Genomic DNA, 57,671 nt, shown 5'->3' on the forward strand with positions numbered 1-57,671 from the left:
GGGCCGACATTGTGGATGGAGGCTTCGTTCCACAGCAGGTTGCCGCTGGTGGCCAGGCTGCCCGTGCCCGCCGAACCCTTGCCTAGCATCTGGATGGTGTCGTTGTCGTAGAGCACATTGGTCTGCACGATGACGTTGGCGTCGTAGAGGTTGCCGCCCACGATGATGAGATCGAAATGGAGCCCCAGATTGAGGAAGCTCACGCCATTGAGGCCCACATTCTCGCCCGTGGTGACCACGGTATTGCTCCCGGTGGAGGAGAGCACGCTGATGTCCTGATCGGACGAAAAGGTGAACTGGCTCAGCCACTCGATGAACACCAGATCGCCTGCCACCGTCGACACCTGCCAGTTGGAGGGCATGACATCGGTATTGGCCTCGGCAGCATCGCCGGTGGCGTCTCGCACTTCCTGAATGAAAATGGCGCTGTTGATAGCGGCGGTGGTGCCGGGCAGATTCTGCGCCGCGCCGGGCACGTCGCCGTTGATGGTGTCGCTATCGAAATGGGCATTGGTCTGAATGATGACATCGAGCTGGTGCAGGTCGCCCCCGATGGCGAGGATCGAGCCGCCCACACCGCCATTGACGAAGGCCGCCTCGTTGACGAGCAGGTTCCCGCCCGAATGCAGCGTAACCGTTGCGGCCACAGTGTCGCCGGATAGGGTCACTTCGACCTGGGTTTCAGTGGGTTCTTCGGGCGGTGCTTCTTCCTCGTCGCCCATCGTTGCCTGCAGGTGTTCCGGCAGGGCGTTGGACAGCTCGGGCGCCTCATCGACCATCTCGCCGTTGAAGTAAGTGCCTCCGATGTCATCGGTGATATTGACTGTCGTGTCTGGCGGGGGAGCGCTGGTGGCCAACTGCTCGAAGACTTCGGCAACCTGCTCGATAAAGCGGGGAACGTCGCTGACGGCGTGGAGCGCAGAGGCCTCGGTGACCGGGTTGGAAATCTCGGTGACCGCGCCGTGCAGCAGCGTGATGGCCGACGCCGCGCCCGATTGGAACTCCAGCGCCCCCTCATACTCGCCCAGCACCACGATATCGTCGTCCGAAAGGGTGATCGACTGCGCGATGACGGCGATGACCGACCCGGGCTCGGGGCCGATGAAGGGACCAGGGTCCATATGCGGGCCCGATTGATCGAGCACTGGATCGTCGGGGGCGATGGGGGGCGGGCTGATGCGGGTAAAGGGCGCATGGACGCCAAATTCTTCGATGGGCGAGTGGCCCCGGATCTCCCAGGCCGGCGGCGCGTATTCGACGCCCGGCTGGTAGGCCCCAAGGGTGAATTTTTGGGTGATGTCGGCGGAGAGCTGTTCCAGAACCGGATCGAGACGATCGGCCGCAACGGCGGCCTCGATCGTCTCGTAACCGAGCCGCGTGCGCATGGCTTCCACAGCAAGTTCGAAATAGCCGAGGAAGTGGGCGACGATCTCGGTCGACGGGTCGTTGGTCAGGAACACTGGCTACCTCCGAGTGCCCGCGGCGAATGCAGGCAATGGGGACGCTTGGACCGATGCCTGCGCGGAGGATGCCGCGCAGGTCAGGCTTGATGGAAAGCTTGCTATGCGTCGTCGTTGCCGGCGTCGTTGCCCATGTGATTATCCCCGCCGACCACCGTCGTTTCGACGTTGTTCTGCTGCAGGTTCGCTCCGAGCACGACTTCCATGTTGAAGGCATTGGCTGAGACATAGGCGCTGCCATCAGCACTATTGTGGTTGGACGCATCGTCATCAGCGGTGGCGTCGAACGCGTTCTCACTGGCGTGCAAGTCGCTACCGCCGGTGGCGTAGGCGTTAAAGATCGCACCACCGTTGTTTTGCTGCACGTTCTCGAGGGCATCATTGTCGAGGATGTCGGCGACCTGGTTGATCGCAAAGCCGGCATCGTCACCGCCGCCCGAGAAGGCGCCGTTGAACACATTCTCAAAGATCACGTCATCGCCGGGATTGAAATCGAGCGTACCGCTATTGATGAACAAATTGTCCATCGTGGCGGTGCCGATATCGAGGTCGGCGAAGTCGTTGTCCTGGTTGTACGAGTCGGCAATGTCGTCATCCGAGCTGTTGAATGAGTCACTGATGGCCACGTCGATTGTCGCATCGAGATTGGTCGAGCTGTCATTATTCGAGTCATTCATCGAATTGTTCGAATTGTCGTTGTTCGAGTCATTCGTAGAATTGTTGTTGCCGCTCGAATTGTCAGAGTCGTCCGCCGAATTGTCGTCGGTTGTCGAGTTGTCGTTGTAGGAGTCGCTGATCGACTTATCGTTGGCGACGTCGTTCAGGTCGACAGTGATATCGTCGTCGGTCGAGTTGTCGTTGTTGGAGTCATTAACCGAGCTGTCATTTCCCGAGTCCGTGATCGGCATGCTGGTATTGGTCGATTGGTTGCGGCTGTCATTGAAGCTGTCGCTGGTCGTCGAATTGTCCGAACCGTCGGCCGAATTATCCGAGCTGTCGGAGTTATCGGAGTTATCGGAATTATCGGAATTATCGGAATTATCGGAATTATCCGAGTTGTCGGAGTTATCGGAATTATCGGAATTGTCCGAATTATCCGAATTATCCGATTTGTCGTTGAAATTGTCCGTCAGATCGACATCGAGCGAATTGTCCGAACTGTCGGAATTATCCGAGTTATCGGAGTTATCGGAGTTATCGGAGTTATCGGAGTTATCGGAATTGTCCGAATTATCGGAGTTGTCCGAGCTGTCGTTTCCGATATCCGAGACAGCGACGTCGAGCGAATTGTCGGAGCCATCCGCTGATTGGTCGGAATTGTCGTTGTGGGAGTTCAGATCGGAATTGTCCGTAAACATGCCATTGTTTTGGAAGTTGTCGGCCATAAAGTCTCTCCTGCTCAAAAGCAGCGGATTGGCCAAAAACCTCACGCATTTCCAACGAGGTCAGTCTGGCTGTTCCGCGGGTTGAGGGCGAGCAAGGCGGCGGCATGTCAGGTCCGGATTTGCGGAGCGCGGTTCCGGCTGGCACCGACGACATTGGCGACGCCCGTTCGGCAACAGGGCGCTGCCAGAACCAGACGACAGTGAAACACTCGCTCCCCAGAAAACAGACAGCAATTAGATCAACCGGGGCACCAATTGTTGCCTAGTAAGTTTGATCTAAGCCCTAGAAGCCGCGAGACGTAATAAGCCTGAAGCTTATGCGTAATGAACCCCGTAGGGACTAAAAGCGGGCCCGTGGCCTATTCTACCCGAGCGAGAACGGGCGATGAACGCCCCAATACCTGACCAATCGGCTGAGATCGGGCGATGGAAAGGAGGATGTCCGCGTCAAATGTTCGGTGTTAATCTTTTGTTAATCGCAAACTTAGGTAGCAGGCTGGAATGGAGGAATCCGCCAGGTCAGGGGAGGGAAGATAGGTGTCAGATCGGGTAGGTGGCGCCATTGGTCCGATTCATCGGACGGCGACCGACAATACGCAGCGCATAGTTTTTATGGCTTCCCGACAGGCACACTACCAATGCCTTTCGCTGGCGGCGCAACGCCATTTCGCAATGTTCGAGGTCAGCCTTCTCGATCATATCTCAATCGGGGATCCCCCCGATGCTTCTGTCCGCCTTGCGATCCTGGGGCATGATGAGGGCTGGATGTCTGTCAACACTGTCCGTGAATGTCGCCGCCGCTTTCCCGAGGCGGCGATCGGCCTCGTGGTTGAGCGAGGCGCACTCGATCTCGATAGCAGGCTCATGGAGCATCACCTCGTTCAAGGTATCCTGCCGCTAACTCTGCCGCTCGAAGTGTGGCTCGCGGTGGCGTCGCTTCTGGTGGCGGGCGGCGAATACCTATCCCATGACGTGACGTTGCACCGCGATGCGCCGCCGCCCAATGCCGCCGGACAACCGATCAATGGGCTCGATACCCTCACCACGCGCGAGCGGCAAGTTCTCCAGCTGGTGTCCGTTGGCTACCAGAACAAGCTGATTGCAGACCAAACGGGGCTGTCTGAGCATACGGTGAAGGCACATGTCCACAACCTGATTGCAAAGCTCGGCTTGACCAACCGTACCCAAGCCGCAGCCGCGTTCCTTCAGGGACAGGCCGATCAGGCGCAACGGGGCCAGACCGAAATGCGGGCGCGGTGAACATGGCCCGGATTGAGAACGTGCTGCAGCTTGTGGGTCAGCTCAACTATGTCTGGACCAATACCGAGAGCCTATTCATTTACCTGATTGCCTACCTGGCCGGGACTAGGAAGGAGGCGGCGATTGTAATCTTCCTCACGCTCAACACCACCCGCGCGCGGCTGGACCTGCTCGAACGGCTCGCCAAGACCACTGGGGTAACGCCCGATACTCGCGCCGCCGTGCTCGATCTAGCCGGCCGCCTGCAGCGCGAGGCCCGGATCCGCAATAAGTACAATCACTGTATCTATTCTTTCGACGCCAATGGTGAGCTCAACAGCACCCAGCTGATGCGGATCATCGATTTCAACGACAACCTCAAATACGGTAAGGTCGAAGCCCTGGACGATGACGAAATGGAACGCATCCGCGCCGCCATCGCCGCCATAACCGTCGCCAACCGCGATATCTTGACCTTCATGAACGCCCGAGACATCGCGGTTTAAGAGCTCGCATCGGCGCAGAAAATGCTGGGTGTGAAAAGCCAGATATAGCGGCTGAACAGTCCCGAGTTTGGTAGCCTGTAAATCGGCGAGGCGGTTGGGTGCCGATCGGCGCGATAAGCCTTTGAATCCCAATCATCGGTGGGGGTCACACAATGGCGCCGAATAACCTTCTAGGGGTCAAAGATCCGTAGGCGGGGGCGCGCCGCTGAGATGCTCTGAGAGGAATCGATGTCCGATATCCAAGGATATACATTCTACACATACTCATCTGCGTCGGGGGCCGGCGAAGACCGCTGGCATGATGACGGCGTTAGCAATGAGTTTTTTGATAATGAAATATCCGCAGTGAGGCGGTGGCAGCGTTATTTCTAGAAATTGGTCGTGATGGTGAGGAAATCCCAAGGACGATGCTCATCGAAAGAATTGAAATTGTTCCGCTAACGAAACAGAACGTTTTAGCTCTGCTCAACAATGATCTGTCGTCATTCATCCTTCGGTACGAAGTAATTGATACCGTTAATTCTTTGAATTGAGTCTCAGTATCAGATAGTGCGCGCAATGCGGCGCATCCGGGCGCCGGCAATGAGTAACCCAGCCCAGACCTCACAGCTACCGACGGCCGCTGCGCCACCCTCCACGCCGCCGCCGGCCGATCCTAATGAGGTCTTAGGCTAGTCGCTTGGAACTGAAATTTATTCCAGTTGCCGCTCGATCATGGAAGCTGTGCGATGGCAGTGTTGATCGACGAGGTGCGCTGAGCGATGAGGGGCAGCTTTTCGAAGATTAGCTTCGGCGGGTAAGGGCGCGGGCGCCTGAAACGAAACGGATCGCGGGCACATGCCGACCCGTCCGCACGCCATGACAAGCAAGGGCCGGCCAAAAAGGGCGACCTCAGCGCATCTCCGATCAATCGAGCACACAGGTCGACCCGAGGCGCTCCATCGGACCTAGCCTACGCCGCAGGCGACCACAGCCTGCTTCGGGGGGACGATCAGCGCCCTAGCGCTGGTTATTGTGTCGACCCTGCCGGCTGTGCTGATAGCGGCTCCCGTCGCGCTTTTTTTGGCTGGCGCTGGCTTTGGACCTAGATCGGCCGGATTATTTCCAATGGCGTATATGCTGGTTCGATGGGCGTTGCATAGCCGTATGCGTATAAGTATTATTGGGGGCCCGGAGAGCAAGCATAATAGAAACTGAGTGCGCTTTGCCGGTGAATAGTGAGCCACATGCCGTCCGCCAGCCTGCGCGACCGAAATAATTCGGCTCAAGCGCCTACTGGCAGCGTTGGTGGCGGTACCCGCACGCCGCCGTGACGATGAGCACGCCGACGAACGAGCCCAAACTATCCGGGCCCTGCTGCGCGATTTAGAGGGCCGCTAGAGAGTATGCCGTACGCTGTGACGTAGCCGCTTGTCTCACCCCGTCTGCAATGCTAAGCGGGGGCAGCGCCGGTATAGCTCAGTTGGTAGAGCACCTGATTTGTAATCAGGGGGTCACGAGTTCAAGCCTTGTTGCCGGCACCATCAAACCCTCGGGAAACCGGGGGTTTTTCTTTTCTGGAATTGGGACGGCCTCAGGTCTGGGACGGCCATGGGACGGCCATGCAAAAAGCACCGCCGCCCGGATGATTCTTAAAATCCGTGGCACGGTGCTGCAGAACAGCGATTTCGGATAGATACTGCCGATCCCTGCAACGTTGAAATCGTGGAAGAAATCGGCGTCGTTGAGCCCAGAGTTTACCACCCCTCCTCGAAAGCCCCGGAATCGCGGGCCAGATGGACCACTCACCGGTGGACAACTTTTCAGCCTGCCGCTGCCAACTCTTCCAACAGTCGCTTCATAGCGTCGATGCCTTTCCGATCAGCAGGCCGGGCGTAGTAGCGTTCCAGCCAATCCGCAGACACTTCCAGACGCCGAAGCTGCACGGCGATGGCTTGGATGTCACTATCAGTATCGAACCAATGCGAGGCGTTGGCCCCTGCCTGAGCAGCGAGCTGGGCCATTTCTTCAAGGATAGCCTTCAGCAGTCCCAGATCGAAAAATGGCCCGATCGTGGGACGGCCACCGGTAGGGCCCATCAAAGCAAAGCCACCTTGAGTGGCATGGGCGGCCTACTCGCAAAACATCTTGTATGCGGCGTCCCTCTTCTTTTCTGAATAACCAGGGAAGCCATTCAGGAAGTCGCGGACCTTCACCGGGCTAAAAAGGTCCCGACGGGTTTTATGGTCGGACTCTCTCCACACCGGGATCTGATCCGGCTTGTGAATGAATAGGCCGATCAGGAACGCCACTTCCATCACGTCACGAAGGATCATGGCTGCAATGTGATAGTAGCCCCGAACAAGCTGGCCATATGCAGCAGCCAGGTCGTTGAACATCCTGGTAGTCAGAAGTTGGACCGTCTCGGTATCCAAATCCTTTGGCGGCCGCAGCACAAAGAAATGGATGTAGTCCATTATCGATTCGATGAGCTCGAGGTGATCCATCATGACGGGATCGGCTTCGATCGCTTTGACCGTCTCAGCTCTGTAGTTGAGTTCGCCGTCGTGCAGGAGGCTGAGGTTCTCAGGCAGCTTCCGCTGCAGCCTTGCTCGCTCTGCAGCTGCTTTCTTTGTCTTTGCTTCGCCCATCAGTGTTATTCCTTGGGCTTGGAACGCAGCTGTCTAGGATCAGGATAGCTAGTTAAATCCTGCTCTCCGATCGGCATAGCCCACGATTGCAAGCGCGGTGACTTCGTGAAAACCCAGACGATCATGCCGGTCACATCCAGGCACCGGTTATGGCCGCCCTCGACGGTTTCCCACCGGCCTTCGGTGGGCGTTGCCCAAATCCGAGCCTGGGCGACACTCTCCCCGGCTGAAACGGCATCTCGTAAGCTCTCCAGCAGCCCCGTCTTGATTGCATGGTCGGTATCAAGCACGGAAATTTTCATAACCGGCATGTTGATCGGGCCGGATGTATGATCGACGTCCATTTGATAGGTCAGGTAAGCACTGCCGAATTCCGGGCTAGCATCTTTGAACTCGATCTCAATGTGCACATGCTGTGGTGCCTCGTTCAGAAAGCCAGTCGCTATTGTCTCGGGGTTGCCATAGTCCTTAACGCCCCATGGGGCTCCGGGCCCGGCTTTATACCGACGCTCGATGTGAGTGATCCGCAAGCTGATCCGATCGAGCTTGGTGAACCACTCGAGGGTTTTCTGGTCCCATGGATCGCCACCAGGACCTGCAGCGACTGGAGGCTTTTCAGCACCGGGTTTCTTGCCACTAAACATCACGATAGCCGATCTCCGTTCCAACGCTCGAAGGGGTCGACGCCCCCTTCCTTCCAATGGTCGGTAGTATGCCGCAGAAGCTCGTAGGGGCCAGTCACCCGGTGATCAAACTGGGGAATGTATTCATCGACGGCACGCATGATTTCCCATAAATGTCCCGACAGAACCTCGGCCGCATTTGAGCGGGCCCGTGGTCGTGCAATTTCATTATTCTTGAATGGCCCAATGAATAGCTCCACAGCCGAGACCAGGGACAGTGCGTGGTCGTAAGGAATGAAGCGCAGGTTATCCAGCTCGAGGATGACGTATGCTTCCCCATGCAGTCGGTGCCATTCGATACCTTCGCTAATACCACCAACGCTCGTTCCATCCGACACCTGCAGCCGGCCGGTTTTCACGGAATTATAGAAAACCTGGTACGTGCGACCAAGCGACGGGCTATCGCTCAGGATGTCCCGGATGTGAGTGTCGCCGGTTTCCTCGATTGTCCATGGATCCGCGATGTGCTGATTCAGAATAGCCGCAAAATAATCGAAGCTCTCGAAAATGGCTTCTGCACCGCCGGTAAGAAATGACTTGAAGCGATCATCCAAGGCACGCGGACGAACGTGTTGCGCTGGCCGACGCTCACCGTTTTCTATTTGCTTGATAAGGCCAGCGTATTCTTTGACGATGCTTGGTTTTCCGAACATGTGCCCTCTAACTTTGCCCTCGGGTGAGATAAAGGCAAATCAAGCAGCGACACAACAAAAAGCCCGCGTCGCCTATTCCATTTCCGGAACGTCCCCGTGCTGCCAAAGCACTTCAGCCTCCCCGAACTCTCCCTCGTCCGGTTTGGGTGGCCGCTTCCACGTTATAACGCCGGCATAGGATCTCGACATCAGCTTTGCCCGAGCGATGGCGGCATGCTCGCTTGGCATCTGCTGAGCTTCGAAAGCCGGAAACAGGTCGCCGTTCTCTCCCCTCTCGAAGGCCGCCAGCACGATCAAGGTTGTGGACTTAATCATGGGCACTTCGCCACCGCTGGTGCTCTGTTGAAATTTGGGCATCGTGATCGCTCCTGCGCTTGCAAATCTTGTTCACTGGAAACTAGAACAGAACAAGAACATACGGCAATGGGATTCGATGACCAACACACCACCATCGAGAGAGTTCTACAGACCGCGTTTGGGTCAGGCTGCTGCTGAAGGCCTGTTTGTAGTATGCCGGTGCTATACCTGCCAGCGGTCGCAGGTCTACCTGGCGAGCGATCTTTGCGAGATTTACAGCACAGAATTGTTCCTTGAGGACTTGTTTGGCGGCCGGTGTCCAAGGTGCAAGAGCGGTGGATCGTGGCGAGTGAGGCAGCGCTACCCCGTTATGAACGATGTCGGCATGCTGCAAGTGCGCAGGCCAGATGGGCATCGACGCATTCAGTTGTGGCGGTCCGAACTGTACTCAGCGAGTATCAAGCCTGATCACAACGAATGACTCGTCAATCATGGCACTAAATCTTCCAGCTCAAACTATGATGAACCTGGCGCCATCGGTCGGGCACATCATCCTGTCCTATGCTGCCATCGATACGATGATTGTACTGACGACGGAAATGGTTCGGCCGCTGTGTGAGCTGGACGGCACTGTTTTGAAGCATGCTTATCGATCGAGCGATCGTATCACTGAGCTTGAGAGAGCCTTTAACAGTCCTGTCACGGCACCCTGGCGTGATGAAGGGCTCGAAGTAATTCGAGGCATCAATGGTCTCAAAGTCGTGAGAGACCTGCTCGCCCACGGTCAGATAGACATCAATAATTTAGGCGTCGGCGATGTGCTGTATTTTGCGAAAGTGAATCCCAACAAAGCGAAAACAGCACAGGAGGCCCAAGTCCTTTCAATAACCGCCGCTGATTTGAAGGAGCAGGCTGCAATCGCCCTCACCCTTCAAGCCAGATTTTATACGCTGATCGCCCGAATGATAGAACGCCCAGGCGGTTGGATGGCACCAACCTGATTTACGGAGTTAGGACTTCGATCTCGTCTTCGTCACCCTCATCCAGATCTTCTGGAAACTCCACGACAGGTAACTTCAAAAGCTTCTGCTGGATGTGCTCGACTGTGACCGGATAATATCCAACCGAATCCACTCCCACGTCCATGCTCATCCGATTGCCGGGCAGCCGACCGTGGGAATGACCGTACAGGTGCACCGCATTCCTCCACATACCCGGCCAAACCCGCATTCCGTAATGACACAGGTGCAATCTCTGGTTGTCGACAGTCAGGTGCAGCATCTGCTGCTGCGAGGTCCACTGCAAAGCCTGAGTATGTTTGCGATCGTGATTGCCCAGTATGAGGTGTTTTTGCCCATTGAGCCGATAGAATATTTTGCGAGCACGCTCAGGATCAGCCCTATGCGCAAAATCGCCAAGATGGAAAACAACGTCACGGGGACCGACGACCGAGTTCCAGGCCTCGACCATCTCGCGGTCCATCTGGTCTACGTCGTCGAATTCGCGGTTGCACATTCCGATAACGGAGCGGTGGCCAAAATGCTGATCGGCGGTGAAGAAAATTTGCCCGATCCCGTTTTGAAACGACTTGAGCTTCATGCTGCTGCTCCCAGCGCTGGTGTGTTGGCGGCAACAAGGATTGGATCCAGGCGCTCGCAGATGATTTTGATGACGGTGTGTATGTCAGGCAGCTGCAACGGCCAGGTTTTACCCGTACGGAGGCCTTCCCATTGCTCGGCGTTGGCGGTGGCAGATGCAGCCGATAGGGCTGGGATATCCGCCACAGATGCTGGCATTTCGCTGCCATAGCGTTGGGACGCATAAAGCGGGAATACCACCTGTAGCGCCTCTGCAGCCATGTAATCACGGAAATCCGGGCTGATCGCATACAGGTAAAGATCGTAATAATCCCGGATCCGTCCGTTGCCCGAACCCTGGCGGCAGGCAGCATGGATTTTGTCAGCATAGGAATATTCCTTGGGCTGGCAATACACCGGGAACGGGCTCAATTGCTTCGGCAGCATGGACGGGCAGTCACGGATCTCCATGACTTCCCTGCGTTCGATCGGATAAAATCCGACGTCCACTTTGAACGAGGGCGGCCACCTACATTCTTGCGGGCTGCCTCATAGTCGGCACGAGCGGCTTCTTCGATCTCGAGTGACACGGCAACGTACTGGTTGACCTTGATCTTGCGCATTAGTTCAGCTTTCCTGTTCAATTGGGTTTTGTTGGAACCACTCGATGAGCATGTCCACGTCGTAGCGCAGGTCGCGAACATGAGTCGGTGGCTGACCATCTGGCCCGAGAATGCAGGGCATTCCGTCCCGCTGGAGCATGACAAAATCGAAGAGGCTGATGCCCAAGTGTTCGCGAAGCTGGGAGCCAGTCATGCAGTGAGGATCGAGCTTGTCTGAAACAGGTGAGGCCATCACAGCACCGCCTCAAGATTTGTGCCGACGAACGCCTTGACTTCGGCGACGAAATGTTTTCAACACATGAGGTCGCGCCTCGCATATGTCAAGATTAGTTCCTCTAGATTAAGTTACAAATATATAAGAGGATTCTGGATCTATGATTAGGACTCTGAATCCTCCTCATACTCTGGTGTAAAAACCGCGCGAGGGGTGAGATCGAAAGAGGCCTCATCGCTGCGCTCGAGTACAGTGCCCACAAGAAGGATCTGTGAAAGGGAATTTCATCAAAAGGAGCCGTCCCCCTGAAGACGGGGGAGAGGAAGGGGGAATTTTATGATTTCTGGAACTGCCCTCTGAGGGTGATCCTCGATCGAGTTCTTGCCTATAGCGATCGTGCCTGTTTTCCTCTGATCCAGGGTATGTAACCGCTCTTGAGGTGTCTCCGTTAAATTCCGCTGCGAAACACCCGTTCCTTGCCAGCCTCAAGAGGTCGATCATTTCAGGCCGCGATTGAGGGTCTCAAATTTGTGACAAATCACGTGACGTGTCCTGTTGTTACTTGCTGGGAATGCTGGCGAAGTAAGCCATTATCGGAGGCTTGCTATGTCACATAGATCAACGACCCTTGCTCAGCACCGCGAGAAAGATCGCCAGCGCCAACGTGCTCGTCGTGAGCGTTTGCGCGCCCTTGGCGCACCACTGCCGCACCAGGTGGATAATGCCCTCAGTGAAGCTGTGGCGTTCACCCTTGCCGTGGCGACCTCAGACAAAGAAGGTGTTCGTGCTCAGCCGAAAGCACAGCAGCTCAGTGCCGCAATGATCATCAGCACAGCGTTGGATATCCTGACCAAGCGCTGGAAGTTCAATGCTGATCAGGCTGCCAAGGCCTTGGTCGCTCGCACGTCTAAGCGTCCCGAGTTCCTGAACCCGTATTGGACGCCTCACCATCCCTCTTGCGAGCTATCAGCTATGGACATGTCCACTACCCAAACCTGATGCACCCCCGTTACTCCATCAGGACGTGTCCAAGGGCGGGTAGCACGAGGTAACGCAAATATAGAACGCCTGTAACCCTTGAATCTCTTGCAGTTTGCTTAGGTAATTCGTATATTACAGGTGTCCGCGATTGGTGTCGCGATATTCTGGGGTGAGGCGCTGCAAACGCTTCACCCCTATCCATTTCCAGACCTCAAAAAACTTATCCCTTGCGTGCATTTCGGCATCGCTGAGTGCAAGCGGCTGCCCCATGTCACTTGACAAGCCGGCATGTCTTTATCTTCGGACCGTCTGAAAACAACCCAATAACGACGAAACCCCCAAGAGCTGCTTGGGGGTTTCACAGATCAGCCGCCTCTGCGGCATTGGACAACGCAATCTCGTCGATCAGTCCGATGATGTTGCGATCAGCCGCCTTTGCGGCAATGACATGCCAAATAGGGCAGTTCGTCAATCTATAACCAAGTGCAGAATATAAGCAAGGATAGCGCAAATAGAACACTAATTCCGGCTTAATTGCTCAACTCAATATGGTGCTAGGGATTATTATCTTCACACAAAAGCAATCACGCCAGTTCGTGATAAGTGAAAGTTATCACGAACTGATAATACCAGCGGCCGTTCTACAAGAAAAGCGAAGCTATCTTTAGTTAGCTTCGCATTAATCATTGCAAGCTTGTTCGATATCCACTTTGCGCCCGGCGCGGTCACGTGATCATTATCGGAAGCCGCGAGGCGGAAAAGCGCCATTTCGGTCATTGCGATCGCCATCGCCATTCCTGAATACTGCCGTTTCGCTGAAATCGCTGGAACGTCCCGTAATGGACCACTGTCCGCCGTCAGCACATATGTCCCAGAATTAGGGTTGAGAATTAAGGAGTGTTTTGGTCTCGTCGCATGACGCAGGAACCAAGATGACGACCAAATCCTCGAACACGAAGAAGCCTGCCGAGCAGGTGGTGAAGGACATTCGCCGGGCGACCCGGCGGCACTTTTCAGCTGAAGACAAGATCAGGGTCGTGCTGGACGGCCTGCGCGGCGAAGACAGTATTGCCGAGCTTTGCCGCAAAGAAGGGATCGCTCAGAGCCTGTATTACACCTGGTCGAAGGAGTTTATGGAGGCGGGCAAGCGGCGGCTGGCTGGTGATACGGCGCGCGCTGCCACCAGTGATGAGGTCAAGGATCTGCGCCGCGAGGCCAGTGCGCTAAAGGAATGCGTTGCCGATCTGACGCTGGAAAACCGTCTGCTCAAAAAAACGTATGGCTCGCCCCGTCTGCAAGCGTTTTGTTCATTTGGCTAATCAATCTGCACCAACGTATCCGGTCTCAGGAACGTATCCTGGCCAAGATGGAGCTCCGCGCATCCCGATCCTCATAAGCATGACGGCGATTTTCGCCATTTTTTTAATCAGGTTTTCGAAATGCCGTTCGACTGTCAGGCCATCTTCACACATCCACCCACAGACATTAAAGGTCTCAGACTTCGTCCATCCGTGACCGTTTTTGATTAAGCAAGGTCCCCCGCTACCGCCAGCTCAAAAGCTGTCCCGTTCCGCAGCACAGCCCAGATGATCCGCGCCATCTTGGCAGCCAACGCGACAACGACCTTGTTGAAATGAGCTCTTGCCAGCAAGTTTCGTAACCAGCTTCCAAGGATTGTCTGGCCTTTTGACAGCGTTGGCAACGCCGCTCGCGCGCCATGGATCAGCATCTTTCGCAAATAGCCGTTTCCTCTCTTGCTGATCCCCAAGAGCCTTGGTTTGCCGCCAGTTGTCATCTGCCGGGGCACCAGACCAAGCCAAGCGGCAAGATCCCGGCCGCGGCCGAATGTCTGCGCATTGTCGATCGCCGCGACGAAGGCCGTGGCGTTCAGCGGGCCGACGCCCGGGATCGTGGTCAGAAGCCGACAAGCCTCATCCGAGCGGGAATAGACCTTGAACTCCTCGTCAAATGCCGTGATACGACGATCCAATTCACACCACTCATGCTGCATATCCTCAATGAGAACTCTGGTTCTGGGACTGATCGAAGCAACGTCTGTACGCAGCAGCATAGCCAGGCCGGTTTCCAATATTTTGCGACCTTGGGGCATGGTGATCCCACGCTCCAACAAGACCGCCCGCAATTGATTGATCAGCGCTGTGCGCTCAGCGACAAGCCGATCACGTGCGCGATGCAAGATCTGCATGTCGAGCTGTTCTTCGCTCTTGAGTTCAACGAAACGCATCGTCGGGCGGCTGGCAGCCTCCGCAATCGCTTCGGCGTCACGATCATCATTCTTCTGCGCCTTGACGTAAGGGCGAACATATTCTGGAGACATCAGCCGAACTTCATGACCCTGTTTCTGAAACAGACGCCCGAGATGATGAGCTCCACCACAAGCCTCCATTGCAACAACACAAGCTGGCAGGCTCGAGGCCAAATTTATAAGGCCTTCGCGCCTCATGCGCCGACGCATCACAACTTGCCCAGTCGCATCGAAGCCGGCCAAGCTGCAACTGTTCTTTCCAAGGTCGATACCCAAAATTGCGATCTGCATTGCTCTGCTCCTTCTTGCTTGATTGATCCTGGGCGATGATGCGCCAGGAAGGAGGGGCGAGCCATTCCATAAGCATGATCGCGATGGGGACGAGCCAGAATGAGGTATCCCGCATCCGAAAAGCTCGAGATCATCAGACTGGTCGAGCAGTCGCACCTGCCGGCGAAACGCACCCTGGACCGACTGGGGATCCCACGACGGACCTTCTATCGCTGGTATGATCGCTATCTCGGTGGCGGTCCTGAGGCGCTGCAGGATCGACCATCGGCACCCAGTCGGGTGTGGAACCGGATCCCGGCGGACATCCATGACCAGATCATCGAGCTGGCGCTGGAGCAGTCCGAGCTCTCCCCTCGGGAACTGGCCGTACGGTTCACCGACGAGAAGCGTTACTTCGTGTCGGAAGCCAGCGTTTACCGGTTTCTCAAGGCCCACGACCTGATCACCAGCCCGGCCTATGTGGTGATCAAGGCGGCAAACGAGTTCCACACCAAAACGGTACGGCCCAACCAGATGTGGCAGACCGACTTCACCTACTTCAAGATCATCGGCTGGGGCTGGATGTATCTGTCCACCGTGCTCGACGACTTCTCGCGCTACATCATCGCCTGGAAGCTGTGCAGCACCATGCGCGCCGAAGACGTGACCGACACGCTGGACATGGCGCTGACGGCCTCAGGGTGCGATCAGGCCCATGTGCATCACAAACCTCGCCTGCTCAGCGACAATGGCCCCAGCTACATCGCCGGTGAACTGGCCGATTATATCGAGGCCCAAGCCATGAGCCATGTTCGGGGCGCTCCAATGCATCCCCAGACCCAGGGCAAGATCGAGCGCTGGCACCAGACCCTCAAGAACCGCATCCTGCTCGAAAACTACTTCCTGCCCGGCGACCTCGAGGCCCAGATCGGCGCCTTCGTCGAGCATTACAACCACAGGCGCTACCACGAGAGCCTCAACAACGTGACGCCAGCCGACGCCTACTTCGGCAGGACCGCAGCCATCATCAAACAGCGCGAAAGGATCAAACGCCAGACCATCCCGAATCGGCGCTTGCAACACCGCAAGATCGCCGCATAACATCAACCCAACGACGAGGCCGACACTCCGCTAATCCGACACCAAAACTGAGCCAAATGATCTGACGACGGACAGTGGATAAACTGGGGCCCAAAGCGCCACGCGTCCAATCGGCAGCAAGGACGGTGGAAATCTTGCTCGCCGTAGCCCGACACGGCCCCGGCGGTATTTCGGCCAAAAACCTTAGCCTTGAACTCGACCTGCCACGCCAAGTTGTCTACCACCAGCTCCACACCCTCGTATCGGTGGACATGTTGCGAAAGGCCGGCGGTAGTTCCTATGTGCTGGGGCTAGCCGTATCAACGCTGGTCAATGGCTATAGGCGCCAAATGGCTGCTCCCGATCAGATGGGACGTTTTACAGAGTTGGCTGCGGAACTTACCGGCGAAACCGCATACATGGTTGGTTGGATTGATGGAGAAATCGTTGTAACTAGCCAACGCTCAAGGCAGCTCTCCGATACAGGCGGCCGCGGTGCCGACTGGCAGGGCGGGTGATGCACATGCCCGTGCGAGTGGCAAACTTCTGCTAGCGATGAGTACTGACAACGACATCATCGATGTACATCGCAAAGTATCCGCTGACAGTCCGCACGCCCCATACCATTGCCACTTTCGATCAGCTTATGCTGGAGCTGGAATCAATCCGCAAAACGTTGATATCTATCGACGATGAAGAGTATGCGACCGGAATGACATGCGTCGCAGTTCCGCTCGGCCGCGCTCCTTCCCAATTCGCGGTTGGGCTTTCCGGACCAGCAGACCGCGTTCGCTCTAATTTGGAAAAGTATGTCGCCTTGCTCAGGCAAGTCGCAGGCTCCTAGTCTTCAATAGGTCGGTGCAGCGGTGGCAGGCGATTAGAGCGCAAACATTGGGCATCAGACGTAAGCATCCGGTGAGCTCTCCGCCGGAGGCTTACCATCAGACAGCCGTGTCACGCAAAGTGACACGCTGCCTGATGGCCAGGTGATAGCGTACGCAGTGCCGGATCGTCGAGTGCACATATAGGCTGGGCCATCGGGCATCGGCTATAGAACCTGCAGCCACCACTAGCGACGCTTCTCGATATTTCGCCGGAAATGCTCTCTGCGAAAGTTCGCGGGCCGGGGCGTGGCACTGGCACTGCAGCAAGGAGTGCGCGCGTATACGGGTGGCGCGGTTCACGCCACAGGGTTTTATAGTCGGCGGATTCAACGATGCGCCCGAGGTACATGACGAACACCCGATCCGCGAAAAATCGAACTACTGATAGGTCGTGGCTAATAAATATGTAGGATAGACCAAGCTCGGCCTTTAGATCGGTCAGCAAATTTAAAATTTGGCTCTGAATTGAAACATCGAGAGCAGAAACTGGTTCGTCACATATCAAAAGGTCAGGCTGCAGGATCAACGCGCGCGCGATACCGATACGCTGCCGTTGACCACCGGAAAACTCGTGCGGGAAACGCTCAAGGGCGGCCTGTGGAAGGCCAACCTTGTCGATCATCGATGAGATGCGGCGGCGACGCTCGTCTCCATCCCTGACACCATGGGCACGCAACGGCGTGTCCAAAAGCCTCTTTACCGTCTGGCGGGGGTTGAGGGAAGCGAAGGGGTCCTGAAACACCATCTGCATCCGACGCCGTTTGGTCATCATAGCGTTATGGCCAAGGCCAGTAATGTCCTCTCCGTCAATGCTGATTGCGCCTCCTGACGTTTCTATTAGTCGAAGGACGGCCTTGCCGAGCGTGGATTTGCCGCAACCAGATTCCCCCACGACGCCTACAGTTTCGCCCTTCTCCAATGAAAAGCTTACGCCATCGATCGCTTGGAAGGTCCCTCCCCTCTGATTATAGGTGACTCTGAGGTCCTCAACACTGAGCAGGATCATGGTTTTACTCCTTGCCTATTTGGCCGCGGCGGCAGCTCGCTAGCCAGCCATCTTCCAGCACAGCCAGTTCGGGTCTAATTGTGTGGCACTCTGGCAAGACTTTGTTGCATCGAGCCGCAAACGCGCAGCCGGTAGCTTTCCCGGCGGAATTGACCGAGCCTTTGATCTCCGTCAAACGGTGATTGGTGTAGTGCCAGCCACCATCGCCATTGCTGACCGAGGAGTTGAGCAAACCCAGAGAATAAGGGTGCTGTGGTGACGTGAAGAAGCGGCCCACCGGGGCGGTCTCGACAATCCTACCAGCATACATGACCGCGACACGATCTGCCCACTGCGCAACAACGCCCAAATCATGCGTAATGAGCAGGACAGCCATGGACAACTCGCGACGCAGACGATTCAGAAGATCCATAACCTGTGCTTGAATCGTCACGTCCAAAGCAGTTGTCGGCTCGTCGGCGATTAGGAGCGTCGGATTACAGGCTACCGCCATGGCGATCATAACGCGCTGACGCATTCCGCCAGAGAAATTATGGGGGAACTGATCATAGCGCCTCCCAGGATCGGGAATACCCACCAGATCAAAGAGTTCGATGACTCTCGATCGTGCCGCCCGCGGGGATATCTTCTGATGACACTGGATGACCTCGGCTACTTGAGCACCGACAGTCAGGACCGGATTTAGCGAAGTCATCGGATCCTGCAGAATTAAGGAGATCCGGTTGCCCCTGAGACGGCGCAGTTCTTGTGCAGACACCGTGGCGAGGTCCACGTCCTCCACCACGACCTGGCCGCGCAAAATCCGTGCGCCGGCTGGCAGCAGACGCATGATGGCAAGGGCGGTCAGCGATTTACCGCATCCGGACTCACCGACCAGAGCCAACATCTCACCTTTTTGAATCTGGAATGAGATGCCGTGCACGGTTGGGCCAAAGGAAAACCCGACGGACAGATCAGACACATCAAGCACTGGGACTGGGTTAGTCATCGGTTGCTCCCGGACCGCGGGTTGAGAATGTCGTTGAGACCATCCCCCAACAGATTCAACGACAATACAGTCAGTGTGATTGCTGCACCTGGCAGCGCCGCTACGAACCATTCCGAACGCAGCAGTGATCGACCATCGGATATCATGGATCCCCATGATATCAGGTTGGGGTCGCCCATGCCGAGAAACGACAAGCCAGCCTCAGTGAGGATGGCATTGGCCGCGAGCATGGACGTTGCGACGATAATCGGCGGCAACGCATTCGGCAGTATCTCGCCGAAGATGATGCGCAGTGTGCCATAACCGAGGCTGCGGGCGGCCATGACGAAATCAGTATTACGCAAAGTTCGGAACTCTGCCCGCACCAAGCGGGCCACGGTGGGCCAGGTCGCAACTCCGATAGCAACAGCAATCACTGGAAGCGTCGGACCGGCAATGGCCACCAGAACAATGACAAGGAGAAAGGTAGGGATGGTCTGGAATAGTTCGGTGATGCGGACGAGGACGTCATCTACAACCCCACCGAAATAACCGCCAATTGCCCCTACCAAAACACCGATGACCAGCCCCACCAACGCAGCTGAAGCCCCCACCAGCAGGGATGCGCGCGCGCCATGAACAAGCCCGCTGGCGAGGTCCGTACCTAGGGAGCCACTGCCAAGTGGGTATTGCATGTCGGTCAACGGCCAAGTTAGGGGCATGGTCACCATATCTCGCGGATCTCCGGGGAATATGACGTTGGCCAACGCCGCCAGAACAAAAGTGGCGACCAGCAAAGCCACACCGATCAGGAAAGGAACATTTTTGCGGACGGCACGCCAGGTGCGCGACCGATCTCGGCTGGACGACATTACCTCTGCGGGAGGCACTCGGATGACCGATGAGGTCTCCATGGAAGGTTGCGAATTCAAAAGACCGCTCCGTCTAGCGAAGGTCGATACGAGGATCGAGCCAAGATTGCACTATATCGACAACCACATTGGCGACGATAACGATGATGGACGAGAGGAGGAGAATGCCCAGCAAGATGGAGAAGTCCCGGTTCATGACGCTGTCCAGGGCCAAACGCCCCATTCCCGGCCAGCCGAAAACAGTTTCCACCACCATGGCGCCACCCAACATGTTGCCGAGATGCATGCCAGCCATTGTTGTCACGGGAATTAGTGCATTGCGCAGAGCGTGCCGAAACTGCATCGCAATCGGATGCAGCCCTTTGGCGGCCGCCGTGCGCATGAAATCCTGTTGAAGCACTTCCAGCATGCTCGCGCGCGTAAGCCTGGCGTAGACAGCGGCGTAGAACAGGGACAGTGCGAATGCCGGCATGACAAGGTGCAGCATTCGATCAACGACTGACGCCCACCCGGTCAAGCCAGCGCCGACCGTCGCGTTTCCGTTGCTCGGAAGCCAGCCGAGCACGACAGAAAACAACACAATTGACATTAAACCCAGCCAAAACCCGGGCATTGCGTAAACAAACATCAGCACAAACGAAATGAGCCGATCGGGCCACTTGCCAGCGAATACCGACATCACCCAACCCAGGACGACGCCGATCACAAAGGCGAAAAATAGCGCCGTAATCACAAGCATGAGCGTGTCTGGCAGTCGATCAAGAATCAACTCAGTGACCGGCACGCCCAAACGAGCTGAAACTCCGAGATCGAAGTGCGCAAGACGGCTTAGATACTGCACGATCTGGTCAAAAAGACCGAGGTTGAGTCCAAGCCGCTCCCGGATGGCTGCCATCGACTCCACCGTCGCCGATCCCGCCTCCATGGCGATTGTGTCGGCAACGTCTCCCGGAAGCATCTTGAGGAGCAAAAAATTGAGCACAACCACGCCAAAAATCGTAGGCACGGCTTGCAGGGTTGTTTTCCCAATTACTCGCACGATAGGGGCGTATGCCATGTGTCCTCCAATTGGCCAAGCTTAGACGTCAAGCACCGCTGAATGCTTCGGGAACCATCTCGCCTGCGATGTGCAGCCTGAGAAATGGCAGGCTGTCTTGTCCCCAGTATGGTTCGTCCCGGTATACGTAGGTAGGACTGCCGAAGACCCCCTTCCCCTGCGCGCGAATCAAATTGGACCGCCACTTATCTTGGACGTCGTCATCCTGCTCACGTGCCAGTAGTGCAGCGCCATCAAAGCCCGCCTCAAAAGCAATGCGCTGACGCACTTCAGGGGTGCCGATGTCATCTGCATGACCCCACCAACGTTCCTGCATGGCCGCCACGAGGCCCTTCCAGTTGAGCCCATCAAGCTGGGCAGCGATGACCATATATGAAGCTGGCACCCAGTCTGTTGAAGGCCGCCCCTCCAGAACTACGGGCTTATTCAGATGCCGCGCCCAGCGCCGCAAATCCTTCTGCCAATAGGTCTGGCGGGCCGCCGCACGATTCTTCAGGGCAATAGCGCCATTCGCCTCAATGATGGTGATGAGGTACGGCTCGATAACGAGGTCGAACTCCGCAGCCAGGGCGCAAAGGCGGTCAAAGCCGAGATAGGCGTAAGGCGAGCTTATGGAGAAATAATACTCGATCTTTTCAGGCATGACCACCTCCTATTTTTGTTAATATTGAACACATTCATGTACCTGTCAACACGTTCTGGTTGGCCAAGGCAATGCCATAAGGGGAGAGAAGCCACTGCACGTGGCTACTAAGCACGTTTTTGCGACATCATCGATCCGCCTGCACAAATTTGCTATTGCAATTTCTGAAGATGTTCATGATTGTTGCTCTGGAACATCGGGGGCTACCCCGCCTGCGTTATCAAGGGAACGTTTGATGATCGAAACGCTAGAACTTCGCCTGTCCGCCGACGTAGGAGGCACTTTCACGGATATGGTTTTGGAGGAAGGTGCACGCCGCTGGACCACCAAAGTGCTGACCACCCCAGAGCGTCCGGAAGAGGGCGTTCTCACAGGGATCGCCGAGATATTGCACCTCGCTGATAAATCCATCGGAGGGATCGCCACTTTCGTGCACGGCACGACATTGGCAACCAACGCAATTATTGAGCGCCGAGGCGCTAAGACCGCCCTCATCGCTACGGATGGCTTTCGCGACATCGTAGAGATCGGCAGCGAGAGCCGGTACGATCAATACGAACTAGCCTTGGTCCGCCCGAAGCCGCTCGTCGAGCGCCCTCTTCGCTTCACGATCCGTGAACGAATGGATGCTCATGGAAACGTATTGTTGCCATTAGCGGAAGCCGATGTCGTGGGGGCCGCTCGAGATATGCAGGTCCTGGGCATTGAAAGCGTTGCGGTTTGCTTCCTTCACGCATACGCCAATCCCGCCCACGAACTCGCTGTTAGGGAACTCCTCGCACGGCACCTGCCGGAAGTAACGGTCTCGCTCAGCCACGAGGTTTCGCCTGAAATCCGCGAATATGAGCGCACCTCCACAACCATTGGAAACGCCTACGTTCAGCCACTAATCAGTGGGTACCTCCACCGGCTCGAAGTCGCTTTATGTGACCGCGGCTTCACGGGCTTTTTTTGCCTTATGACTTCTGGAGGTGGCCTGACTTCTGTTGAATCGGCGCGGCGTTTCCCCGTGCGGCTGGTTGAATCCGGGCCCGCTGGAGGATCGATCTTCGCCGCTCAGGTTTCTGCGCGCCTCAACGAAAAGAAAGTGCTTGCCTTCGATATGGGTGGAACGACCGCCAAGGTCAGCCTCATCCACGACTTTCAAAGCGAGACGGTTCGCAGTTTCGAGGTCGATCGCGCAGCCCGCTTTCTAAAGGGGAGCGGCCTGCCACTGCGCATCCCTGTGATCGAGATGGTGGAGATTGGCGCCGGCGGCGGCTCAATCGCCGGCATCGACTCCCTAAATCGCATTGCCATCGGTCCCGAGAGCGCCTCATCTGTCCCCGGCCCAGCCTGCTACGCCCGCGGAGGTACTCAGGCTACAGTTACGGATGCCGATCTTGTGCTTGGTTTGGTTGATCCACAGGCGTTTGCGGGCGGCTCCATCACGCTGGATACGGAAAAGGCCCGAACGGCTCTCACCAGCAAGATTGGAGCTTCTCTTTCGCTTAGCGCCGAGATGTCTGCGTACGCTGTCTATGAAACGGTCTGCGAGAATATGGCCAGCGCAGCTCGAGTCCATGCCGCAGAGCGCGGGGCAGTTACCGGCCAGCACACAGTCATCGCATTCGGCGGTGCCGCCCCTCTGCATGCAGCCAGAGTGGCCGAAAAGATTGGAGCGCAACGCGTGATTGTGCCGCCCAATGCGGGCGTTGGGTCAGCGGTAGGATTCCTGGCGGCCCCAATCTCCCATGAAGTGGTGCAGTCAGGACATCAGCGCCTCGACACTTTTGACGCAGTGGCGGCCAACAGCCTGCTCGCGAAAACAAGCGATTTCATTCGGAGTTGGGTCGAAAGTGCCGCCCGCGGCGCTCCGCTTGTGGAACGGCGTGTGGCTTATATGCGCTACCTGGGACAAGGGCAGGAAATCCCGGTCGAAATACCTGACGGCGTACTTGGGGCCGAGGACGCAATCAACCTTCGCAATCAGTTCGAAGCCGACTATAAGGCGCTTTTCAAGCGAATTATTCCTCTCGCACAGATCGAAATCATGGCTTGGTCCGTTTCGATTTCCACCGTGCCCACCCTACCTCAAGCTATTGCATCGCTTGAGCTTACCGACGTTCCACTAAGTTCCACCACCCGCAAGTTCTTCGACGGTCGGAAGGGCGTGCATATCGACGTTCCCCTTTACCGTCGCGGTGATTTGAAGCCGGGTCAGCGGATGGCCGGCCCAGCGATTATCAACGAAACCGAGACTTCGACCTTTGTCACTGAAGGTTTCGACGCCTGGATTGACGCGTCGAATGCGATCGTCATGCAACGAAAAGCCCGACGAACGTCAGAAGAAGTCGCATGAGCCTCTCCAACCTTCTTAAGTGGCAAGGACATTTTCAATGAGCAGCAACAATGTCTCTCTCATCGACAATCAAATCATGTGGAACCGACTGATCGCAGTTGTTGAAGAGCAGGCTCAAACCCTACAGCGGACTGCCTTTTCCACAATTGTGCGAGAATCGGGCGACCTGGCGGCAGGGGTATTCGATACCAAGGGCCGCATGCTGGCCCAGGCGGTAACCGGTACGCCAGGCCACATCAATACGATGGCGCTAAACGTCGGTCACATTTTGGCAGCCCACCCTGCCGAAACAATGCAGGACGGTGATGTCTACATTACAAATGATCCATGGCTCGGAACTGGGCACACCAACGACTTTTGCATAACCACGCCCGTGTTCCGCGCCGGCAAGTTGGTGGGCCTTTTCGCTTGCAATTGCCATCTGATGGACATCGGCGGCGTGCTGGGACCAACGTCTTCGACTGACTTCTATATGGAAGGGCTGATCATCCCCATCCTTAAGCTCGTCGAAGCGGGTATGGTCAACCAGACGCTTATGGCCATGATCAGGACCAACACCCGTTTGCCTATCGATACCGAAGGCGATGTGTACGCCATGATCGCCTGCAACGATGTGGGGTATGCTGGTCTCAATATGATGATGGACGAGTTCGAAATCACCGAACTCGACGAACTTGCAGACCATATCATTACCACCTCTAGGGAAGCGGTACTGACCAACATTCGTGCATTGCCGTTTGGCACTTGGCATTCAGAGATGTGGCTGGACGGCTATGACGATCCAATTTGTCTCAGGGCCGCCCTGACGATCTCTCAGGATGGTATTGATGTTGATTTCACCGGCTCGTCTCCGATGGTGAAGCAAAATATCAACGTGCCGATCTGTTACACGCTCGCCTACACTTCATTTGGAATTGGCTGCATCGTTTCCAAGGGAATTCCCAACAATGCGGGATCATTGGCACCGATCCGCGTGTCCTCGCCTGAGGGGACAATCATGCATGCGCAAAAGCCCGCGGCGGTAGTTGCCCGTCACATTGTCGGTATCAACCTGCCCGACCTCGTGTTCGGGGCTTTACGCCAGGCGCTACCAGACGACGTTCCAGCAGAAGGTGCAGGTTGCCTCTGGGGCTTAGACTGCTCGGGACCACGCACCAGCCCACCAATATATGGCGATACCTTCCGCGTTGGCCTCGTAACCACGGGCGGTATGGGCGCCCTTCCCTACCGCGACGGCCTGTCTGCCACTGGCTTTCCAAGCGGCGTCCGTGGGGGACCCGTAGAGATCTTCGAATCGATGTCCACGGTCGTCCTGTGGCGGAAGCAGTATCGTCAGGACAGCGGGGGGGCCGGAAGGTATCGAGGAGGCCTAGGCCAGGAAATGATCCTCGCCAACTCCATCCCTGAGCCATTCACGTACTTTGCTTCCTATGAGCGGACGCGCTTCGCCGCGAGGGGGGTAAACGGCGGCGCTGACGGCGAAAAAGGCTCGCTCCACCTAGGCGGAGGAAAGCAACTCGCCGGCAAGGGCACCTACACCATTGAGGCCGGTGAGCGTCTGCATATCAACTCCCCTGGAGCCGGAGGGAACGGCATTCCACGAGACAGGGAACGGCAGGCCGTGGAGCGGGATATTGAACTTGGCTTAATCTCTTCGGAAGCTGCTGCAACAGTCTATGGCTTTGTCTCCATCCCAGCATGGAAGGCGGCCGAATGACACGTGCAGTCCGCCGGTTATCGCTAGTTGGCGGACCGCACCATCAATCCAGTGAGGGTAAGCGTCAGCGCGCGATGATACGCCGCCAGTCCCTCTCCTACGTGGATCGCACCGCCCTGTACCCAACGCCGCACCACACCTTGAAAGAGGTAGTATGTGATGTCTGCTATCTCGGCTGCTGGCACGGTATTCACCAGTTCGCCGCGGGCCTGGCAAAGTTGCACACGGCGTGTCGTTTCTTCCTTCATCGCAACGATACCTCCCCCGTACTGTCGCGCCTGCTTCCCGGTGAAAAACAGGAACTCCGTGAGAATAATCTTGGCCATTTCCGGGTTTTTGTGGTGCAGAACAAAGTTCTGGTGCACGCAATCCACGACCTGATCGACGAAAGGCTCGGTGGTTGGCACCTTTCGCGCCTCTCCGAGCGTTATTGCGAAGTCTTCCGCCGCCGCGAGAAAGGCAAGGTCACGCTTGTTATCGGCATAGAGAAAAAGGGTCCCGATGCCGACGCCAGCAACCTTTGCAATGTCCTGCATTGTTGCCGCTTCGAACCCCTTCTTCGAAAGAACCTGCTTCGCCGCCTTGGCGATCTTGGCAAGCTTCCGCAGTTTGTTTTCCTCGCGCTTACCCAACTTGGGCTCGCGGACTTCCGGATCGTCGCGACGAGACGCTGTCCTAGCCACCTTGTCCAATTCGATCTCCAATTTTTTTTGAGTATGTTCACTTTTACATGGAGGCGCAGCGGCCATCGGTCAAGTCAGTATTTGTAGCGCTTATCGCACAAAAAAAAATAGAACCTCGTCTAACGTTCACTTTCTTCAAGGGAGACCACCATGCAAATCCATTGCCGCGGATTTTCTCGTCGCACTTTCATTGCGGGTTTTGTAAGCCTCGCAGCCCTGACTCGCGCCAGCTTTGCGCTCGCCCAGGACTCACCGCCCCCGTCTGGGGGTGTCATGACCATCTTGCCCGGTTGGGAGCCTCCAATGTTGGTCTCGCTCGCCAACACCTCCTGCCTTCCCTTGAGTGCCAAGGTCACAGAAGGTCTGCTTCAGTTCGACCTCGACATGAACCCCCAGCCGCAACTGGCGACTGAATGGACCATTTCGGAAGACGCACTGACCTATAACTTCAAACTCCGGCAAGGCGTAAAGTGGCATGACGGCCAGGACTTTACCGCCGCTGATGTCATCTACTCCCTTGAGACTCTCAAGAAGGTACATCCACGGGGGCGAACGACCTTTGCATATGTCGAAAGTTTGGAAGCGCCTGACGACCACACCGTAGTCATCAAACTCAGCAAACCGACCCTCTTTATGCTGAAGGCACTTTCGGCAGCTGAGTCACCCATTGTTCCCAAACATATCTACCAGGACACTGACCCTGCGACGAACCCAGCAAATATCGCACCAATCGGCACGGGGCCTTTCATCTTCAAGGAATGGGTGCGCGGGAGCCATGCAGTCTATGAGCGCAATCCGAACTACTGGGACGAAGACAAACCCTACCTGGATGGCATTATTGCGAGCTTCATCCCCGACCTAGCAGCGCGCTCTATCGGATTTGAAACGGGCGAGCTTGACGTGGGTTTCCGCACACCCATCTCACTGAACGATGTGGATCGCCTTGCGCAACTGCCGACAATTGCGTTTGAGCCCAATGGTTATCAATATTCTCCGCCCAACAATATCTGCATGGAGTTCAATCTCGATGTGGAGAAATTCGCCGATATCCGGGTCCGACAGGCCATTGCCCACACCATCGACAGAGAAGCAATCTGCAAGATTGTGTATTTTGGCAAGGCTGTGCCGGCACATTCACCCATCGTTCCCGGTGTAGTTGCATTCCACAATCCCAAGCCCAGTCCCTTTCCGGTCGCGCTCGATCGAGCCGCAGCCCTACTGGATGAGGCAGGCTACCCCGCCGGCGCGGACGGCAAGCGTTTCACAGTCACCATCGACTACTACGTCGATGACATCGTGAAGCGCCTAGCCGAATATTTGCGCGCTACCCTAGGCCGCATTGGCATCGAAGTGACCGCGCGGGGGCAGGACCAAGGCACCATTGCGAAACGAGTCTATACCGACCGTGATTTTGAAATTCAACTGGCGTCACTCAGCCCCCTCTTTGATCCGCAGGTCGGTGTGCAGCGCACCTACTGGTCCAAAAACTTCATTAAGGGCGTGCCGTACTCGAACGCCACTCACTACAGCAATCCCGAGGTTGACGCTCTGCTGGAGGCCGCGGCCATTGACCCGGACCATGGGCAACGCGTCGAAAAATGGATGCGCATCCAGGACATCATCATGGAGGAGGTCCCTACGATCAATCTCGTGATGCCAGTTTTCGAGACCATCCATAACACCCGTTGTCACGGACTGGCCGACACTGCCTCTGGTTTTGAGGGTAATTTCTCCTCCGCCTACATTTCCGCCTAACCTTTTGGCCGGGCCTCCCCGCGAGGCCCGGCATCACTTGGGACCGTAATATGACCGACATCGAAGATCTTCATCCCAATTTCTTGCGCGCTCGCCAAAACGCGAAATGGTCAAGCTTTGAGCCGACAGTACTCCCCTCAAATCCAGCCGAAATGGACTTTGCTGTGGCCCCGGCAATCCATTCGGCCATGGAGCGAATTGTTTCGGGCCAACAATATGGCTACTCCACCCGTGGCCCCGGCAGTCCCAGCGCGCTGCTGGCAGATGCCTATTGCCGCCGCATGGCCGATAAGTTTGGTTGGTCTGGGGCTGATCCTAGCAAGGTTGTTATCGTCAATGACTTGGTACAGGGGGTGATGGCGTCAATTCTCGCTTTCTCCAATCCTGAAGATGGCGTGGCGCTCCAAGTCCCAGCGTATCCCGCATTCCATTCGATCGTGGCGCAATCGGGCCGCCGCGCGGTGCTCAACCCGATGCTCGACACCGGGCTCCGCTTCGAGATCGATTCCGGGCAGTTCCGCGCTGCGATCGGGGGGCAAACCCGGATACTCCTCTTGTGCCTCCCGCAAAATCCCACCGGCCGAGTCTTCTCGCGCGAAGAACTGGCACCCATCGTAGACCACGCGATCGCCCGCGACATTGTCATTATAGCGGACGAGATTCATGCCGACCTCTTGCTGGATGGTCGAAAGCATGTTCCTTTCGCGCTGATGTTTCCAGAGGCAGCCGATCGGACCATCACCCTCTATTCAGCAACCAAGAGCTTCAATATCCCAGGTCTACGCACTGCGGTGATGCACTTCGGGTCAAGCGAGCTTTTGACCCAATTTCAGCATCGCATTCCCCCAATGTTGCTTGGAACGCCAGCAACACCAGGTACCTTTGCCACCTTGTCTGCCTGGGAGGAGTCCGAAGATTGGTGCCAAAAGCTTATCTCCGTTCTTGAAGCAAACCGCGATCATATGATGGCGCGATTTGGTGCCGAGGTGCCTGACGTTTGTATGTACAGGCCCGAGGCTACTTATCTGGCTTGGGTCGATTTTGGCTGCTTGCAAACTAGCGCGCCCCCCTATGAGCAGCTTCTCAACAACGCGCAGGTTGCTGGCGGCGATGGAAGGAACTTTGGATCACATTACGAACGCTTCGTTCGCCTTAACTTTGCAACGTCGCGGGCCATTCTGGACGAAAAAATTGATCGTATCGTCCGCTTAACCCGTTCCAACATGACCGCCTGACAGCTCAATGGCGGGTTTGGGTCCAAGTCGATTTCATTTTCGAAAAAACGGAGCAGGCCTGCGCCCGCCCCCCTCCTAATCTGGCGCGTTTACTGTTGGCCGAAACGACAGTCAGGCCAGACCATGCGCGAATTGTGCCTACGAAGACGCCCAGGCCGCCGACTTGATCGTAAGCGCTGTGCCGATCACACGTTGGTGGCGTAGTTCCACGGCAGCAGGTCGCTAAGACGGCTCTGCTTGTCAATCGGCGCCGGATAAGGGCTCTCACTCTCGATGATATTTGGTGGCGAGGTGGTGCTGTTTTCGAAGAGGAATCAGCACCATGGCGATGAATATACGGATTTCATCCTTGATCCCGGCAGGACTGGTCGTCGAAAGCATAACCGAGACAGAAGCGCAGATCGTCGTTCTGGCGCGGGCGGCGGAGCCTGAGGGGCTTTGCCCGCTGTGCGGAACTCGCTCAAGACGCATTCATAGCCGCTACCTCCGGACCGTTTCCGACCTGCCTTGTGCCGGTCGTCGGGTTGAACTTCGCCTGATGGCCCGGCGTTTCGCTTGCGACGCGCCCTTCTGCCGGCGGAAGATCTTTGCTGAGCGCTTTGCCGATGGCGTTGTGGCAGAGCGATCGCGACGATCGTCGCGGCTGGAATGTATCGTCCATTATCTCGGGGTAGCACTCGGAGGACGGCCGGCGGCAAGCCTGGCCCGGCGGCTGATGGTGCCGGTCAGCAACGACACGCTGCTCAGGGTGGTGCGGCGCCGGGCCCGCCAGCCAACTGAGGTTCTGAAGGTTGTCGGCATTGATGACTGGGCCTGGCGCAGGAACCATCGGTACGGTTCCGTCGTCTGCGACCTGGAGCGGCGGCGGATCGTAGCACTGTTGCCCGATCGGGAAATCGCCACTGTGGCGGCCTGGCTCGCCGATCATCCGGAAATCAACATCGTCTCCCGTGATCGCGGTGGCGGATATGGCGCTGCGGCAGCAAGGGCGCTGCCCAAAGCAATCCAGGTTGCCGACCGTGGCACTTGATGGAAAATGCCAGTGCTGCTTTCACCGATGCGGTGCGCAAGTCCATGCGGTCGATCCGGGCCGCAATTGGCGCCGCCACGACAATCAACCCCGAACTGCTGACCTCGGCCGAGAGGCTGCAATATGATGGTTATGTCCGGCGCGAGGAGACGAGCAAGGCGATCCTCAAGCTTGCCGGCGAGGGAATTGCGATCAAGCAGATCGTCCGACTGACTGGCCACAGCCGGAAACTCGTGCGGCAGGTCATCCGCGGTCAGCCCACCGAGATATTCCGGGTCCGACAGAGTTCGCTGGAACCTTGGCTGCCCTGGCTGGATGAGCAATGGCGTTCAGGCTCCTGCAACGAACTGTGGCGCCAGCTGAGGGGGAAAGGCTTCCGGGGCTCTTTGCGCGTTGTGGGTGAATGGACGACTCGCCGCCGGCGAGCCGAGACGACTTCAGCAGTTGCACAGGGTGCCGTCCGCCAGAACCATCGCGCGGTTGATGACCACCGCTCGCGATCACCTGAGCAAGGCAGAAACCGTCACTGTCGCTGCCATCGAGACCGGCGTTCCAATGCTTGCAGAGGCGCGTCGGATCGTCGACGACTTCCACGTTATGATCCGCAAGAAGGATATCGCCCAACTCGATCCGTGGATCGCCGAGGCTAGCCCCAGCCTGATCGCATCCTTTGCCAGGGGGATCACCAATGATAAATGCGCCATCCGCGCAGCGATCACCCAGCCACGGTCCAACGGTCAGGTCGAAGGGCAGATCAACAAGCTCAAGCTCGTTAAACGTCAGATGTACGGTCGCGCCAAGCTTGACCTGCTCCAGGCCAGACTGATCGGAGCGACATGAGCCTGGGATCATCGAATGTGCGTCAGAGCCCTTATTCCACGCCTAATGACACATAGCGAGGAGCCGCTTGGTCGTTGCCAAGCCGATGCCACCCATGCCGCCAGTGATAATCGCCGTATGACCCATCATCGATACTCCCCCGTCATTTGAACCCACGTTTTGTAACTATTGTGCGTCAGCATCAATATAAGATGAAAACTGCCTCCTTGCAGCGGTGAGGACCTGTGCGCAGGCATCCGCAATGGTTTCGGGTCGCGGTAGCAAGGCCTGCTGTAAGATTGGTGAAGCAGGTATGCGAACGTCCGGCGTGGTGTGCCGGTGGATGGTGAGCTTCATTTCTGGGAGAAGCTCTGCAATACGGATTGCCAGTTCGCCGGCAAATCCGCCGGACCTGACGGCTTCGTGCACGATCAGCACGCGCCCGTTGCTGTCCTTGTCGGCGCTCCGGATAGCTTCTTCATCCAGCGGATTAAGCCAACGCAGCTCGAGAACGGCGGCCTCGCCCCCCCTAGCTTCCAGCAATTGCGCGGCCTCCAGTGCGCGCGGGACCATAGTGCCCCATGTGATGATGGAACAGTCACCGCCTGATCGAGCCAACCGGGCCATGTCGGCGCGCTCTGCACGGTCGCTGATGTGAACCGGTCCCTTGGTCTGGTAGAGGCCCCTGGCTTCGATGACCACGCAGGGGTCGGGGTCAGCAATAGCGGCCTTGAGCAGGGTATAAGCATCGTCAGAAGACGAAGGCAGGGCGACCTTGACCCCGGGTATGTGCGCCAAGATGGCTTCAATCGACTGGGAATGCTGCGCGCATGAGCCTGGGAGCGCGCCTTGCTGGGTGCGGACAACCATAGGGACACTGGTCGCGCCACCCGTGATGTAACGGACATTGGCAGCTTGGTTGATGATCTGGTCAAGGGCCACGAAGATGAAGTCGGCCCACATGATCTCCACAACCGGCTTGAGACCTTGCATCGCAGCGCCCACCGCGCTGCCCAGGATGGCATTTTCGGCAATCGGGGTGTCGAAGACGCGCTGTGCACCAAAATCCCGCTGCAGGTAGCGGGAGCCGCCGAAGATGCCACCTCCCTTACCCACATCTTCGCCGAAGACCAGTACCTTGCTATCGCTCTCCAAAGCCTCCCGCATGGCAAAGTTGAGGGCTTCGATGTACTTCATTTCCCGCGTTTCGAGGATTGCTGGCGCGCCCTTGCCCTCACCGCGAGCGGTTACGTGCAGGTGGGCAACTGCCGGATCTGGCAGGGAGCCGTTGACGGCCTTTTCGGCGATTTGGTCCACGCTCAGGTTCTGCTCGGCAATGGAGGCTTCGACCTCAGCCGGCGTCATGAAGCCAGCGGCGACAAGACGATCGCCCAGAGTCTTAAGCGGATCGCGGAACGTTGCCGCATCCTGGTCGGCCTTGCTGCGATAGTGCTGTATGTCGTAGTTGTAGTGCCCCCAGAGACGAGGCACGCGGAACTCGAGTAGGCAAGGACCTTCACCGGAGCGCACCTTTTCCGCCGCAAGGGCGATGGAGTCGCGAACGGCAATCGGATCGGTGCCGTCGGCCGTCACGGAGGGCATCGCATAACCGGCGGCGCGCTGGGCCAGGCGGGTAATGCGGAACATGTCGCCCGTCGCTGTCAGCTCGGACCAATCGTTATTCTCAACAATAAAGATGATCGGCAGGCGTTTGGCGCTCGCAAAGGCGAAGGCTTCGTGTACCGAGCCCTGGTTCATGGCGCCGTCGCCGATGGTGACGACAACGATCCGACCGTTTTGGGCATGGGGGTTTGCCAAAGCCACGCCACAGGCGATTGTCGTGCCTGCCGACGATAGAGTTTTCGCCTATGAGCCATGAAATAAGCTGAACCTGCCCTGCCGCCGTTGATGCCGTCCCGGCGGTGGCAGAGTTCCGCCATGATCGAATAAGGATCGAGATCAGACGCAAGTGCCCATCCGTGACCGCCATAGGTAGCCAGAACCTGATCACCCGGGCAGGCCGGCAATGGCTCCTACCGCTACCGCTTCCTGGCCAGCACAGAGATGGATCGAGCCAACGATTTCGGGCGGGTTCTGGTCAGAGAGAAACTGGGCCTTGGCTTCAAAAGCACGAATAAAGGCGATTTTTGCCAGCGCATCGTTGGCGTAGTTGTGCTCAGAAATTGGGAGCGCGGGTGGACTCGTTCTGGCGGCGATGGTCAAGGGGCAACTCCGGCTACGTAAATTTTAGGTATATGACAAAACATTGGCCAAATTGTCACGATATTGCAATGACAACATACTATGATCATTTCTGGCAAAGCACCCCTAAGTCGTGGGGTTTGTTCTGAGCGCCATTCTCAGATAATTGCTTCGCTCTCGAGGCAAAGAAGTTCACTCTGCGACAAGCCGAGTTGCTCTAGCAGGGACCTCGATGAAAGGACTGCAGGACCCGGTAAATCTTGGGGGGCACGAAGAGGGCCATAGGGTGTGAAGATGGCCTTCTGCTCGTCCAGGCCAGCCAGCGCAAGGCTGAGAAGCATTGACGCGCCGGAGCTCTCGACGGAGGCTGCGTCCGGTGTCCCGACCCACCTATGAATCGCGTATTGGATTTTCATTGTGGTGGGAGAGGCCGGTAGGGCCGCGTTTGTGCCGTCGATGACCAGTTCATATTGGGAAGCCAGCCGCAGAACGAGTCCCTGGGCCTCGGGCCGCTGCAAGTCTAGAGCGACACAAGAATAGCGGGAGACTATGTCGTCTCCGGGAGGCTGAAGGTGGGTGCCCCGCTGGACAATTAATCCGACCTTGGCTCCCCGGCGGGCAAGCAGCTCTGACAAGTGCAGGGCTCCCAGCTCACTAGCCAGTACCAGGACACGCTTATTTGGGAAATGGGTAGTCATTAGTCCCTCCGTAATAGGAAGGTTCTAGGAAACCTCAGGGAATCTGTCAAATACATATGTCCGCATCATATATCGATGATATTTGCCGCGATATGATTCAGAATCGCGAGATAGGTATCCATCTTCTCTTTGAACCGCGTAGTCGGCGCAGAAATGCCCAAGACAAGCATCGAGCTTTACCACCAAGGGGCACCGCAATGCAGGAAAGGCCGATTTCATATTCTTCCGCATCGACCCCAAAGTCTCGCTCGCACGTGCGTGAGCGTCGTCCGTAGTACCGTCTGGAATCTCCGAAGCGGATATCGACAGACTCCCAACCCGAGGCCGGCGTGCAGGCGACAGGATCGATCAGATAATGCCCGCACATCTGCAGGAGCCGGCGGTTATAAACACGCTCCGCCCACCAGGATGGTATCGACCGCCGTCTTCATGTTGTCGTAGATGCCGCGGCTGCAGGGGCCCTTGAAGAAGGCGAAGGCTCGATCGTGGGCGTCGGGCCAAGCTTGCCGCCGGCCGTCCTCCAAGTGCCACCCCGAGATAATGGACTATACGTTCCAGCCGCGACGACCGTCGTGATTGCTCTGCCACAACGCCATCGGCAAAGCGCTCAGCAAAGATCTTCCGCCGACAGAATGGCGCGTCGCAAACGAACCGCCGGGCCATAAGGCGAAGTTCAACACGACGACCGGCACAAGGCAGGTCGGAAACGATCCGAAGATAGCGGCTATGAATGCCTCTTGAGCGACTTCCGCGCCCAGGCCCGGCTCGGACGGCGCATCCACATATCCGCCCGAACGCCGCAACGAAGACCGAAATGCCGCGGACGCTTCCGACTCATCAAACATCGAATATTCTTGAGTGACAATGTTGGGGATGCAGGTAGCCAAGTGGATGGAGGCCGCCGTCAAAACCGGACCCAGGAAATTGTGCGTCGCCACCGGGCTGGAAAAGGATTCCGCGACGGCCGCGATCTTTTTGCAATGCGTGAGGCCGCCCGCCAGCCCGACGTCCGGCCGGATGAACTGGGGGCCGCCTCGCTCGAGCAACTCGCGGAATTCCCAGATCGTGTTTAGGCGCTCGCCATTGGCGATCTGCGTTCCAAACTTCCGTGCGATATCGGCCTGTGCGGTAATTCTGTCGATCTGAATGGGATCTTCGACAAAAAGTGGATTGAACTTGGCAATTTCGCACAAAATCGCGTCGACCTGCAGCGGCGTGAAGCCCCGGTGCAGCTCCACGATGATGTCGGCGCCACTGCCCGCAGCTTCCCGGGCGGTAGCCACCATGTCGACGACATAACGCACCAACGTGTCGTAGTTCATTCTTGCGAAATCGTCCGGGAACGGAATGAATTTGACAGCTGTGAAGCCGTCGGCAACCGCTTTCGTGATATCGGCGGCAAGCTCTTCGGGCGTCGTGGACCAGAGCAGCAGATGGAGTCGGACCTTGTCGCGGCATTTGCCGCCCATCAAGTAACAGACCGGAGCGCCGTAGTGCTTCCCCTTGATATCCCAAAGAGCGATGTCGACAGCGCTCAGGGCTCCGCCCAGAGCAGAGCCGCGGAACGGCCCCATGCGGTACATCTGCTGCCAATGATGCTCGGTGCGCAGCGGGTCCTGACCGACGAGGTAGCGGTCGAACGTCTGAACGATGGCGTGGCCGGCCTCGGGATAGGCCCAGAGGCCCGACTGGCCGAGGCCGGCCAAGCCGGTATCGGTGGTGATACGGACGAAGTGGGCGCCACTCGCGAGGAGCGACTCTACCTTTTCGATTCTCATTTCGGAACTCGTGGTCTGGGTTGCAGCGGCCCCTTGGAGCCGTCAATGGGTATGGTGGCGGCAACGGACGGACGGAGCGAAACCTTCGCGAACCAGCCGGCCAAGGGGACGCGGCCATGGCGCCAGTCGAGATCGGCAAACCGGGAGTCCAGGTAGCCGAACGCCGACACGACGCTTATTCCGGCGATGTCGAACGCCGTTTCCAGCGCGGCTACACCGTCATTCATACGGTCCAGTGCATCTTCGATCTTGCCGAACTGCCCGGTTCGCCAGTCGTCCCACCGGAACTGCGTCGGGCAGACCACTGTCTCGTAGCGCACGAGAAGGGCCGCATCGAGGAGCCCGTCAGCGAGCGCCTGCCGAGTGAGCGCGGTCCAGCGAGCAGGTCCTGAGCGAGGGAATATCTGGCCTTCGAAACGGCTGTCAGATGATAGACCACCTGTCGAGAATGGCGGGCTTCGTCTAACCGCTTGGCGATGCACGTGATTTGTGCAGTAGTGACAAAATTCGCCTACACAGGCGCCTTTCTCGCGCCATTGCCTCTACTTACGATCATCAAGAATGGCGCGGATGGCTTGGTGTTGGTTAATATAGACGCGCCCGGACAGACTGTCGAGAAACTCGGTGTCCTTCAGCCTGTCCATGACCGGGCCTTTGAAGGCGCACGCTCGGGTCGTTCAGACGATTCTCGATGGCTTCGAGGCTTTCGAGCGCAGACATGTTGATGGCGTTGACGGCCGAACACATGAGAACGACGTCACTTAAACCCGGATTGGCGGCAACCTGGTCTGTCAGAAGATCTTCCAGATAGCGCGCATTGGCGATGTACAGGCTTTCGTAAATGCGTATGGACAGGACGCCCGGGACCGTTTCGACCTGGTGGCGCTTAACGTTGCGGAAATACTCTGTACCCGGCACCTGCCCGACGATGGCGGAATGGGTTCGAGGCACGATAAAGAAAGACCAGGACCGACGCGCCGACACCGAGCGAAATCCCGGCCTCGACGCCGAGCGGAAGGGTGCCAGCCAGGGTGATGGCGACCGTAGCGAAATCGGCTTTAGAATAGGACCAAGCACGCCTGAGGATGAAGAAGTCGACCAGCGTCAGCACGGCTACGACGATGGTGGCGGCCAGCGTTGCTTTGGGCAGGACGGCAAGGAATGGGGCGATAGCAGCGTCGCGACGGCAATGCCGATGGCGGTGAACGCACCGGCGGCCGGGTGGCGGCGCCAGCGTCGAAATTGACTACGGAGATGATGAGTGCTGGCACGAAAAGTTGCTGCATGACGCCCAGATTGAAGCTGGGAAGGGACAGCGGGGGCAAACCCTGCGGGACGCCACCGACCTGCGACACGCCTTTGCCTCCCAGTTCCATCAACGTCGACCACGCCATGGTGAGGAAGACGACCAGTACCGGACCGCCGCGGACCATGAAGATCGCCAATTGCTTGGATACGCCCAGGCGGTTGAGCCAGTTCTTAAGATCAAGGCGTACCCACAGCAAGAGCGCCAATGCCACTGCGCCGACTGCAACAGTGTACCAATTTATGGCGCCGATGTTCCCGATGATGGACAATACGAGCTCGGGCATGGCGTGGCCTTCGGTGCGAATGCCTAGAAGGCCGCCGACCTGGCTGGTGGCGATGATGATCCCCGAAGCGGTGATGAAGGCGGAGATGACCAGGTGGGACAGGAAATTGGCGGGGACGCCAAGCCTGAACAGGCCCATCAACGTCAGCATTCCGCCGGACAGTAAGGCGAGCATGATGGCTGCCCGGCGCCGCGACGCAGCCCACCGCCGCGCCGGTCGTCAACGAGACAACGGCTACCGGACCGACTGCCAGCGCCGAGGATGTCCCCAAAATCGCATAGACCTGCAGCGGCAGGATCGAAGCGTAAAGACCCGCTTCCGGGGGCAGGCCGGCAAGCAACGCATAGGCCAGCGATTGCGATATCAGCATGATGGTCACGATGACCGCCGCGATTAGGTCGCTGGTAAGCGTCTGCCGGCTAAACCGCCCACCCCAGTTGAGAATCGCAAAGAAGCTGGTCAAGCGCATTGGGAGTCCGCCGCACAGCGTTGCCTGGCCATGAGATCATCCGCGGTGAAAAAGCCGGTTACCATGGCGCGTCTGGAAACAGGCCGAGGGGCAAACGGATATAATGGCGGCCATTGCTTTCCGGGGGCGGCAAACGTCCGCCAGCAATGTTGACCTGTAGAGCATGCAGGATCAGCCGGGGCATGGGAAGCGTGCCGTCGCGTTGCTCGCGGATCGCCACAAAGGCGTCTTCATCGCTCCGCAGGTGCGGATTTTTCCCACGCTGCTCAGCCGGTGTGCTTAGCCAGAGCACCTCGCGGCCGCCAGGCTGGTAATCGTGCCCGGTAAAGAGCCTTGTGTCGTCTGGCAGCGCCAGCAACCCGACTATGGAGCGATAGAGCGCGCGAGCGGATCCGCCTGGAAAGTCGGTGCGCGCCGTGCCGCTGTCGGGCATGAACAATGTATCGTGGATGAAGGCGGCATCGCCGATGATGAAGGTGGTCGAAGCCAGCGTGTGACCGGGCGAATGCAGGGCGCGGGCCGCCAGGCTGCCCAGCGTGAAAGTCTCCCCGTCCTCGAACAGCTTGTCCCACTGGGAGCCGTCAACGGCGAGGTCGGACCAGTTGTAGAAGTCTTTCCAAAGTCGTTGTACGGCCGTGACCGTTGCTCCGGTCGCGGTGCGCGCCCCGGTTTTTGACTTGAGATACTGGGATGCCGAAAGATGGTCGGCATGGGGGTGCGTGTCGATGATCCACTCCACCCGGTAGTCTCGCGCAGCACAATGGGCAAGGATCGCGTCAGCATTGCGCGTCGCCAGATTTCCCGAGCGTTCGTCATAGTCCCAGACCGGATCGATAATGGCGCAGGCCCGCGCGACCGGATCAGCAACGACATATTGAAGCGAGAACGTCGCCGGATCGAAAAATACGCTGACATCAGGCTGGATAGGGTCGGTCATGGCTGCATCTTGCGTGCTAAAAGCGGGTTGCGCGCCCCGGCCCATGGCTTTTGGCGCGCCGCGACGAAGGCGATATCGCTAACGTCCTGGCAACTGAGGCCAGAATGCCGCGACCGAGCGTTTGCGGGCCGGGAGATTATCGCCACCTCGCTTCGTCGCGCGGTGAACATCGACCTTCCCGACCTGCAAATGCGGCTCACAAGCTCACTTCGGAACGGTTACGGAGACAGATGGCCGATCTGAAATCTTGGCAAACCAGTCTCTCAATCGAGGATGATCCTTGCGCCAGTCAAAGTCGGCAAATCGGAAGTCCAGGTAACCGAGCGCGGCGGCGAAGGTGATGGTGCCGATGTCGAAGGTTGCACCGAACTCGCCCACCTGTTCGTCCATGCTTATCAGGGCATCCACGACCTTGCTGTGCTGGCCGGCGCGCCATTCCTCCCATTGCAGGTTGGCCGGGCGGCCCACCATTTCGTAGCGATGGAGCAGCGCGGCATCAAGCAGGCCGTCGGCCAGAGCCTGCCGCGTCAGCGCCTGCCAGCGTTCGGCACCGGTCTTGGGAAAGATCGTACCGTTGAAGCGGGCATCGAGATATTCGCAGATCACCCGGCTGTCGAAGAGGAAAAGGCCGTCGTCGGTCCGCGCCGCCGGAATCTTGCCCAACGGATTGACCGGCTGGATGGTGGCGTCCCGATTGACGGGATGGGGGGCGGCGGGAAGCAGCTTGAGCTGGCCTGCAACCCCCAGCTCGTGGGCACAGATCATCACCTTACGCACGTAGGGCGAGGTGATTGCATAAAAAAGGTCCAAAACCATGTTTGTATCCAGACTGAGAATAGGGTTGTTCATTTCGACCGTTTCAGCAAGCTGCGCACCTCGTCGACGAGGTCGTCCGGCGAAGGGATGAGCGCCTGCTGCAGTTCGGCCGATGCCGGGATACGAACATCAGGGGTCGCGACGCGGCGAATATTGATCGGCCGGCCATCCGCAGAGCGGTATTCAAGGACGCGCGCCACGATCTCGGCGCCAAAGCCACCAGTTCTGGTGGCTTCGTGGGCCACGATGACATTGCCGTTGGATGCGTCGACGGCTGCCCGAAGCGCCGTTTCGTCGAGCGGCGACAGCCACCGCAGGTCCAGCACCGTTGCTTCGATCCCCTCGGTCGCAAGCTGTTCAGCAGCCTGCAGGGCCTTGTTGACCATCATGCCCCAGGAGACGATCGTGACGTCCTTGCCCTCGCGCTTGAGCTTGGCCTTACCAACAGCCTCCGCCTCGTCGGTGATGATGACCTCGGACTTGGTCTGATAGCCCTCGCGCGCCTCGATGACGACACAGGGATCGTTGTCGCGAATAGCGGCGCGAAGCACTGCGTAGTTGTCGTTGGCGTTGCTGGTCACCGCGACCTTTAGCCCGGGAATGTGTGCGAGAATGGCTTCGATGGACTGAGCATGCTGGGGACACGAGCCGGGTGTCGCGCCCTGCTGGGTGCGCACGGTCAGCGGGGCGCTGGTCTTGCCCTGGCTGAGATAGCGCACGTTCGCCGCTTGGTTGACCAACTGGTCGAGCGCCACGAAGATGAAGTCGGCCCACATAATCTCGACCACCGGGCGCAGCCCGGATATGGCGGCGCCGACGGCGCTGCCCAGAATAGCGTTTTCTGCAATCGGCGTATCGAAGACCCGGTGCTCGCCGAACTCGCGTTGCAGGTTGCGGGCGGCTCCGAAGATGCCCCCGGCCTTGCCGACGTCTTCGCCGAAGAAGATCACGTCTTGATCGTTTTGAAGTTCCGTCTTGAGCGCCAGGTTGACCGCTTCGATGCCGCTCAGGGTCTGACGTTCGACCTCGTTGACCTGAACCTCGGGAATGGTCGAGACCACATGGTCTGCCGCCTGCGCAGCATTGGCGGGCGGCAGAGCAACCACACGCTCGACGATGGCCTCGACACGGCTCGCCTCTTCAGCGACGACCTTGTCCAGATCCGCATCGGTGAAACCCTGCTCCAGCAGTCCCGGCCGCATGGTGAGCAGCGGATCGTTTGCCTCTGCCGCTTCGCGGTCGGATTTGGAGCGATAGTGCTGGATGTCCCGATTATAGTGGCCCCACAACCGCGGCACCTTGAATTCCAGCAGACTCGGCCCGTTTCCGTTCCGCGCGTGCTCGGCTGCTGCTGCAATGCTGTCCCGCACGGCAACAGGATCGGTTCCCGAAATCGTTGCCCCCGGCATGCCGTAGCCGCGGGCCCGCATGGAAAGGCGATCGATCGCGAACATGTCCGATGTCGCGGTCAGCTCCGACCAGCCGTTGTTCTCGACGACGAAGATGACGGGCAGCTTTCGCGCTGCCGCAAAGGCGAAGGCTTCGTGGACAGAACCCTGATTCATCGCTCCGTCGCCGATGGTGACGATCACTACCCTTCCCGTATCGCGCAGCGTGTTGGCGATGGCGACGCCGCAGGCAATGGTGGTGCCGGCGCCGACGATGGAATTCTCACCCACAAATCTGGTGTGTGGCGCCGCGATCAGCGCCGAGCCGCCGCGACCTCCGTTGACTCCTCCTTCGCGGTGGCACAGTTCTGCCATCAGCGAGGTCGGATCGAGATCCGAAGCAATGGCCCAGCCGTGGCCTCTATAGGTGCAGATGATCTGGTCGTCGTCGCGAAGTGCGGCGATCGTAGCGACCGGCACCACTTCTTGACCGGCACAAAAATGCACCGAACCGTTGATCACGGGTGGCTTGGCCGCCGATAGGTCCATCGCCTTGGCCTCAAACGCCCGGATGAAGGCCGCCCTCCTGAACACATCGATCTGAAATGAATTGGTCGTCGTTGCCATTATGTCCTGCTTTGTCATTGTTGTTGCTCTTGCAAGCGATCAGGCACGCGTCGGTGCCGTGGATGATATCGCCCTACGCTGGAGGACGCGATTACGTGGGTGCCGTTCCGGACAGTTAAGCCAGAAGCTCCACCTTGTTGATCGCGCAGGCCTCTACCCGGTCCCAATCGAATGACCAGCCTGCTCCTGGCTCGTCGCTCAGCACCGCGTGGCCGTCCGAGTAGGTCAGGGGCCGCTTCAGGATGGTCTGGGGAGTCGCCATATTTCCGCGGTGAATGAATTCGATGGCTTCAATCGCGGAAAACGCGCCGGCCAGCTGAGCGTGCAGCTCCGGAGAGGTCAGAGGCAGAGCGGTACAACCTGCAGCTTCCACCAAGCTCATCGCCCTAATGGCACCGGAAACGCCACCGCACCGCGTCGCATCCAGGCGAAAAAGGCCCAATTCGGTGACGGCGCGCTGAATTTCGCTGATAGCGGTCATGTCTTCGCCGGCCGCCAGCGGGGTCTTCAACTTCCCCTGCAACCGGCAGGTCATATCCACCAGGTGCGCCGGGAACGGATCTTCGATGAACTGCAGCCCAAAATCGTCGATGCTACGACAAGCCTTGAGCGCCGCATTGAACGTGCCAAAAGCCCAATGGTAGTCGACGCTCATATGGCCCTTCACAAGGGGGACGAGCCGTTCAAGGTACGTGTATTCGGTCTCGATGTCGCCGTTTATCGGCAATTTGAACCGCGTGAACCCTTGGTCCATTAACTCCTTGGCCTCATCGGCCAGACTGTCGATGTCCCTGCTGTCCATGTGCGATCCGATCATGGGCATTGCCGGCACTTTGTTCGCATGGCCGCCCAACATGCCGTAGAGCGGCAACTGCGCCTGCTTAGCGGCAATGTCCCACAAAGCGACGTCGAACAGGCTGATCACCGGTTGCAGGGCAATAGCGTTGGGCCTGAAAGACTTCTCGTATTTGGCGGTCGTTGCCCGACGCAGCGCCGGGTCGGATTTCAGGTAATGGGGCGCCGCCATCTTGATGAAATCGAGCACGGGCGTGCCGTTCGGCCGGGTGATCGCCGCCCCCACTATGCCATCGTCCGTTTCTAGCCGCAGAACGAAGTAGGTTCGTTCGCGCTGCGTCCCGTAGGGAATATCGACGGGGGGGACAGAGCATTCAATCCCGTGAATTTTGCTGACGATCATGTTCTTCCCTCTATCGAACTATCTGTGCGTCTAAACGTCATGCCTGTGCCGGAAACCCCGTGTTTCCGGCTAAACCTTAAGCAAGGACCTACCGGCCTGCCCCACTGGCGACCTGTTTTCATGGGTTCACCTCTTGGACACATCGCCAAAGGCCGCGACCGGGCGGGTAACTGGGCCGCGCCTCGCACTCCGCCAGACCAGTGGCACCAGGACGATGGCCACGGCGGGCAGCACGATCCAGTTCAGCGAAAGCCAGCCGGACGAGTTCAGTAGCGCTCCTGACGTAAACGAGGCCAGGGCCACCGTGCCAAACACGATGAAGTCGTTGGCGCCCTGCGCCTTGGAGCGTTCCTGCGGTGTGTGGTAGTCGGTCACCATCGCCGTGGCGCCCAGGAAACCAAAGTTCCAACCCACGCCCAACAGAAACAACGAAATCCAGAAATGAGCCAGATCGAGTCCTGAAAGGGCGACAAGCGCCGATGTCCCCATGATGAGCAGGCCCGCCGCGGCGACACGCTCCTTGCCGAAACGCACCATCAGGCGACCGGTGAAAAAGCTGGGGCCGAACATCGCCAGCACATGCCATTGAATACCCAAGGCGGCATGGTCCATCGAGTGGCCGGTATGAACCATGGCCAGGGGCGCAGCCGTCATGACAAAGGTCATCAGGCCATAAGAGACCATGCCCACCAGCACCGCCAGAGCATAACCAGGGGTCAGGATTATCTCGCGCAGCGGGCGACCGGTCGACGCGGTGTTTAGGTGCCCCGCCGCGGTTTTATCGGGTGAGCGAAACAGGAGGATGATGGGGACTGCCATCAAAGCGAGTGCCGCTTGGCCGATGAAGCTGCCGGCAAACGGTACTCCGGGAATGCTATTTCCCGTCCAGATCACCAATTGCGGGCCGAGAATGGCTGCCGCAAGTCCACCGATCATCACTGCCGAGATGGCTCTGCTCTTTCTCGGACCATCGAGTCCATCGGTGGCCGCAAAGCGGTAGCTTTGGATATAGGCTGCATAAAAGCCGGACAGCATGGTGCCAAGGCAAAAGACCAGGAACGAGGCCGTCATCACCCCGACCGTGGAAACGATCCCGGCCACGGCGCCAATGACGGCGCCAAAAAAATAGCCGGAACGCCGGCCATAGCGGCGCATGACCATCGCGGCCGGGACGGTACCAAGCGCCAAACCGAGGTTGTAAAGACTCACCGGCAGGGTGGCAATGGCGCCGTCGCCTGACAGCTTTTCCCCCACCAGGCCACCGAGCGAAATGATCACCGGACCATTGGAGCCGCCCAGGGTTTGGGCCAGTGCTAGGACCACGATGTTGCGGCTGACTTTGGTTTCGCTGGACATCAAAAAACATTGCCTGTGAGAAGCTGGTGATGAAAGAATAAGACTAAATCCGGGCTCCGGCTGTGGCTGCCGACAGTGAAAAGCTGTGTCGACTGACGCCATCTCCACAGCAAGCTGGGAGACGCCGCCGGAATTTGCGGGCGCTGGACTACCCCTTGACCGCACCGGCCGTCAGGCCCTTGACCATCAGGCGTTGGAACAGGGCGAATAGGATGGCCACCGGCAGAATACTGATCATGCCCCCCGCCGCGAGACTGCCCCATGGAAGCTGGAACTGTCCTACCAGCATCTGCAGTCCGACCGGCCAAGTGCGGCTGCCGGTGCTCGAGGTCATGAGCAGGGCAATCAGGTAGTCGTTCCACGCCGCGATAGCGATGAACACGGCAGACGCCACCAAGCCGCCTTTTACGACGGGAAGCACTATCCGCCACAACGCGCCGGCCCGGGTGCAACCGTCGATACGCGCCGATTCATCAAGCTCGGCCGGAACTCCATCAAAGAACCCTTTCATCATCCAGATGAACACCGGCAGCAACAGCGCGGAATAGGCGATCGACAGCCCCACTGTGGAGTCGAGCAAATTGAGGCTGCGCAAGATGATGAACATCGGAATGACCAGCATGATGGACGGCACCATACGGACCAGCAGATAGAACATCATCGTTTCGTTTCGCCCGCGGAATTGTCCGCGGGATAGGGCGTAGCTGGCCAGCACGCCGCCGCACAGGCAGATCAGTACCGTCAGACCGGTGGACATCGCACTGTTGCCCAGGAGTCGCGGATAATCCCCGCGTACCCAGACGTTTTGATAATGCGAGGCTGTCCACTCCAGCGGGGAGAACCGCATGATGCCATCCAGAATATCGCTTTCCGACTGGAACGAGAGCAGGAAAGACCACATCAGCGGAAACAGCGCGAACACCATCAAAAGTGCAGCAGCGAGATAGCTAGCAATATTGCTAAGAATTTTGCTTCGTTTAACTGACATGATGCTAGTCCTTCATGATTCTGGAGTATCTGACGTAAGTATAGCTAAACACCAGAAGGATAAAGAACATGACGGTCGTCAGGGCGCTCGCATACCCGAAGTCAAAGTTCAGCCTTGCCTCCTGGTAGGCGTAGAGCGATAGCACCATCGTCGACAGGGCGGGGCCGCCACCGGTCAGGATCAGCAGGATGTCCGGCGAGTTCATCAATGCGATGACCCGCAGGATAACCGTGGCGACGATCATCGTCTTGAGCATGGGCATCGTCACAAAGGCAAACTGCTGCCGTCTCGTGGCGCCGTCGCAGCGCGCCGCTTCGTAGAGTTCGTTGGGAATGCCTTGCAGGCCTGCCAGCAGAAGCAGGGTGAAGAATGGGAATCCGTGCCAAATCTCGACGACGAGGGCAGTCCACATGGCAGTGCTCGGATCGGCAAACCACGCCTTGGCCTGGCCGATAATGCCCAGATACACCAAGATGTCGTTGATGATGCCAATACGAGAATCGAGCATCACAGCCCACATGTGTGCGGCCACGATATTCGGCAGCATCCAGGGCAGCAGCATGATGATGCCAAGGAACTTGAACCCCGGCAGCGACCGGTTCAGCAGCAAGGCGGCCGCCAGGCCCAGAACCAGCTCACCAAGAACGGCGCCGACCACCCATTTCACCGTATTGCCCAAGGCAAGCCAGAACAACGGGTCGGTGGCGATGCGGATGAAGTGCTTGAGCCCTACAAAATCCTGGCCCTTGTCGGGTCGGGTAAGGTGCATTTCGCGAATGCTGAGGCTGAAGCCCCAGAAAATTGGAAAAAGGATGATGATGCCAATGATCACCATGCTCGGTATCAGGAAGACGAAAGGCCACCGCTTGCCTTCGATGAAGCCGATTACTTTCGACAGCGGTCGCAAGAAAGGCGTGTAGCTACGGATGGTGGCAGGCGTCATAGTCATCGTTTGCTCCTGTCATACAAGCGGAACGAGAAGGGTGTCCCGGCTCGTCAGCACAGCGTCGAATGAGAAAGCACCGACCTGCTCCGCACGTCACAGGGACGCGCGGAAGACAGTGCTCGTGTCGTTGAAGGCGATAAGATCGACCGTGGGCCGTCTTAGCTCGCCAGGGCGCTTTCCAGACCACGGATCATCGCATCAGCTGCGTCTTCGGGCGTTGTCAGCCCAAGCAGCAGCTTCTGGAACTCAGGCAGGACCACAGTCATGCGCCACGGGGTCTGACCGGGGAAGGACAGGGTCTGCGTTCCCTTCTCGTAGCCTTCAGGAGCGGAGGCATAGAGTTCGTTGTTGGCGATTTCGGGGAGCTTGGCCAGTTCCTGGTTGGCTGGGTAGTGCCCGTTCTGGTTGAACAGGGCCAGCGCGGCTTCAGGCGTCGCCCAGAATTCCAGCCATTTCCAAGCCAGGTCAGGGTTACGATCGCTCATCATGGACGTATAAAGATTGGTCATCGGAATGGCGTGCGCTTCCGGTCCCTTCGGCACCAGCGCCGTGCCGATCTTGTCGCGACCCAGAGCATCGACAAACTCCTTGGTGGCGCCGGTGTGATACCAGATCATCGAGGTATTGCCGGTTTTAAAGCTCTGGAAAATCTGCCCGAAGCTGTCTGCCGGTGCGCTCGGCTGGCAAACCTTGTGTTTGGTATAAAGGCTGGAATACCAATCAAGCGCCGCGACGACCTTTGCCTTGTCGAGCGCCATCTTACCGTCCTCGACAATCTTGTTGCCGAAGGCCTGCATTATCATAATCACGAAGCCGTCGCCGCCGGCGCCGCCACGCATGCAGAAACCATACTGGTCCTTGCTCGGATCGGTCAGCTTGGCCGCCACTTCGACGAATTCCTCGAAATTGGTCGGCGGGGTCAACCCGAGCTCGTCGAAGCGGTCCTTGCGATAGAAGGCCTGGGTGACCATGGAAGCGAACGGCACGGCATACTGCTTGCCGTCCCGGGTGACACCATCCCACACCTTTGGAGCGTAATTGTCGTAGAAACCGGCTGCCTGGATGCGGTCCGAAATGTCAAGTGCCGCGCCCAATGCCAGCATGTCGGCGGCATTGTTTTCCTGGATCATGCAGGTGTCTGCGCGCGCGTTGGCGATCACAGCATTGGTAATCTTGGCCAGATATTCCGGCAGTGGAATGGTTTCGTGTTGCAAGCTAATTTCCGGATACTTGGCGTGAAACGCCTGGATCACGGCTTCAAGGCCGGCAATCTCGGTTTGGCTGGTAAAATGATGCCAGTAGTTCAGGCTTTCGGCGGCGTAGGCCGGAAGTCCAAACTGCGTGACAGCCAAGGCTGCGGACGATCCGACCAAGAATTTACGGCGATTTAGTTCCATGTTCTTCCCTCCCTAATTGACAAACGACTGGAAACTAAACTTCCAGAATAAAGTTCTTCACTGTGTACTTCCCGACAACGTCCCAATCGAGTTGCACGCCGATCCCTGGTTCCTCATCCAGGTGCAGCATGCCGTCGACTATATTGGGACCCTTTCGGTTAAGGCCGGCCGAGCCGGAAGCCGTGCTATCGCCAAGCATTTCGACAGCCTCGATGGCACGCGACGCCCCAGCCAATTGCCCGTTAAGCAGGGTTTCCACATGCGGCATCACCGTGCATCCGGCGGCCCGAGCCAGATTGAGGGCACTGACCGAGCCGGTGACCCCACCGCAGGCGCTTGGCCCCAGGCGGAAGACGCGGAACTTGCCCTTTTCCAGGGCATAGATGTTGGTCATGTCCTCACCATAGGCGATCGGGGTCCGCAACTGCGACTGCAGTGTTGCGGTCATGTCGATCTCCTGAACGCCGAACGGATCCTCGATGAAGCGCAGGCCCAAGTCGTCGATCTGGGTGCAGGTGGCCAGGGCCTCCCCAAGCGAAATCCAGCTCCAGTGCGCATCGGCCGAGAGCTTTCCTTCGGCAACCTTCATGCAGGCCTCGACATATTTTTTGTCGAAAGCGGGATCCTTGCCCGAGAGGTTGATTTTGACCTGGGCGTAGCCCGCGTCGACGTACCTGGCGACTTCGTCTCTGACGTCGTCGATGGTCCGTTCATTGAGATAGTAACCGGCAACCAGCATCATCGGGACCTGCTTGCGCAGCCCGCCCAGCATCTTGAAAAGCGGCAGGCCGCTGGACTTTGCCGCGATATCCCATAGCGCGACGTCAAAGACGCTGAGCGCGTGCATCAGAATGGGTTTGCCGCTGACATGGGCATGCCCCACATCGTGCGCCAACTGCGCGATCATCGTTGAATCGGCACCCAGATATTCCGGGGCCAGCAGTTCAAGGATAGACAACAGGGGCGTACCCCGAGTTCCAGAATAATATTCGCCGATGGTGCCGTCGGCAGTTTCCAGCCTTAGCGCGACCCCTTTGCGCGCCTCGATCCGGCGCCCCTTAAATACAACCGGACGCTGCAATGGTATCACGCATTCCGCTGCAAATATCTTCTTGATTACTCGACCGTCGTCGACCATAGAATCCTCCAAATTACGCAGATCAATTACAAACTCCCTTGGGAATAATCTAAAGATCCAGTCTAAGATCGGACTGGGCGTCAAATAGGTGGACCTTTTTCACGTCCACTGAGAAGTTGACATGGTCCCCAGGCACGAAGTTGAGCCGTTCGCGGGATATCCCGTTAATTGTTTGCTTGCCGATCCGAATGAAAACCTGGGTTTCCGCACCAGTGGGCTCGATCAGTTCGACCAGGCCAGCAACGCCGCCGTCGCCGATCACAACGGATTCCGGCCGGACGCCATAGATTGCGCGGGTCCCAGAATGGCGCTGCGCTTCTGTTGGCAGCGGCAAGACCGTTCCGTCTTCCGTAACGAACCCGCTGGCCTCGATGCTGCCGCTGACCATGTTCATGGCGGGCGAGCCGATGAAGCCGGCAACGAACGTATTGCGTGGAAAGTCGTAAAGCTCGAGGGGCTTGCCCACCTGCTCGATGACGCCATCGCGCATGACCACGATCTTGTCGGCCATTGTCATGGCCTCGATCTGATCGTGGGTCACATAGACGGTCGTTGTCCGCAACCGCTGGTGCAGCGCCTTAATTTCGGCGCGCATCTGGACGCGGAGCTTGGCATCAAGGTTGGACAAGGGCTCGTCGAACAGGAAAACCGCCGGGTCACGCACAATCGCGCGACCCATCGCGACGCGCTGGCGTTGACCACCGGACAATTGCCTTGGATAGCGGTCCAACAGGGCCTCCAGCCCCAAGATGTCTGCCGCTGCGCGGACCTGAGCCTGCTTGGCTGCCTGCGTGGCCCCCTTGAGCTTTAGGGAGAAGCCCATGTTATCGGCGACAGTCATGTGCGGGTAGAGAGCATAGCTCTGGAAGACCATCGCGATATCGCGATCCTTCGGCGGCAAGTCGTTAACGACCTTCTCTCCAATTGAAATGTCACCGCTCGTAATATCTTCAAGACCGGCAATCATGCGCAACAAGGTCGATTTTCCGCAACCGGAAGGACCGACTAACGTTACGAACTCGCCATCCTCTATGTCGACGAAAACGCCACGCAGTACGGGATGCGAGCCGTATGATTTCTTGACTGCAGAAATTGTGACCGGTGCCACCGATATCCTCCCAGACTAAACAACGGGTACATTGCAACTACTGATGTTGTTATCAGCAATATGACAGTAATGCCCTATATGGTCGGGCTATTTGTGTCAAATATATAACGGATCATCAAATGTGGGTTCAAGTTGCTACAAGTTTCCAATGACATGAATTGCAATATCATTGCATACTTTTCTTCGTAAATGCGCCCGGACAGCTTAGCTATACTTCTATTCTGCCCGGGCACTCGAATTTTATTGGCAACTATGCTCTAAAATTTGAAAAACGCTACCGCTTGAAATGAAGATCGCCAGAGCAGCCCCGAACTTGGCGCGCTTGCCCAAGTCGAAATCAGATCGCGAGGTACCCGCCGTCGACCGGGACTGTTGTACCAGTCACAAAGCTTGCCTCATCGGAGCACAAGAATGCGATAACCGCGGCGACTTCCTCCGGACGACCATGTCGGTTCATTGGGCAGTGGAATTCCAGCCATTGCGCCAGGTGCGCAACGCTTTTTCCGCCCATTGCCGTGTCGATATAGCCCGGGGCCACTCCATTGACGCGAACGCCGAAGGACGACAGCTCCCGGCACATAACCTGCGTCAGTGAACGAACGCCGCCTTTGGATGCGGTGTAACCAGCCTGCGAAAAGCCGCTGGTGAACGCGGTAATGGATGCCACGTTGACAATTGCACCCTTGGTTTCCTTCAGCCCGGCGAGAAATGCCGACGTCACGTTGAACGTGCCGGTGAGGTTCACGCTGATGCTGCGGTCCCACTGTGCCGGCGAATCCGGATCGCCCAGGCGGGCCGGACCACTCGTGCCGGCATTGTTGACGACCATCGAAAAAGGGCCGTATTTTTCGACCAGTTCCTGAGCGACTACATTGCAACGTTCACGATCCGATACGTCGAGCTGCACCGCGTCCGCTTTTCCACCACTGCTGGTCAGTTCGGCTGCCTTGGTTTTTGCACTCTCCAGATCGAGGTCTGCCAGCACGACGCGGGCGCCACGCTTGGAAAGAGCCTGAGCGGTTGCGAAACCGATTCCACCAGCACCGCCGGTAACAAATGCATTGCGGCCATCCATTTATGTTCCAACTCCCATATAGATTGTGAGCACATATTTGCTTCTAACACGGCCACACTTAAACTTGCATCTGAGGCGTGTCAAATACAAAGGCCTCCATCATATTATGATGCTAGAAATTACTTGTCTTATATATAAATCGCGTCATTTTCAGGCGCGACCAGCCCCCGAAACACCTCTTCTACGCATTGCCGCAACCGGCAACGACGACTTCGGGCCGGAACCGACTGAAACCGCCTACGACTAATTGTGGAGGCGCCCGCTACATGACTGCTTCGGTCTGTATGGGTCTACCTGGCGAATCGGCTCGAAGGCGTGGATCGCCGCTGCGGTGAATCGGTCTGCCTTGGTCCATTTACGTAGAAAGTGACAATCTGGCGCTTGCGCCCTATCGCGCTGGTCCCGTGCCGATGGTCATCAGCGGCGCCGGGATCCACCCCCGAACGGGTCGCCTGGGTGATTGATGTGGGACGGCGCGCGCAGGCTTTACGCCCACCTAAGTTCCCCACACTACCGCTGCACCGGTCTCTCTGGTGCTCACGCCCAAAGCGCGAGCACCGTTTCTGAAGCCCGCCCGCCGTCCGCCAGCAGCGGCCGGCCGTATTGCGTGCTAATCCTCGGTGCCCTCAAACACCGCCGCACGACGCTTGAGCACTAGAGGCAGGCACATCATGACGATGAATGCCGTAGACAGGATTAGGAATGTCAGGCTGCGCGGGCTGGTGAAGAACGTCGAATAATCGCCCATGGAGATCAGCAGGCTTAGCCTATAATTCTCCTCCAGCAGCGGACCAAGAATAAATCCAAGGATCAGCGGGGTCAGCTCACAGCCCGCTTTCTTCAGCACGAAGCCCAGGATGCCGAATATCGCACAGATAAAGACATCCATCGTATTATACGAAATACTGTAGGCACCTACCAGGCAGAACATGATGATGGCCGGTCCCAGGAACCGATACGGTATGCTGAGCAGCTTGATCCATAGTCCCACCAGCGGGAGGTTGAGCACGAGCAGAAGCAGGTTGCCGATCCACATGCTGGCGATGAGGCCCCAGAACAGGTCCGGACGCTGCGTGATAACTTCCGGGCCGGGCGTGATGCCCTGGATCATCATCGCACCCACCATCAGCGCCATAAGCCCGTTCGACGGGATGCCCAGAGTCAGAAGCGGTACGAAGGAGAGTTGCGCTGCCGCATTGTTGGCACTTTCCGGGCCGGCCAGACCTTCTGGCGCACCATGGCCGAATTGCTCTGGATGCTTGGAAAGCTTACGCTCCAGCACATAGCTGGCAAACGAAGCCATGGTGGCTCCGCCTCCTGGCAGCACTCCCAGAAACGATCCTAGAGCGGTGCCGCGTAGCATTGATGGCAGGGTTTGTTTGAGCTGCGCCCAGCTCGGCAAGAGTCGGCCGGTTTTGACCGACACGGTAGCCTTGGTTTCCCCTTGCAGGTTAAGCAGGATTTCGCTCACGCCAAACAGGCCAATGGCGACGACCACGAAGTCCAGGCCGTCATAGAGCTGTGGAATACCAAACGTGTATCGTAGCTCGCCTGACGTGGTATCGATGCCGATCAGGCTAAGGGCAATGCCCAATAGGGCCATGGCGATCGACTTGATCGGCGAACTGCCCGAAAGCATGACTGCAAAAAGCAACCCCAGCACGACCAGGCTGGTGTAATCGGCAGGCCCGAACAGCAGCGCTATTGAAGATAACGGCTTGGCCACGAAGGCCACGAGCGCTGTAGCGATGGTGCCGGCAATAAATGAGCCTATCGCCGCCAGCGCTAGGGCAACACCGGCCTGGCCCTTCTTGGCCATGGCATTCCCGTCCATGCAGGCGATCACCGACGACGCTTCCCCGGGAAGGTTTACCAGGATCGCGGTGGTGGAGCCGCCATAGAGCGCGCCATAGTAGATGCCCGCCAGCATGATCAATGCGGCGGTATCGGGCATGGAGTAAGTCAGGGGAAGCAGCAACGCGAAGGTTGCAGAGGGTCCGATACCCGGCAACACGCCGATGATGGTGCCCAGGCTGACCCCGACCAGGCAGTACAGCAGGTTGATCGGCGTAACGGCGGACGCAAAGCCGACTTGGAGATTGGCAAACAGGTCAATCATGGGAGCAAGGGCATCCTAACCCCGATACCGATAACAAATACCAAAATACAGAATACGGTGAGCGCCATACTTACGGCGATGAGCTCGATTATCTTGATTTTCCCGAAGGCCGCATAAGTTGAAGTCGTAAGGATGGTGGAACTGACGATGAAGCCCAGCCGCTCGATGGTCAGGCCGAAGAGCACGATGCCGACAATAATCAGGAAAGGACGCAAAGCGGGAAACTGGACCGCCTTGGAATGGCGCCGGATCAGATCGTTCAGCAACACAAACGCACCCGACGTAGACAGCAGTACCCCGACGGCAAGCGGGAAGTATCTTGAGCCTGGCTGAAAGCTCGAACCTATTGAAAGATCGCTCGAAAAAACAATCATCGCGATCCCAACCGCAAGGAATATTGTGCCAGCGAGAATATCTTCTCGCCCGAGTGACAGTCGCTCCACCCGCGCCTCCTTTGCCCGCACCATCGCCTTGATGGACGATGCTGCGGCTATGTTTTCAGGAAAAATCAATGATCGGCGTTATTTCCAGGGCTTTGCGGCCCACAGCCCTTGGACGGTTTCGAAATAGCTGTTCAGGGCCGTCGTAAACGCGTCGGCGTCCATTGGGGCCACGGCCAGCTCGCGCTCGGTGGCTTCCTTGATATAGCCCGGGTCGCTGAGCGCGCTCACGAAGGCTTCGCTGAGCTTGGCTCTGATGTCATCGGGCAGACCGGCGGGAGCGGCAAAACCGGCCAGCGACCCGATTTCGACCTCATAGCCGAGCTCCTTCATGGTGGGGACGTCCGGCGTCAAGGGCGAGCGTTCGACACCCGTCGTTGCCAGGATCTTGAGCGATCCCGAGCGGGCATCGGAATACACTTCGATCGTGGACAGCAGTGCCACCGAAACGTGGCCACCAAGCAAGGCCAGTCGCGCCGGCGCACCGCCGCTAAAGGGCACATAGTTGAGCTGCACTTCCCCCGCCGCTTCGAGCATCGAGCCCGAAAGGTAGGCGACGTTGCCGAGAGACCCAGGCAGACCGACCACGATCGGCCGCTCGGCGGCAAGTTTGACAAGATCTTCGACGGACTCGATGCCGGAGTCGTTGCTCACCACCAAGGCAATCTGGTGGTCCTAGACAGGGCGGGTAAGATGGTCGAAGATTGCCTTGAACGGGTCAAAGCCCACCAATCTGGCCTTCGTCCCCGGCCGTCGTGCGGCCTACGTCACTGAAGTACGCAGTCGGCCACTGGTTGAACTGCCCACCGAAGGCCAGCCCCTCCACCACCCGGTCCTTTAAGCACAGGCCGAACTGCTCTCATATGGGTTGGGAGAATAGGCTGGCGCTGCCTTAGCTTGTCCGCGATGCAATGTCGCGCAGTGTCGCGACATACCAGTCAGCGCGCTCGAGGAAGCGCTCGGTGGGCGCCGATATACTGAGAACCAGCTGTGCCGGCACCGGACCGAGCGGCACGGCCAGGCATGACAAGCCCAAGGCATATTCTTCCCGATCGAACGAGATATAGGTCTCGCGGATCGTCTCCAGTTGTTCCCGCAGCTCAGCACGGGTCTTGAGCGTGTTGGTCGTCAGCGGCCTAATAGGGTGCCGGGTCAGATACTCGTCGATCTCGTCGGGGGCACTCATGGCCAGCAGCAGCTTGCCGGTCGCGCGGGCATGGCCATCGCCGATCTTGCCTTCGGGCGTGGTCGAGGCGGTGATCGCGGCGCTGCCGCGACGGGAGGCGAACACCACAACCTCGCCATCCAGCCATCCCCCGACGTAGGCCGTCTCGCCCGTTACGCGCGCAGCCTCGTTGGCGTAGTCCACCAGGAAGTCCTTGGACGACAACTGCTGGCGGAAGGCGTGGGCAATCGGCGCAGCTGCCAGACCCAGTACATAGGAACCGGCCGTGGCCTTGCGCAGCATGCCGACGGCAATAAGGGTATGAATGAGGTGGTAGACCACCTGTCGGGGAATCGCGAGTATTTCGCTCAGCCGCTTGGCGGCTATGCCCTGGGGTCCCGCATTGGCGACCGCGATGAGCAGATGGCAGGTGCGGGCGGCGGTCTGTACCCTTGGCTTATCGACCTTCTCGGCCACGGCCACGTCATCTGACACGTTTCATCGCTCCAGCGTTTTGGTTACCGCCAGCCCGTGCTACGACGCGGGCAAGGCACGTTTCAAGCTTCCTGTTAGTACCTTAAACACCATCTACGTGATTTGTGCACTAGCTCTCACGCAGGTGTTGCCGATCAAACGGCCCCTGCCGAAACGGGCGCCGGCAGGACCGGCGCCGCTCGAACTTAAAGGGGGTAGTTGCCGCGCGTTGTGCCAGCTCAATACCGAGATCGCAAGCCTCCGCTGCGGCCGTCGCGTAGGCTGAGAATACCGCCCTGCCCCTGCCTTCGCCTCCCGGCCGGATGCGCTTGCGGTGTTCGCCCGATTTGAAGACCGGCGAAGACACCTGCCCGATAAGCAGCGGCACGGGAATGGGCCATCTGAACTGTTGGGCGAGCAGCACGTCGGCAAGCCAGAACCCCAAAAGTTCGGCATCGGGGCGGGCCCGATAGACGGCGGCAGCCATCTCGGCCGCCAGCACCGGCGCCGGCCGCGCTGACACCGCCATATCCTCCGCATTGGCCAACACCTCAGTGAGGGCATCGTCCCACTGCAGGCCAAAATGCTGTTCGACGACCGGACGCACCAACTCTTGGTCACACCCGGTGGTGCGGATGGCCAATCGGCGCCAGGCCATCAGGACGTGCCCCGCAGGGCCAGGGTCGTCACCGGCGCCGCGCAAATAGTGGGTGTCGCGCAGGGCGGATTCATCCTCGCGCCGACCGGTCAAATTCACCGCAGCTGCAGCGTTTTGCAGCGCCAGCCGCTGGCGCCAAACACCGGCCCAGGGAAAATCCTGGCGCACCAGATTATCCAGCGAATTCAAGGCCGAACCGGCAGCGTAAGCCGCATCGGCATCGTGCAACACCACACCACGCGGTCGCGCCCATACCGGCACTTTCGGCACCAGCGGAGGATCAACAGGCAGCAAATCAGTGCGCGCTTTCATCCCGGGATGGCTAACACGCCACGGCGCTTATCGCCATAGAATGCACTATTATGCGCCTGGCCCGTCGGCAAATTATAATGACCGATAATCTTGCATTATCATCTGTTGCTCACTTTCGGGCTCATCAAGCACAAGGTAAGTTAGTGTCAGTCACGGCTGCGCAAAGCCATCCACAAGTTTGGAGTTTGGTCATCACAGAAGAGTTAGCACATCCCGCTATGCAATCGGCTTTGCGATTCGCTGGAATAGAAGGGGCGCGTGCAGAAGACTGCCTCGCGGTTCTCCAGTTTCGTGCGCCCCCTGAAGGGCCCTACCCTAAATGCACGTTCAATCTCCGTGGAAGCATACCGATAGTTATCCTCTACTTGCTTCCTGACTGGATGGAAGATGTGCACGCGCGTGGCCTCCACAACCTTCCAATCCCGCCTAGAGGAATCCGAACTGTAATGGTGCTTCACGCCGGCGATCACCTTGCACTAGGTACAATCAAAGTTTCACCTGCAGTTTGGACAAACGGGAGAGTCCGGCATGAAGGCTGGCTCGCATGGGATGAAGATTATTGGAAAGGGGAGGTAACTAGGTACTGTACGGCATCCACCATGCAGAGAGCTATCAATGGCCTGGCCAAATGGCCCGCCGCGACTGGAAACGACGACATTGATATCTTGGAAAAGTTTGCCTGAAGTATTTGGCCGCTCGCGACGTCGATGTCGGGTGACTCGTCCCGTTCCGTCGATACGAACCGCTCGAACATCAGGTCGATCTCACAAGGCACCCCTAGTTGGAAAAAGTTCGTCGCCGGCCTTCGCTTCAATGGTTTTGAAATCACAAGGTCAGAAAGCGAATCCGATACGCCTGACTGGAACGCGTTCTGTCAACAGGCGTGAAAGTGACACGGTAACACTAACCCGAATGTTGCCGACCGACCCTGGTGTGGACTTCAGAGAGGCTTAAAGCGAAATTGAAAGTCTGTTGGATCGTCACGGCTTTGCTGTTGCCAAGGGGCATTTGAGGATGGCGTTATCCGCTTTCCAACTTGGGGACTGGTCATCGAACCGGGAGCTTGGAAATTCTACTGAGGCTACCTTAACGACATTGCCGACCGTTGGGCTTCTCTGGATCCGGCGACAGCAAAGCTAAAAGGGATTTCCTTGGCCAAGGTGTGCTCCCCCCATTCTTGTTCTCGGAATACAACGAATAGGATGCCGGCAAGACCCAGTATGTCCAGGTTCTGATGATGCATCCTCACGGGGGGCATCCCGGGTTGTCAGAGGAGGAAGATGCAACGTTTCGGCTACCCACGCCTCACCGCCGGCGTCATTTGGATGGCACAGGGCAACGTAGTCAGCGATGAAGGCCCGCTGTTGGTTCCGACGCCTTGGTGCTGGCACAAACCCTTGCCGATGAACAGGGCAAGGATACGGTTTACATCACGCTTTAGCCAGATACCTTCGAGTGGTTGCCGACATGGGGAAAGCTCGACTGATGTGCGGACGCTTCACCAACGAAATTACCTGGGCCGAGCTGCATGCGCTCTATAGCCTGAGCGACGAGCTGTTCCCCATAGGCCGCCGTCGAACATGCAGCCGAAATTCAACATCGCCCGAGACCTTAGATAGCTCACCGCCATTCCGGGACGCCTTCAAGACCCGCCGTTGCCTTATCCCCACCGATACCCACTTTGAGTGGACGACATCGCCCGTGGATGGCAAGAAGGACCCTTGGCCCCTGCACCTGCCGGAGCATCGCGGCTTCAGCTTCGCCGGCCTGTGGGCCCATAACGACAATCTGGATGTCACCAGCTGCACCATCATCACGGCGCCGGCGGTGGAGAATATCGAGCACATCCACGGTCGGATGCCGGTCATTTTGGAGGAGAGCGCTTACGACGCTTGGCTGTCAGGCGAGGCTCAAGGT

At 57.9% G+C, this 57,671-nt stretch carries 50 protein-coding genes, 1 tRNA gene and 10 pseudogenes (2 of these 61 running past the window's edge); 15 read left to right on the forward strand and 46 right to left on the reverse strand.

From position 1 onward, the window contains the following. From ACX3OW_RS18670 to ACX3OW_RS18680, 3 genes are all read right to left on the reverse strand, one after another. A protein-coding gene (locus ACX3OW_RS18670) for a hypothetical protein (RefSeq protein WP_459097308.1) crosses the window boundary here: on the reverse strand, positions 1–1,460 show its 5' portion. Its footprint begins 547 nt before the window's first position; only the first 1,460 of its 2,007 coding nucleotides appear in the window; it begins with the start codon at positions 1,458–1,460; the stop codon falls past the left edge of the window. A 101-nt stretch (positions 1,461–1,561) separates the two neighbouring features. Continuing rightward, a complete protein-coding gene (locus tag ACX3OW_RS18675; RefSeq protein ID WP_459097309.1) occupies positions 1,562–2,845 on the reverse strand; it encodes a hypothetical protein in 1,284 nt (427 codons plus the stop codon). A 540-nt stretch (positions 2,846–3,385) separates the two neighbouring features. Next, positions 3,386–3,544, reverse strand: a complete 159-nt coding sequence (locus ACX3OW_RS18680) for a hypothetical protein (RefSeq protein WP_459097310.1) — start codon at positions 3,542–3,544, stop codon at positions 3,386–3,388. Between the two features lie 66 nt (positions 3,545–3,610). Here ACX3OW_RS18680 and ACX3OW_RS18685 point away from each other — a divergent pair, with 66 nt between their 5' ends. The 3 genes from ACX3OW_RS18685 to ACX3OW_RS18695 all read left to right on the forward strand — a co-directional run bounded on the left by ACX3OW_RS18685 (position 3,611) and on the right by ACX3OW_RS18695 (position 6,113). Continuing rightward, positions 3,611–4,105 carry a helix-turn-helix transcriptional regulator gene (locus ACX3OW_RS18685; protein WP_459097311.1) on the forward strand — a complete coding sequence of 165 codons (495 nt, stop codon included), beginning with the start codon at positions 3,611–3,613 and terminating at the stop codon, positions 4,103–4,105. A 2-nt stretch (positions 4,106–4,107) separates the two neighbouring features. After that, a complete protein-coding gene (locus tag ACX3OW_RS18690; RefSeq protein WP_459097312.1) occupies positions 4,108–4,590 on the forward strand; it encodes a hypothetical protein in 483 nt (160 codons plus the stop codon). A 1,447-nt stretch (positions 4,591–6,037) separates the two neighbouring features. Next, positions 6,038–6,113 (forward strand) — tRNA-Thr (locus ACX3OW_RS18695). A 279-nt stretch (positions 6,114–6,392) separates the two neighbouring features. Here the strand turns inward: ACX3OW_RS18695 and ACX3OW_RS18700 are convergent. The 5 genes from ACX3OW_RS18700 to ACX3OW_RS18720 form a co-directional block, all read right to left on the reverse strand. Further along, positions 6,393–6,671: a hypothetical protein gene (locus tag ACX3OW_RS18700; protein WP_459097313.1), complete on the reverse strand. Its 279-nt coding sequence runs from the start codon at positions 6,669–6,671 to the stop codon at positions 6,393–6,395. A 30-nt stretch (positions 6,672–6,701) separates the two neighbouring features. After that, positions 6,702–7,220 (reverse strand): hypothetical protein, encoded by a 519-nt coding sequence (locus ACX3OW_RS18705; protein WP_459097314.1) that lies wholly within the window; start codon positions 7,218–7,220, stop codon positions 6,702–6,704. Positions 7,221–7,225: 5 nt separating this feature from the next. Beyond that, the gene (locus ACX3OW_RS18710; protein ID WP_459097315.1) at positions 7,226–7,867 is read right to left on the reverse strand and encodes a hypothetical protein; all 642 of its coding nucleotides are present in this window, start codon (positions 7,865–7,867) and stop codon (positions 7,226–7,228) included. Further along, positions 7,864–8,556 (reverse strand): hypothetical protein, encoded by a 693-nt coding sequence (locus tag ACX3OW_RS18715; protein WP_459097316.1) that lies wholly within the window; start codon positions 8,554–8,556, stop codon positions 7,864–7,866. Before ACX3OW_RS18715 ends, ACX3OW_RS18710 begins: the two co-directional genes overlap by 4 nt. Positions 8,557–8,628: 72 nt before the next feature. Continuing rightward, positions 8,629–8,913: a hypothetical protein gene (locus ACX3OW_RS18720; RefSeq protein WP_459097317.1), complete on the reverse strand. Its 285-nt coding sequence runs from the start codon at positions 8,911–8,913 to the stop codon at positions 8,629–8,631. Positions 8,914–9,260: 347 nt separating this feature from the next. On the opposite strand from ACX3OW_RS18720, the gene ACX3OW_RS18725 reads away from it, so the two are divergent. Beyond that, entirely contained in the window at positions 9,261–9,854 is a 594-nt protein-coding gene (locus ACX3OW_RS18725; protein ID WP_459097318.1) for a hypothetical protein, read from the forward strand. Between the two features lies 1 nt (position 9,855). Here the strand turns inward: ACX3OW_RS18725 and ACX3OW_RS18730 are convergent, their stop codons facing one another. From ACX3OW_RS18730 to ACX3OW_RS18740, 3 genes and pseudogenes are all read right to left on the reverse strand, one after another. After that, on the reverse strand, positions 9,856–10,452 hold the full coding sequence (locus ACX3OW_RS18730; protein WP_459097319.1) for a metallophosphoesterase family protein: 597 nt from the start codon (positions 10,450–10,452) through the stop codon (positions 9,856–9,858). Further along, positions 10,449–10,949: pseudogene (locus tag ACX3OW_RS18735) on the reverse strand (nucleotidyl transferase AbiEii/AbiGii toxin family protein); the annotation flags it as partial. The pseudogene ACX3OW_RS18735 and the gene ACX3OW_RS18730, both read right to left, overlap by 4 nt. Positions 10,950–11,057: 108 nt before the next feature. After that, positions 11,058–11,285, reverse strand: coding sequence for a hypothetical protein (locus ACX3OW_RS18740; RefSeq protein WP_459097320.1), 228 nt, complete (start codon positions 11,283–11,285; stop codon positions 11,058–11,060). Positions 11,286–11,873: 588 nt separating this feature from the next. Between ACX3OW_RS18740 and ACX3OW_RS18745 the strand changes: the two genes are divergently transcribed. Then, entirely contained in the window at positions 11,874–12,266 is a 393-nt protein-coding gene (locus ACX3OW_RS18745) for a hypothetical protein (protein ID WP_459097321.1), read from the forward strand. A 552-nt stretch (positions 12,267–12,818) separates the two neighbouring features. Here ACX3OW_RS18745 and ACX3OW_RS18750 read toward each other — a convergent pair. Continuing rightward, on the reverse strand, positions 12,819–13,037 hold the full coding sequence (locus ACX3OW_RS18750) for a hypothetical protein (RefSeq protein WP_459097322.1): 219 nt from the start codon (positions 13,035–13,037) through the stop codon (positions 12,819–12,821). Between the two features lie 143 nt (positions 13,038–13,180). On the opposite strand from ACX3OW_RS18750, the pseudogene ACX3OW_RS18755 reads away from it, so the two are divergent. Then, positions 13,181–13,528, forward strand: a pseudogene (locus tag ACX3OW_RS18755) (transposase); the annotation flags it as partial. 245 nt (positions 13,529–13,773) lie between these two features. On the opposite strand, the gene ACX3OW_RS18760 reads toward ACX3OW_RS18755, so the two are convergent. Further along, complete coding sequence (locus ACX3OW_RS18760) at positions 13,774–14,805, reverse strand: IS110 family RNA-guided transposase (protein WP_459097323.1); 1,032 nt, start codon at positions 14,803–14,805, stop codon at positions 13,774–13,776. A gap of 84 nt (positions 14,806–14,889) precedes the next feature. On the opposite strand from ACX3OW_RS18760, the pseudogene ACX3OW_RS18765 reads away from it, so the two are divergent. From ACX3OW_RS18765 to ACX3OW_RS18775, 3 genes and pseudogenes are all read left to right on the forward strand, one after another. Then, positions 14,890–15,885, forward strand: a pseudogene (locus ACX3OW_RS18765) (IS3 family transposase); the annotation flags it as partial. 74 nt (positions 15,886–15,959) lie between these two features. Then, on the forward strand, positions 15,960–16,382 hold the full coding sequence (locus tag ACX3OW_RS18770; protein WP_459097324.1) for a helix-turn-helix domain-containing protein: 423 nt from the start codon (positions 15,960–15,962) through the stop codon (positions 16,380–16,382). Positions 16,383–16,444: 62 nt separating this feature from the next. Continuing rightward, positions 16,445–16,708 carry an IclR family transcriptional regulator domain-containing protein gene (locus ACX3OW_RS18775; protein ID WP_459097325.1) on the forward strand — a complete coding sequence of 88 codons (264 nt, stop codon included), beginning with the start codon at positions 16,445–16,447 and terminating at the stop codon, positions 16,706–16,708. A 110-nt stretch (positions 16,709–16,818) separates the two neighbouring features. Here the strand turns inward: ACX3OW_RS18775 and ACX3OW_RS18780 are convergent, their stop codons facing one another. The 5 genes from ACX3OW_RS18780 to ACX3OW_RS18800 all read right to left on the reverse strand — a co-directional run bounded on the left by ACX3OW_RS18780 (position 16,819) and on the right by ACX3OW_RS18800 (position 21,293). After that, entirely contained in the window at positions 16,819–17,754 is a 936-nt protein-coding gene (locus ACX3OW_RS18780) for an ABC transporter ATP-binding protein (RefSeq protein WP_459097326.1), read from the reverse strand. A gap of 4 nt (positions 17,755–17,758) precedes the next feature. Beyond that, the gene (locus ACX3OW_RS18785) at positions 17,759–18,742 is read right to left on the reverse strand and encodes an ABC transporter ATP-binding protein (protein ID WP_459097327.1); all 984 of its coding nucleotides are present in this window, start codon (positions 18,740–18,742) and stop codon (positions 17,759–17,761) included. Then, positions 18,739–19,593: an ABC transporter permease gene (locus ACX3OW_RS18790; protein WP_459097328.1), complete on the reverse strand. Its 855-nt coding sequence runs from the start codon at positions 19,591–19,593 to the stop codon at positions 18,739–18,741. Before ACX3OW_RS18790 ends, ACX3OW_RS18785 begins: the two co-directional genes overlap by 4 nt. Before the next feature lie 73 nt (positions 19,594–19,666). Continuing rightward, positions 19,667–20,650 carry an ABC transporter permease gene (locus tag ACX3OW_RS18795; protein WP_459097329.1) on the reverse strand — a complete coding sequence of 328 codons (984 nt, stop codon included), beginning with the start codon at positions 20,648–20,650 and terminating at the stop codon, positions 19,667–19,669. 28 nt (positions 20,651–20,678) lie between these two features. Next, positions 20,679–21,293 carry a DsbA family protein gene (locus ACX3OW_RS18800; protein WP_459097330.1) on the reverse strand — a complete coding sequence of 205 codons (615 nt, stop codon included), beginning with the start codon at positions 21,291–21,293 and terminating at the stop codon, positions 20,679–20,681. 235 nt (positions 21,294–21,528) lie between these two features. Between ACX3OW_RS18800 and ACX3OW_RS18805 the strand changes: the two genes are divergently transcribed. Together ACX3OW_RS18805 and ACX3OW_RS18810 are read left to right on the forward strand one after the other, a co-directional pair. Then, positions 21,529–23,634, forward strand: coding sequence for a hydantoinase/oxoprolinase family protein (locus ACX3OW_RS18805; protein ID WP_459097331.1), 2,106 nt, complete (start codon positions 21,529–21,531; stop codon positions 23,632–23,634). A 37-nt stretch (positions 23,635–23,671) separates the two neighbouring features. Beyond that, positions 23,672–25,351, forward strand: a complete 1,680-nt coding sequence (locus ACX3OW_RS18810) for a hydantoinase B/oxoprolinase family protein (protein WP_459097332.1) — start codon at positions 23,672–23,674, stop codon at positions 25,349–25,351. A 23-nt stretch (positions 25,352–25,374) separates the two neighbouring features. Here ACX3OW_RS18810 and ACX3OW_RS18815 read toward each other — a convergent pair whose 3' ends face one another. Continuing rightward, complete coding sequence (locus tag ACX3OW_RS18815) at positions 25,375–26,034, reverse strand: TetR/AcrR family transcriptional regulator (protein ID WP_459097378.1); 660 nt, start codon at positions 26,032–26,034, stop codon at positions 25,375–25,377. Between the two features lie 150 nt (positions 26,035–26,184). Between ACX3OW_RS18815 and ACX3OW_RS18820 the strand changes: the two genes are divergently transcribed. The 3 genes and pseudogenes from ACX3OW_RS18820 (at position 26,185) to ACX3OW_RS18830 (ending at position 30,894) form a co-directional block, all read left to right on the forward strand. Beyond that, a complete protein-coding gene (locus tag ACX3OW_RS18820; RefSeq protein WP_459097333.1) occupies positions 26,185–27,789 on the forward strand; it encodes an ABC transporter substrate-binding protein in 1,605 nt (534 codons plus the stop codon). A 50-nt stretch (positions 27,790–27,839) separates the two neighbouring features. Next, positions 27,840–29,024, forward strand: a complete 1,185-nt coding sequence (locus ACX3OW_RS18825) for a MalY/PatB family protein (RefSeq protein WP_459097334.1) — start codon at positions 27,840–27,842, stop codon at positions 29,022–29,024. Between the two features lie 322 nt (positions 29,025–29,346). After that, positions 29,347–30,894, forward strand: a pseudogene (locus ACX3OW_RS18830) (ISL3 family transposase). A 165-nt stretch (positions 30,895–31,059) separates the two neighbouring features. Here the strand turns inward: ACX3OW_RS18830 and ACX3OW_RS18835 are convergent. The 27 genes and pseudogenes from ACX3OW_RS18835 to ACX3OW_RS18965 all read right to left on the reverse strand — a co-directional run bounded on the left by ACX3OW_RS18835 (position 31,060) and on the right by ACX3OW_RS18965 (position 56,583). Then, the gene (locus ACX3OW_RS18835; RefSeq protein WP_459097379.1) at positions 31,060–32,070 is read right to left on the reverse strand and encodes an alpha-ketoacid dehydrogenase subunit beta; all 1,011 of its coding nucleotides are present in this window, start codon (positions 32,068–32,070) and stop codon (positions 31,060–31,062) included. A gap of 99 nt (positions 32,071–32,169) precedes the next feature. Beyond that, positions 32,170–32,715 (reverse strand): annotated as a pseudogene (locus ACX3OW_RS18840) (thiamine pyrophosphate-dependent enzyme); the annotation flags it as partial. A 165-nt stretch (positions 32,716–32,880) separates the two neighbouring features. Continuing rightward, on the reverse strand, positions 32,881–33,096 hold the full coding sequence (locus tag ACX3OW_RS18845) for a hypothetical protein (protein ID WP_459097335.1): 216 nt from the start codon (positions 33,094–33,096) through the stop codon (positions 32,881–32,883). 987 nt (positions 33,097–34,083) lie between these two features. Beyond that, positions 34,084–34,267, reverse strand: a pseudogene (locus tag ACX3OW_RS18850) (IS21 family transposase); the annotation flags it as partial. Then, a pseudogene (locus tag ACX3OW_RS18855) lies at positions 34,263–34,514 on the reverse strand (ISL3 family transposase); the annotation flags it as partial. The pseudogenes ACX3OW_RS18850 and ACX3OW_RS18855, both read right to left, overlap by 5 nt. 53 nt (positions 34,515–34,567) lie before the next feature. Further along, positions 34,568–35,551: pseudogene (locus ACX3OW_RS18860) on the reverse strand (mandelate racemase/muconate lactonizing enzyme family protein); the annotation flags it as partial. Further along, the gene (locus ACX3OW_RS18865; protein WP_459097336.1) at positions 35,548–35,871 is read right to left on the reverse strand and encodes a glutathione S-transferase C-terminal domain-containing protein; all 324 of its coding nucleotides are present in this window, start codon (positions 35,869–35,871) and stop codon (positions 35,548–35,550) included. The pseudogene ACX3OW_RS18860 and the gene ACX3OW_RS18865, both read right to left, overlap by 4 nt. 265 nt (positions 35,872–36,136) lie before the next feature. After that, on the reverse strand, positions 36,137–36,535 hold the full coding sequence (locus tag ACX3OW_RS18870; RefSeq protein ID WP_459097337.1) for a sodium-independent anion transporter: 399 nt from the start codon (positions 36,533–36,535) through the stop codon (positions 36,137–36,139). Then, positions 36,438–36,722, reverse strand: a complete 285-nt coding sequence (locus ACX3OW_RS18875; RefSeq protein ID WP_459097380.1) for a SulP family inorganic anion transporter — start codon at positions 36,720–36,722, stop codon at positions 36,438–36,440. Before ACX3OW_RS18875 ends, ACX3OW_RS18870 begins: the two co-directional genes overlap by 98 nt. Continuing rightward, a pseudogene (locus tag ACX3OW_RS18880) lies at positions 36,610–37,612 on the reverse strand (SulP family inorganic anion transporter). Before ACX3OW_RS18880 ends, ACX3OW_RS18875 begins: the two are co-directional and overlap by 113 nt. 58 nt (positions 37,613–37,670) lie before the next feature. Next, positions 37,671–38,531: pseudogene (locus ACX3OW_RS18885) on the reverse strand (MBL fold metallo-hydrolase); the annotation flags it as partial. A gap of 222 nt (positions 38,532–38,753) precedes the next feature. Further along, complete coding sequence (locus ACX3OW_RS18890) at positions 38,754–39,359, reverse strand: glutathione S-transferase (RefSeq protein ID WP_459097381.1); 606 nt, start codon at positions 39,357–39,359, stop codon at positions 38,754–38,756. Between the two features lie 35 nt (positions 39,360–39,394). Continuing rightward, complete coding sequence (locus ACX3OW_RS18895; RefSeq protein ID WP_459097338.1) at positions 39,395–41,380, reverse strand: alpha-ketoacid dehydrogenase subunit alpha/beta; 1,986 nt, start codon at positions 41,378–41,380, stop codon at positions 39,395–39,397. Positions 41,381–41,495: 115 nt separating this feature from the next. Next, positions 41,496–42,578 carry a mandelate racemase/muconate lactonizing enzyme family protein gene (locus ACX3OW_RS18900; protein WP_459097339.1) on the reverse strand — a complete coding sequence of 361 codons (1,083 nt, stop codon included), beginning with the start codon at positions 42,576–42,578 and terminating at the stop codon, positions 41,496–41,498. A 126-nt stretch (positions 42,579–42,704) separates the two neighbouring features. Continuing rightward, positions 42,705–43,934 (reverse strand): MFS transporter, encoded by a 1,230-nt coding sequence (locus ACX3OW_RS18905; protein WP_459097382.1) that lies wholly within the window; start codon positions 43,932–43,934, stop codon positions 42,705–42,707. Between the two features lie 148 nt (positions 43,935–44,082). Next, on the reverse strand, positions 44,083–44,922 hold the full coding sequence (locus ACX3OW_RS18910; RefSeq protein WP_459097340.1) for a carbohydrate ABC transporter permease: 840 nt from the start codon (positions 44,920–44,922) through the stop codon (positions 44,083–44,085). A gap of 4 nt (positions 44,923–44,926) precedes the next feature. Continuing rightward, positions 44,927–45,871: a carbohydrate ABC transporter permease gene (locus ACX3OW_RS18915; RefSeq protein ID WP_459097341.1), complete on the reverse strand. Its 945-nt coding sequence runs from the start codon at positions 45,869–45,871 to the stop codon at positions 44,927–44,929. Positions 45,872–46,026: 155 nt separating this feature from the next. Further along, a complete protein-coding gene (locus ACX3OW_RS18920; protein ID WP_459097342.1) occupies positions 46,027–47,265 on the reverse strand; it encodes an ABC transporter substrate-binding protein in 1,239 nt (412 codons plus the stop codon). Between the two features lie 34 nt (positions 47,266–47,299). Then, positions 47,300–48,403, reverse strand: a complete 1,104-nt coding sequence (locus ACX3OW_RS18925) for a mandelate racemase/muconate lactonizing enzyme family protein (protein WP_459097343.1) — start codon at positions 48,401–48,403, stop codon at positions 47,300–47,302. A gap of 49 nt (positions 48,404–48,452) precedes the next feature. Beyond that, positions 48,453–49,511, reverse strand: coding sequence for an ABC transporter ATP-binding protein (locus tag ACX3OW_RS18930; protein WP_459097344.1), 1,059 nt, complete (start codon positions 49,509–49,511; stop codon positions 48,453–48,455). Positions 49,512–49,848: 337 nt separating this feature from the next. Continuing rightward, on the reverse strand, positions 49,849–50,586 hold the full coding sequence (locus ACX3OW_RS18935; RefSeq protein WP_459097345.1) for an SDR family NAD(P)-dependent oxidoreductase: 738 nt from the start codon (positions 50,584–50,586) through the stop codon (positions 49,849–49,851). A gap of 610 nt (positions 50,587–51,196) precedes the next feature. Then, entirely contained in the window at positions 51,197–52,705 is a 1,509-nt protein-coding gene (locus tag ACX3OW_RS18940) for a tripartite tricarboxylate transporter permease (protein ID WP_459097346.1), read from the reverse strand. After that, positions 52,702–53,217, reverse strand: a complete 516-nt coding sequence (locus tag ACX3OW_RS18945) for a tripartite tricarboxylate transporter TctB family protein (RefSeq protein ID WP_459097347.1) — start codon at positions 53,215–53,217, stop codon at positions 52,702–52,704. Before ACX3OW_RS18945 ends, ACX3OW_RS18940 begins: the two co-directional genes overlap by 4 nt. A gap of 9 nt (positions 53,218–53,226) precedes the next feature. Beyond that, entirely contained in the window at positions 53,227–53,802 is a 576-nt protein-coding gene (locus tag ACX3OW_RS18950) for a tripartite tricarboxylate transporter substrate-binding protein (RefSeq protein ID WP_459097383.1), read from the reverse strand. A 235-nt stretch (positions 53,803–54,037) separates the two neighbouring features. After that, positions 54,038–54,805, reverse strand: a complete 768-nt coding sequence (locus ACX3OW_RS18955; protein WP_459097348.1) for an IclR family transcriptional regulator — start codon at positions 54,803–54,805, stop codon at positions 54,038–54,040. A gap of 109 nt (positions 54,806–54,914) precedes the next feature. Further along, positions 54,915–55,754, reverse strand: coding sequence for a DUF1403 family protein (locus ACX3OW_RS18960; protein WP_459097349.1), 840 nt, complete (start codon positions 55,752–55,754; stop codon positions 54,915–54,917). A 556-nt stretch (positions 55,755–56,310) separates the two neighbouring features. Next, positions 56,311–56,583 carry a hypothetical protein gene (locus tag ACX3OW_RS18965; RefSeq protein ID WP_459097350.1) on the reverse strand — a complete coding sequence of 91 codons (273 nt, stop codon included), beginning with the start codon at positions 56,581–56,583 and terminating at the stop codon, positions 56,311–56,313. Positions 56,584–57,209: 626 nt separating this feature from the next. Between ACX3OW_RS18965 and ACX3OW_RS18970 the strand changes: the two genes are divergently transcribed. Next, positions 57,210–57,671 carry the 5' portion of an SOS response-associated peptidase gene (locus ACX3OW_RS18970; RefSeq protein ID WP_459097351.1) on the forward strand. Its footprint extends 132 nt past the window's final position, so only the first 462 of its 594 coding nucleotides appear in the window; it begins with the start codon at positions 57,210–57,212; its stop codon lies beyond the right edge, outside the window.

The organism is Devosia sp. A449 (assembly GCF_054489375.1).

Bases quoted from the DNA above. Each gene is read 5' to 3' on its own strand.
- ACX3OW_RS18675 (WP_459097309.1), bottom strand. From the start codon at position 2,845: ATGGCCGACAACTTCCAAAACAATGGCATGTTTACGGACAATTCCGAT.
- ACX3OW_RS18680 (WP_459097310.1), bottom strand. From the start codon at position 3,544: ATGATCGAGAAGGCTGACCTCGAACATTGCGAAATGGCGTTGCGCCGC.
- ACX3OW_RS18685 (WP_459097311.1), top strand. From the start codon at position 3,611: ATGTCTGTCAACACTGTCCGTGAATGTCGCCGCCGCTTTCCCGAGGCG.
- ACX3OW_RS18690 (WP_459097312.1), top strand. From the start codon at position 4,108: ATGGCCCGGATTGAGAACGTGCTGCAGCTTGTGGGTCAGCTCAACTAT.
- ACX3OW_RS18705 (WP_459097314.1), bottom strand. From the start codon at position 7,220: ATGGGCGAAGCAAAGACAAAGAAAGCAGCTGCAGAGCGAGCAAGGCTG.
- ACX3OW_RS18715 (WP_459097316.1), bottom strand. From the start codon at position 8,556: ATGTTCGGAAAACCAAGCATCGTCAAAGAATACGCTGGCCTTATCAAG.
- ACX3OW_RS18720 (WP_459097317.1), bottom strand. From the start codon at position 8,913: ATGCCCAAATTTCAACAGAGCACCAGCGGTGGCGAAGTGCCCATGATT.
- ACX3OW_RS18725 (WP_459097318.1), top strand. From the start codon at position 9,261: ATGGGCATCGACGCATTCAGTTGTGGCGGTCCGAACTGTACTCAGCGA.
- ACX3OW_RS18730 (WP_459097319.1), bottom strand. From the start codon at position 10,452: ATGAAGCTCAAGTCGTTTCAAAACGGGATCGGGCAAATTTTCTTCACC.
- ACX3OW_RS18740 (WP_459097320.1), bottom strand. From the start codon at position 11,285: ATGGCCTCACCTGTTTCAGACAAGCTCGATCCTCACTGCATGACTGGC.
- ACX3OW_RS18745 (WP_459097321.1), top strand. From the start codon at position 11,874: ATGTCACATAGATCAACGACCCTTGCTCAGCACCGCGAGAAAGATCGC.
- ACX3OW_RS18750 (WP_459097322.1), bottom strand. From the start codon at position 13,037: ATGGCGATCGCAATGACCGAAATGGCGCTTTTCCGCCTCGCGGCTTCC.
- ACX3OW_RS18760 (WP_459097323.1), bottom strand. From the start codon at position 14,805: ATGCAGATCGCAATTTTGGGTATCGACCTTGGAAAGAACAGTTGCAGC.
- ACX3OW_RS18775 (WP_459097325.1), top strand. From the start codon at position 16,445: ATGTACATCGCAAAGTATCCGCTGACAGTCCGCACGCCCCATACCATT.
- ACX3OW_RS18780 (WP_459097326.1), bottom strand. From the start codon at position 17,754: ATGATCCTGCTCAGTGTTGAGGACCTCAGAGTCACCTATAATCAGAGG.
- ACX3OW_RS18785 (WP_459097327.1), bottom strand. From the start codon at position 18,742: ATGACTAACCCAGTCCCAGTGCTTGATGTGTCTGATCTGTCCGTCGGG.
- ACX3OW_RS18790 (WP_459097328.1), bottom strand. From the start codon at position 19,593: ATGTCGTCCAGCCGAGATCGGTCGCGCACCTGGCGTGCCGTCCGCAAA.
- ACX3OW_RS18795 (WP_459097329.1), bottom strand. From the start codon at position 20,650: ATGGCATACGCCCCTATCGTGCGAGTAATTGGGAAAACAACCCTGCAA.
- ACX3OW_RS18800 (WP_459097330.1), bottom strand. From the start codon at position 21,293: ATGCCTGAAAAGATCGAGTATTATTTCTCCATAAGCTCGCCTTACGCC.
- ACX3OW_RS18805 (WP_459097331.1), top strand. From the start codon at position 21,529: ATGATCGAAACGCTAGAACTTCGCCTGTCCGCCGACGTAGGAGGCACT.
- ACX3OW_RS18810 (WP_459097332.1), top strand. From the start codon at position 23,672: ATGAGCAGCAACAATGTCTCTCTCATCGACAATCAAATCATGTGGAAC.
- ACX3OW_RS18820 (WP_459097333.1), top strand. From the start codon at position 26,185: ATGCAAATCCATTGCCGCGGATTTTCTCGTCGCACTTTCATTGCGGGT.
- ACX3OW_RS18825 (WP_459097334.1), top strand. From the start codon at position 27,840: ATGACCGACATCGAAGATCTTCATCCCAATTTCTTGCGCGCTCGCCAA.
- ACX3OW_RS18835 (WP_459097379.1), bottom strand. From the start codon at position 32,070: ATGAAGTACATCGAAGCCCTCAACTTTGCCATGCGGGAGGCTTTGGAG.
- ACX3OW_RS18895 (WP_459097338.1), bottom strand. From the start codon at position 41,380: ATGGCAACGACGACCAATTCATTTCAGATCGATGTGTTCAGGAGGGCG.
- ACX3OW_RS18900 (WP_459097339.1), bottom strand. From the start codon at position 42,578: ATGATCGTCAGCAAAATTCACGGGATTGAATGCTCTGTCCCCCCCGTC.
- ACX3OW_RS18905 (WP_459097382.1), bottom strand. From the start codon at position 43,934: ATGTCCAGCGAAACCAAAGTCAGCCGCAACATCGTGGTCCTAGCACTG.
- ACX3OW_RS18910 (WP_459097340.1), bottom strand. From the start codon at position 44,922: ATGTCAGTTAAACGAAGCAAAATTCTTAGCAATATTGCTAGCTATCTC.
- ACX3OW_RS18915 (WP_459097341.1), bottom strand. From the start codon at position 45,871: ATGACTATGACGCCTGCCACCATCCGTAGCTACACGCCTTTCTTGCGA.
- ACX3OW_RS18920 (WP_459097342.1), bottom strand. From the start codon at position 47,265: ATGGAACTAAATCGCCGTAAATTCTTGGTCGGATCGTCCGCAGCCTTG.
- ACX3OW_RS18925 (WP_459097343.1), bottom strand. From the start codon at position 48,403: ATGGTCGACGACGGTCGAGTAATCAAGAAGATATTTGCAGCGGAATGC.
- ACX3OW_RS18935 (WP_459097345.1), bottom strand. From the start codon at position 50,586: ATGGATGGCCGCAATGCATTTGTTACCGGCGGTGCTGGTGGAATCGGT.
- ACX3OW_RS18940 (WP_459097346.1), bottom strand. From the start codon at position 52,705: ATGATTGACCTGTTTGCCAATCTCCAAGTCGGCTTTGCGTCCGCCGTT.
- ACX3OW_RS18960 (WP_459097349.1), bottom strand. From the start codon at position 55,754: ATGAAAGCGCGCACTGATTTGCTGCCTGTTGATCCTCCGCTGGTGCCG.